At 61.0% G+C, this 57037-nt stretch carries 50 protein-coding genes and 1 pseudogene (1 of these 51 running past the window's edge); 23 read left to right on the plus strand and 28 right to left on the minus strand.

The window, feature by feature from the left end; genetic code table 11:
• The first annotated feature begins 39 nt into the window (after nucleotides 1-39).
• The gene (locus PspTeo4_RS04920; RefSeq protein WP_322362620.1) at nucleotides 40-1116 is read left to right on the plus strand and encodes an ABC transporter substrate-binding protein; all 1077 of its coding nucleotides are present in this window, start codon (nucleotides 40-42) and stop codon (nucleotides 1114-1116) included.
• Nucleotides 1117-1383: 267 nt separating this feature from the next.
• Here the strand turns inward: PspTeo4_RS04920 and PspTeo4_RS04925 are convergent, their stop codons facing one another.
• Nucleotides 1384-1602 (minus strand): DUF2970 domain-containing protein, encoded by a 219-nt coding sequence (locus PspTeo4_RS04925; RefSeq protein WP_322362621.1) that lies wholly within the window; start codon nucleotides 1600-1602, stop codon nucleotides 1384-1386.
• A 171-nt stretch (nucleotides 1603-1773) separates the two neighbouring features.
• Nucleotides 1774-5481, minus strand: a complete 3708-nt coding sequence (metH, locus tag PspTeo4_RS04930; protein ID WP_322362622.1) for a methionine synthase — start codon at nucleotides 5479-5481, stop codon at nucleotides 1774-1776.
• A gap of 167 nt (nucleotides 5482-5648) precedes the next feature.
• On the opposite strand from metH, the gene PspTeo4_RS04935 reads away from it, so the two are divergent.
• The 5 genes from PspTeo4_RS04935 to PspTeo4_RS04955 all read left to right on the plus strand — a co-directional run bounded on the left by PspTeo4_RS04935 (nucleotide 5649) and on the right by PspTeo4_RS04955 (nucleotide 11105).
• Complete coding sequence (locus PspTeo4_RS04935) at nucleotides 5649-7958, plus strand: fatty acid cis/trans isomerase (RefSeq protein WP_322362623.1); 2310 nt, start codon at nucleotides 5649-5651, stop codon at nucleotides 7956-7958.
• Nucleotides 7959-8112: 154 nt separating this feature from the next.
• Nucleotides 8113-9147, plus strand: a complete 1035-nt coding sequence (locus PspTeo4_RS04940; RefSeq protein ID WP_322362624.1) for an acyltransferase — start codon at nucleotides 8113-8115, stop codon at nucleotides 9145-9147.
• Nucleotides 9148-9205: 58 nt separating this feature from the next.
• Nucleotides 9206-9790 (plus strand): Fe-S biogenesis protein NfuA, encoded by a 585-nt coding sequence (gene nfuA / locus PspTeo4_RS04945; protein WP_027919855.1) that lies wholly within the window; start codon nucleotides 9206-9208, stop codon nucleotides 9788-9790.
• A 223-nt stretch (nucleotides 9791-10013) separates the two neighbouring features.
• Nucleotides 10014-10622: an SCO family protein gene (locus PspTeo4_RS04950; protein ID WP_322362625.1), complete on the plus strand. Its 609-nt coding sequence runs from the start codon at nucleotides 10014-10016 to the stop codon at nucleotides 10620-10622.
• On the plus strand, nucleotides 10623-11105 hold the full coding sequence (locus PspTeo4_RS04955) for a copper chaperone PCu(A)C (RefSeq protein ID WP_322362626.1): 483 nt from the start codon (nucleotides 10623-10625) through the stop codon (nucleotides 11103-11105).
• A 101-nt stretch (nucleotides 11106-11206) separates the two neighbouring features.
• Here PspTeo4_RS04955 and PspTeo4_RS04960 read toward each other — a convergent pair whose 3' ends face one another.
• From PspTeo4_RS04960 to PspTeo4_RS04995, 8 genes are all read right to left on the minus strand, one after another.
• Nucleotides 11207-11434, minus strand: coding sequence for a hypothetical protein (locus PspTeo4_RS04960; RefSeq protein ID WP_322362627.1), 228 nt, complete (start codon nucleotides 11432-11434; stop codon nucleotides 11207-11209).
• 75 nt (nucleotides 11435-11509) lie between these two features.
• Nucleotides 11510-12343, minus strand: a complete 834-nt coding sequence (locus PspTeo4_RS04965) for an AraC family transcriptional regulator (protein WP_322362628.1) — start codon at nucleotides 12341-12343, stop codon at nucleotides 11510-11512.
• Nucleotides 12340-12654, minus strand: a complete 315-nt coding sequence (locus tag PspTeo4_RS04970) for an AzlD domain-containing protein (RefSeq protein ID WP_322362629.1) — start codon at nucleotides 12652-12654, stop codon at nucleotides 12340-12342. The genes PspTeo4_RS04965 and PspTeo4_RS04970 overlap by 4 nt, the downstream gene beginning before the upstream one ends.
• Nucleotides 12651-13352, minus strand: coding sequence for an AzlC family ABC transporter permease (locus PspTeo4_RS04975; RefSeq protein WP_322362630.1), 702 nt, complete (start codon nucleotides 13350-13352; stop codon nucleotides 12651-12653). Before PspTeo4_RS04975 ends, PspTeo4_RS04970 begins: the two co-directional genes overlap by 4 nt.
• Nucleotides 13353-13458: 106 nt before the next feature.
• On the minus strand, nucleotides 13459-14154 hold the full coding sequence (locus PspTeo4_RS04980; RefSeq protein ID WP_322362631.1) for a sel1 repeat family protein: 696 nt from the start codon (nucleotides 14152-14154) through the stop codon (nucleotides 13459-13461).
• A 159-nt stretch (nucleotides 14155-14313) separates the two neighbouring features.
• Nucleotides 14314-15408 (minus strand): hypothetical protein, encoded by a 1095-nt coding sequence (locus PspTeo4_RS04985; RefSeq protein WP_322362632.1) that lies wholly within the window; start codon nucleotides 15406-15408, stop codon nucleotides 14314-14316.
• 40 nt (nucleotides 15409-15448) lie between these two features.
• Complete coding sequence (locus PspTeo4_RS04990) at nucleotides 15449-16075, minus strand: LysE family translocator (protein ID WP_322362633.1); 627 nt, start codon at nucleotides 16073-16075, stop codon at nucleotides 15449-15451.
• Nucleotides 16076-16077: 2 nt separating this feature from the next.
• Complete coding sequence (locus PspTeo4_RS04995) at nucleotides 16078-16854, minus strand: YqcI/YcgG family protein (RefSeq protein WP_322362634.1); 777 nt, start codon at nucleotides 16852-16854, stop codon at nucleotides 16078-16080.
• Nucleotides 16855-17015: 161 nt separating this feature from the next.
• Here PspTeo4_RS04995 and PspTeo4_RS05000 point away from each other — a divergent pair, with 161 nt between their 5' ends.
• From PspTeo4_RS05000 to PspTeo4_RS05010, 3 genes are all read left to right on the plus strand, one after another.
• A complete protein-coding gene (locus tag PspTeo4_RS05000) occupies nucleotides 17016-17936 on the plus strand; it encodes a LysR substrate-binding domain-containing protein (RefSeq protein WP_322362635.1) in 921 nt (306 codons plus the stop codon).
• Between the two features lie 343 nt (nucleotides 17937-18279).
• Complete coding sequence (locus PspTeo4_RS05005; RefSeq protein ID WP_322362636.1) at nucleotides 18280-19404, plus strand: IS481 family transposase; 1125 nt, start codon at nucleotides 18280-18282, stop codon at nucleotides 19402-19404.
• 662 nt (nucleotides 19405-20066) lie between these two features.
• The gene (locus tag PspTeo4_RS05010) at nucleotides 20067-22448 is read left to right on the plus strand and encodes a DNA polymerase II (RefSeq protein ID WP_322362637.1); all 2382 of its coding nucleotides are present in this window, start codon (nucleotides 20067-20069) and stop codon (nucleotides 22446-22448) included.
• Nucleotides 22449-22547: 99 nt separating this feature from the next.
• Here the strand turns inward: PspTeo4_RS05010 and PspTeo4_RS05015 are convergent, their stop codons facing one another.
• From PspTeo4_RS05015 to dddP, 3 genes and pseudogenes are all read right to left on the minus strand, one after another.
• The gene (locus PspTeo4_RS05015) at nucleotides 22548-23876 is read right to left on the minus strand and encodes an MFS transporter (protein WP_322362638.1); all 1329 of its coding nucleotides are present in this window, start codon (nucleotides 23874-23876) and stop codon (nucleotides 22548-22550) included.
• 152 nt (nucleotides 23877-24028) lie between these two features.
• Nucleotides 24029-24109 (minus strand): annotated as a pseudogene (locus tag PspTeo4_RS29770) (hypothetical protein); the annotation flags it as partial.
• 75 nt (nucleotides 24110-24184) lie between these two features.
• Complete coding sequence (dddP, locus tag PspTeo4_RS05020) at nucleotides 24185-25528, minus strand: dimethylsulfonioproprionate lyase DddP (RefSeq protein ID WP_322362639.1); 1344 nt, start codon at nucleotides 25526-25528, stop codon at nucleotides 24185-24187.
• A gap of 516 nt (nucleotides 25529-26044) precedes the next feature.
• Between dddP and PspTeo4_RS05025 the strand changes: the two genes are divergently transcribed.
• Nucleotides 26045-26938 (plus strand): dihydrodipicolinate synthase family protein, encoded by an 894-nt coding sequence (locus PspTeo4_RS05025; protein WP_322362640.1) that lies wholly within the window; start codon nucleotides 26045-26047, stop codon nucleotides 26936-26938.
• A gap of 60 nt (nucleotides 26939-26998) precedes the next feature.
• On the opposite strand, the gene PspTeo4_RS05030 is transcribed toward PspTeo4_RS05025, so the two are convergent.
• On the minus strand, nucleotides 26999-28012 hold the full coding sequence (locus tag PspTeo4_RS05030; RefSeq protein ID WP_416196900.1) for a GlxA family transcriptional regulator: 1014 nt from the start codon (nucleotides 28010-28012) through the stop codon (nucleotides 26999-27001).
• 258 nt (nucleotides 28013-28270) lie between these two features.
• Between PspTeo4_RS05030 and PspTeo4_RS05035 the strand changes: the two genes are divergently transcribed.
• Together PspTeo4_RS05035 and PspTeo4_RS05040 are read left to right on the plus strand one after the other, a co-directional pair.
• On the plus strand, nucleotides 28271-29254 hold the full coding sequence (locus PspTeo4_RS05035) for a LysR family transcriptional regulator (protein ID WP_322362642.1): 984 nt from the start codon (nucleotides 28271-28273) through the stop codon (nucleotides 29252-29254).
• A gap of 203 nt (nucleotides 29255-29457) precedes the next feature.
• The gene (locus tag PspTeo4_RS05040) at nucleotides 29458-30693 is read left to right on the plus strand and encodes an aromatic ring-hydroxylating dioxygenase subunit alpha (protein ID WP_322362643.1); all 1236 of its coding nucleotides are present in this window, start codon (nucleotides 29458-29460) and stop codon (nucleotides 30691-30693) included.
• Nucleotides 30694-30805: 112 nt separating this feature from the next.
• Here the strand turns inward: PspTeo4_RS05040 and PspTeo4_RS05045 are convergent, their stop codons facing one another.
• Nucleotides 30806-31879, minus strand: a complete 1074-nt coding sequence (locus tag PspTeo4_RS05045) for a LysR substrate-binding domain-containing protein (protein ID WP_322362644.1) — start codon at nucleotides 31877-31879, stop codon at nucleotides 30806-30808.
• A gap of 177 nt (nucleotides 31880-32056) precedes the next feature.
• Here PspTeo4_RS05045 and PspTeo4_RS05050 point away from each other — a divergent pair, with 177 nt between their 5' ends.
• The 5 genes from PspTeo4_RS05050 (at nucleotide 32057) to PspTeo4_RS05070 (ending at nucleotide 39720) form a co-directional block, all read left to right on the plus strand.
• Nucleotides 32057-36649: an NEL-type E3 ubiquitin ligase domain-containing protein gene (locus tag PspTeo4_RS05050; RefSeq protein WP_322362645.1), complete on the plus strand. Its 4593-nt coding sequence runs from the start codon at nucleotides 32057-32059 to the stop codon at nucleotides 36647-36649.
• Between the two features lie 231 nt (nucleotides 36650-36880).
• Nucleotides 36881-37438, plus strand: coding sequence for a DUF4174 domain-containing protein (locus PspTeo4_RS05055; protein ID WP_322362646.1), 558 nt, complete (start codon nucleotides 36881-36883; stop codon nucleotides 37436-37438).
• Nucleotides 37439-37629: 191 nt separating this feature from the next.
• Nucleotides 37630-38121: an EF-hand domain-containing protein gene (locus tag PspTeo4_RS05060; RefSeq protein ID WP_322362647.1), complete on the plus strand. Its 492-nt coding sequence runs from the start codon at nucleotides 37630-37632 to the stop codon at nucleotides 38119-38121.
• Between the two features lie 74 nt (nucleotides 38122-38195).
• Nucleotides 38196-39041 (plus strand): DUF692 domain-containing protein, encoded by an 846-nt coding sequence (locus tag PspTeo4_RS05065; protein ID WP_322362648.1) that lies wholly within the window; start codon nucleotides 38196-38198, stop codon nucleotides 39039-39041.
• A complete protein-coding gene (locus PspTeo4_RS05070) occupies nucleotides 39022-39720 on the plus strand; it encodes a DNA-binding domain-containing protein (RefSeq protein WP_322362649.1) in 699 nt (232 codons plus the stop codon). The genes PspTeo4_RS05065 and PspTeo4_RS05070 overlap by 20 nt, the downstream gene beginning before the upstream one ends.
• A gap of 3 nt (nucleotides 39721-39723) precedes the next feature.
• On the opposite strand, the gene PspTeo4_RS05075 is transcribed toward PspTeo4_RS05070, so the two are convergent.
• The 5 genes from PspTeo4_RS05075 to PspTeo4_RS05095 form a co-directional block, all read right to left on the minus strand.
• Nucleotides 39724-40893: a cupin-like domain-containing protein gene (locus PspTeo4_RS05075; protein ID WP_322362650.1), complete on the minus strand. Its 1170-nt coding sequence runs from the start codon at nucleotides 40891-40893 to the stop codon at nucleotides 39724-39726.
• Nucleotides 40894-41294: 401 nt separating this feature from the next.
• Nucleotides 41295-41789 (minus strand): DoxX family protein, encoded by a 495-nt coding sequence (locus PspTeo4_RS05080; RefSeq protein WP_322362651.1) that lies wholly within the window; start codon nucleotides 41787-41789, stop codon nucleotides 41295-41297.
• 14 nt (nucleotides 41790-41803) lie between these two features.
• Nucleotides 41804-42424, minus strand: coding sequence for a ferric reductase-like transmembrane domain-containing protein (locus PspTeo4_RS05085; RefSeq protein ID WP_322362652.1), 621 nt, complete (start codon nucleotides 42422-42424; stop codon nucleotides 41804-41806).
• Nucleotides 42425-42560: 136 nt separating this feature from the next.
• A complete protein-coding gene (locus PspTeo4_RS05090) occupies nucleotides 42561-43847 on the minus strand; it encodes a HAMP domain-containing sensor histidine kinase (RefSeq protein WP_322362653.1) in 1287 nt (428 codons plus the stop codon).
• The gene (locus PspTeo4_RS05095) at nucleotides 43844-44584 is read right to left on the minus strand and encodes a response regulator (RefSeq protein WP_322362654.1); all 741 of its coding nucleotides are present in this window, start codon (nucleotides 44582-44584) and stop codon (nucleotides 43844-43846) included. Before PspTeo4_RS05095 ends, PspTeo4_RS05090 begins: the two co-directional genes overlap by 4 nt.
• A 219-nt stretch (nucleotides 44585-44803) precedes the next feature.
• Here PspTeo4_RS05095 and PspTeo4_RS05100 point away from each other — a divergent pair, with 219 nt between their 5' ends.
• Together PspTeo4_RS05100 and PspTeo4_RS05105 are read left to right on the plus strand one after the other, a co-directional pair.
• Complete coding sequence (locus PspTeo4_RS05100; protein WP_322362655.1) at nucleotides 44804-45079, plus strand: DUF2790 domain-containing protein; 276 nt, start codon at nucleotides 44804-44806, stop codon at nucleotides 45077-45079.
• Nucleotides 45069-45605 (plus strand): thioredoxin family protein, encoded by a 537-nt coding sequence (locus PspTeo4_RS05105; RefSeq protein WP_322362656.1) that lies wholly within the window; start codon nucleotides 45069-45071, stop codon nucleotides 45603-45605. The genes PspTeo4_RS05100 and PspTeo4_RS05105 overlap by 11 nt, the downstream gene beginning before the upstream one ends.
• Before the next feature lie 110 nt (nucleotides 45606-45715).
• Here the strand turns inward: PspTeo4_RS05105 and PspTeo4_RS05110 are convergent, their stop codons facing one another.
• The 4 genes from PspTeo4_RS05110 to PspTeo4_RS05125 all read right to left on the minus strand — a co-directional run bounded on the left by PspTeo4_RS05110 (nucleotide 45716) and on the right by PspTeo4_RS05125 (nucleotide 49518).
• Entirely contained in the window at nucleotides 45716-46564 is an 849-nt protein-coding gene (locus PspTeo4_RS05110; protein WP_322362657.1) for a shikimate dehydrogenase, read from the minus strand.
• Nucleotides 46561-47010, minus strand: coding sequence for a type II 3-dehydroquinate dehydratase (gene aroQ, locus PspTeo4_RS05115; protein ID WP_322362658.1), 450 nt, complete (start codon nucleotides 47008-47010; stop codon nucleotides 46561-46563). Before aroQ ends, PspTeo4_RS05110 begins: the two co-directional genes overlap by 4 nt.
• 140 nt (nucleotides 47011-47150) lie before the next feature.
• Nucleotides 47151-48488 (minus strand): MFS transporter, encoded by a 1338-nt coding sequence (locus tag PspTeo4_RS05120; RefSeq protein WP_322362659.1) that lies wholly within the window; start codon nucleotides 48486-48488, stop codon nucleotides 47151-47153.
• Between the two features lie 337 nt (nucleotides 48489-48825).
• Entirely contained in the window at nucleotides 48826-49518 is a 693-nt protein-coding gene (locus PspTeo4_RS05125) for a FadR/GntR family transcriptional regulator (protein WP_322362660.1), read from the minus strand.
• Nucleotides 49519-49794: 276 nt separating this feature from the next.
• Between PspTeo4_RS05125 and PspTeo4_RS05130 the strand changes: the two genes are divergently transcribed.
• The 4 genes from PspTeo4_RS05130 to PspTeo4_RS05145 are packed head-to-tail and all read left to right on the plus strand — an operon-like array spanning nucleotide 49795 to nucleotide 52636.
• Complete coding sequence (locus PspTeo4_RS05130; protein WP_322362661.1) at nucleotides 49795-50580, plus strand: transporter substrate-binding domain-containing protein; 786 nt, start codon at nucleotides 49795-49797, stop codon at nucleotides 50578-50580.
• 21 nt (nucleotides 50581-50601) lie between these two features.
• Nucleotides 50602-51267 carry an amino acid ABC transporter permease gene (locus PspTeo4_RS05135; RefSeq protein WP_322362662.1) on the plus strand — a complete coding sequence of 222 codons (666 nt, stop codon included), beginning with the start codon at nucleotides 50602-50604 and terminating at the stop codon, nucleotides 51265-51267.
• Complete coding sequence (locus tag PspTeo4_RS05140) at nucleotides 51268-51915, plus strand: amino acid ABC transporter permease (protein ID WP_322362663.1); 648 nt, start codon at nucleotides 51268-51270, stop codon at nucleotides 51913-51915. It abuts the gene before it with no gap.
• Nucleotides 51902-52636: an amino acid ABC transporter ATP-binding protein gene (locus PspTeo4_RS05145; RefSeq protein ID WP_322362664.1), complete on the plus strand. Its 735-nt coding sequence runs from the start codon at nucleotides 51902-51904 to the stop codon at nucleotides 52634-52636. Before PspTeo4_RS05140 ends, PspTeo4_RS05145 begins: the two co-directional genes overlap by 14 nt.
• Nucleotides 52637-52648: 12 nt before the next feature.
• On the opposite strand, the gene PspTeo4_RS05150 is transcribed toward PspTeo4_RS05145, so the two are convergent.
• The 4 genes from PspTeo4_RS05150 to PspTeo4_RS05165 all read right to left on the minus strand — a co-directional run.
• Nucleotides 52649-54799, minus strand: a complete 2151-nt coding sequence (locus PspTeo4_RS05150; protein WP_322362665.1) for a TonB-dependent receptor — start codon at nucleotides 54797-54799, stop codon at nucleotides 52649-52651.
• A gap of 24 nt (nucleotides 54800-54823) precedes the next feature.
• Complete coding sequence (locus PspTeo4_RS05155) at nucleotides 54824-55273, minus strand: DUF2946 domain-containing protein (protein WP_322362666.1); 450 nt, start codon at nucleotides 55271-55273, stop codon at nucleotides 54824-54826.
• A 204-nt stretch (nucleotides 55274-55477) separates the two neighbouring features.
• Nucleotides 55478-56254 carry a ParA family protein gene (locus PspTeo4_RS05160; protein WP_322362667.1) on the minus strand — a complete coding sequence of 259 codons (777 nt, stop codon included), beginning with the start codon at nucleotides 56252-56254 and terminating at the stop codon, nucleotides 55478-55480.
• Between the two features lie 126 nt (nucleotides 56255-56380).
• Nucleotides 56381-57037, minus strand: the end of a protein-coding gene (locus tag PspTeo4_RS05165) for a diguanylate cyclase (protein WP_322362668.1). Its footprint extends 927 nt past the window's final position; 657 of the gene's 1584 nt are visible here — the last part of the coding sequence; its start codon lies off the right edge, out of view — the gene reads right to left on this strand; its stop codon occupies nucleotides 56381-56383.

Genomic DNA, 57037 nt, shown 5'->3' on the forward strand with positions numbered 1-57037 from the left:
CGTTTATACTCGCGGCTTTGTTTCAACGGGTGTAACTGCATGCTCAAGGCGCTGTGCCAAAGCGTGTGCCTGAGCCTGCCGCTGGCAGCCAGTGCGCAGGCCGCTTCGGTGGTATTCCTCAACCCCGGCCTGTCCAGCGAGACGTTCTGGACGAGCTACTCGCGTTTCATGCAGGCGGCTGCCGACGACCTCGGCATGACCTTGCGCGTCGAGTACAGCGAGCGCAGTGCCGAAAAGGCGCTGGTCCAGGCGCGGGCGATTCTCAAGGGGCCACAACGGCCGGACTACCTGGTGCTGGTCAACGAGCAGTATGTGGCGCCGGAAATCATCCGGCTGTCACAGGGCAGTGGGGTCAAGCTGTTTCTGGTCAACAACGGGCTGACCGCCAGCCAGGCCCAGAGTATTCGAGCACAACCGGAAAAATACGCGCAGTTGTTGGGTACCCTGACTGCCAACGACGAACAGGCCGGTTACCAGATGCTGCATCAGATGGTCGCTTTGCTGCCGCGGGGTAACGAGCCGATCGACCTGGTAGCCTTTGCCGGCGTCAAGAGCACGCCGGCCTCGCAACTGCGCGAGCAGGGCATGCGCCAGGCGTTGGCCGACTTTCCTCAGGTGCGCTTGCGTCAGGTGGTCTACGGCAACTGGAGTCGCCAGCGCGCCTTCGAGCAGGCCCAGGTGCTGCTGGAGCGTTATCCGAACACCAAGCTGGTGTGGTCGGCCAACGACGAGATGGCCTTCGGCGCCATGCAGGCTTTTGAAGCTGCCGGGCGCAAGCCAGGGCGCGATGTGGTGTTCAGTGCCATCAACAATTCGCCTGAGGCACTGCGGGCACGAATCGATGGGCGTCTCGGCGTGTTGATGGGCGGGCACTTCACCTTGGGCGGCTGGGCCATGGTGATGCTGCACGATGACGCCCACGGGGTGGCGGTGGATCGCGACGGCCTGAGTGAGCATCGCGTGCCGGCGTTGCAGTCGATCGACCAGGACAAGGCCCGCCGATGGCTGAAACTGTTGGATAAGGACGACTACGGAGTTGATTTCCAGCGTTACAGCGCCGAAGGGCGCCCGGCCAGTTTCCAGTACCCGTTTCTTACGTCGCCCGTCGACTATTGAAAAACCCTGCTTGAGGGAAGGGCATTGCTCGTCTTAACTGCTGGTGGTGAAGTGCATTCCCATAACCACTACAAGAGGCAATGCAATGGGAAACTCAACCAAGGTCCGCAAAGCTGACAGCAGTGTCGATGCCTGGGCGATCCTCTGCCTGATCGTCCTGGTGGTGGTCACCGCCGTGTATTGGGTCAGCCACCAGTAGCCTTAGTCTTTAGACCGTGATTCAACCTGAGCCGCCCGTGGAAGGGAATTCCGCGGGCGGATTGCGTTTCAATGGGCGGTGAGGTGCATGGCCAGTTGCACAAGGCCGACCAGCACCAGGATGAACACCAGCGTGAATAGCGTGCCGAGCACGATGAAGTGGCTGGCTTTGCCGTGGGTGAAATCGCGGGCGCGGTTCTTGCCGCTTTGCACGCCGAAGGCGGCGGCCAGGATGCTGTGCAGCATCTGCCAGAAGGTGGGCGGCTTGCCTTGGCTGGAATCGTCCATGGTGGCTCCTGATGAATTCAGAGGCAATCAGGGACAGTGTAGGCAATGGGAGTGAGGTTGGCTGTACTGACCGCTTCGCGGGTAAACCCGCTCCCACAGGTACTGCACAGGCTTTGATAGCGGTGCGATCCCTGTGGGAGCGGGTTTACCCGCGAAGAAATCAACGCAGAATCAGTTGTCGTAACCCAGGTTCGGCGCCAACCAGCGCTCGCTCACGCTCACCTCCTGGCCCTTGCGCACGCTGTAGCTGTCGATCTGGTCCTTGTCCACCTTGCCCACGGCGAAGTACTGCGCCTGCGGGTGGGCGAAGTACCAGCCGCTGACCGCCGCTGCCGGGAACATCGCGAAGTGTTCGGTGAGGAACACACCGCTCGGGCCGGTTTCGCCGATGGCGGTGCCATCGAGCAGGCGGAACAGTGTTTCCTTCTCGGTGTGGTCCGGGCACGCCGGGTAGCCTGGGGCAGGGCGGATACCGCTGTACTGCTCCTTGATCAGCGCTTCGTTGTCCAGGTGCTCGTCTTTGGCGTAACCCCAGTGTTCTTTACGCACCTGCTCGTGCAGCCACTCGGCGCAGGCCTCGGCCAGGCGGTCGGCCAGGGCCTTGACCATGATCGAGCTGTAGTCGTCGCCCTTGTCCTGGTAAGCCTTGGCGACTTCCTCGGCACCGATGCCGGCAGTGGTGATGAAGCCGCCGACGTAGTCGGTGACGCCGCTGTTCTTCGGCGCGACGAAGTCGGCCAGGGAGAAGTTTGGCTTGCCGTCGGGCTTGATGGTCTGCTGGCGCAGGTGGTGCAGGGTGGCCAGCGGCTGGCCGTCTTCGCCATACACTTCGATGTCGTCATCGGCCACCTGGTTGGCCGGCCAGAAGCCGAGCACGGCGCGGGCGCTGATCAGCTTCTCGTCGATCAGCTTGTCGAGCATCTGGCGGGCATCCTGGTACAGCGCGGTGGCGGCTTCGCCCACCACTTCGTCGGTGAGGATGCGCGGGAACTTGCCTGCCAGGTCCCAGGAGATGAAGAACGGCGTCCAGTCGATGTACTCGGCCAGGGTGCGCAGGTCGATGTTGTCGAGCACTTTGACGCCGGTGAAGGAGGGCACCGCTGGCTGGTAGCCGGCCCAGTCGTACTTCGGCTTGGCCGCCACCGCCTGGGTGTAGCTCAAGCGCTCGGTGCGAGCGCTGCGGTTGGCGGTGCGCTCACGCACTTCCACATATTCCTGGCGGGTTTTCTCGACGAAACCTGGTTTCAGTTCCTTGGACAGCAGCTGAGTGGCCACGCCCACGGCGCGGGAGGCGTCGGTCACGTAGACCACTGCGTCGTTGCTGTACTTGGGCTCGATCTTCACCGCGGTGTGCGCCTTGGAGGTGGTGGCGCCACCGATCATCAGCGGCAGGTGGAAGTCCTGGCGCTGCATTTCGCGTGCGACGTGAACCATTTCGTCCAGCGACGGGGTGATCAGGCCGGACAGGCCGATGATGTCGCACTTCTGCTCGCGGGCGGTCTGCAGGATTTTCTCCGCCGGCACCATCACGCCGAGGTCGACGATGTCGTAGCCGTTACAGCCCAGTACCACACCGACGATGTTCTTGCCGATGTCGTGCACGTCGCCCTTGACCGTGGCCATGAGGATCTTGCCCTTGGCTTCGGGCTTGTCGCCTTTCTCGGCTTCGATGAACGGAATCAGGTGCGCCACGGCCTGCTTCATCACGCGGGCGGACTTGACCACCTGGGGCAGGAACATCTTGCCGGCGCCGAACAGGTCGCCGACCACGTTCATGCCGTTCATCAATGGGCCTTCGATGACCTCGATCGGGCGCGCGCATTGCTGGCGGCACTCTTCGGTGTCTTCGACGATGAAGGCAGTGATGCCCTTGACCAGTGCGTGCTCCAGGCGCTTTTCCACCGGCAGCGAGCGCCACTCTTCGTTTTCCACTTCCTTGGCCGCGCCGCCGCCCTTGTAGTCATCGGCAATGGCCAGCAGCGCGTCGGTGCCGTGCGGGGTGCGGTTGAGCACCACGTCCTCGACTTTTTCACGCAGGGCAGCCGGGATCTCGTCGTAGATTTCCAGCTGGCCAGCGTTGACGATACCCATGGTCAGGCCATTCTGGATGGCGTGGTACAGGAACACCGAGTGGATCGCTTCGCGCACCGGGTTGTTGCCGCGGAACGAGAACGACACGTTGGACACCCCGCCGCTCGACAGGGCGTAGGGCAGGTGATCGCGGATATAGGCACAGGCCTCGATGAAGTCGACGGCGTAGTTGTTGTGCTCTTCGATGCCGGTGGCGACTGCGAAAATGTTCGGGTCGAAGATGATGTCTTCCGGCGGGAAGCCCACTTCGTTGACCAGGATGTCATAGCTACGCTGGCAGATTTCCTTCTTGCGTGCGGCGGTATCGGCCTGGCCGACTTCGTCGAAGGCCATCACCACCACGGCGGCGCCATAACGCTTGCACAGGCGGGCGTGGTGCTTGAACTGCTCGACGCCTTCCTTCATGGAGATCGAGTTGACGATGCCCTTGCCCTGGATGCACTTGAGGCCTGCTTCGATCACTTCCCACTTGGAGGAGTCGATCATGATCGGCACGCGGGAGATGTCCGGCTCGCCAGCGATCAGGTTAAGGAAGCGGACCATGGCGGCCTGGGAATCGAGCATCCCTTCGTCCATGTTGATGTCGATCACCTGGGCGCCGGCTTCGACCTGCTGCAGGGCGACCTCCAGCGCTTCGGTGTAGTTCTCTTCACGGATCAGGCGGGCGAACTTGGCGGAACCGGTGATGTTGGTGCGCTCGCCGACGTTGACGAACAGCGACTGACGATCGATGGTGAACGGCTCCAGGCCCGAGAGGCGGCAGGCCTTCGGGATGTCGGGGATCACCCGTGGCTTGTACTTGGCCACGGCCTCGGCGATGGCCTGGATGTGCGGCGGGGTGGTGCCGCAGCAACCGCCGATGATGTTGAGGAAGCCGCTGGCCGCGAACTCCTCGACCACGGCAGCCATTTCCGCCGGGGTTTCGTCGTATTCACCGAAGGCATTGGGCAGGCCGGCGTTGGGGTGCGCCGAAACATGGGTGTCGGCCTTGGTCGCCAGCTCTTCGAGGTACGGGCGCAGGTCCTTGGCACCCAGGGCGCAGTTCAGGCCTACCGAAATCGGCTTGGCGTGGCGCACCGAGTTCCAGAACGCTTCGGTGGTTTGCCCGGACAAGGTACGGCCGGAGGCGTCGGTGATGGTGCCGGAAATCATGATCGGCAGTTCGAGGCCGTCTTCTTCGAACACCTGCTGCACGGCGAAGATCGCCGCCTTGGCGTTGAGGGTGTCGAAGATGGTTTCGATCAGCAGCAGGTCGGCGCCGCCCTCGATCAGGCCACGGGTAGCCTCGATGTAGTTTTCTACCAGTTCGTCGAAGGTGACGTTGCGGTAGCCGGGGTCGTTGACGTCCGGGGAGATCGAGCAGGTGCGGCTGGTCGGGCCGAGCACGCCCGCGACGAAGCGTGGCTTGTCCGGGGTTTCCAGGGTCTTGGCGTCGGCCACCTGGCGAGCGATGCGTGCGCCTTCGACGTTCAGTTCGTACACCAGCGACTCCATGCCGTAGTCGGCCTGGGAGATCTGCGTGGCGTTGAAGGTGTTGGTTTCGAGAATGTCGGCGCCGGCGTCCAGGTAGGCCTTCTCGATGGCAGCGATGACATCGGGGCGGCTCAGCAGCAGCAGATCGTTGTTGCCTTTGACGTCGCTTGGCCAATCGGCGAAACGCGTGCCACGATAGTCGTGTTCCTCGAGGCGGTAACTTTGGATCATAGTACCCATGCCACCGTCGAGGATCAGGATGCGCTCTTTGAGTGCGTTCTGGAGTGCTTGGAGACGAGCGCTGCGGTCGGACATAGGAACTACCTGGTCGGGCAAAAATCAGAAGGTGCCGAATCATAACAAAGCTGCGCGGTTTTTAGGCGCACTGCCCATTTGCATGAATTCCGTTCATGTTGGGCCGACGAGCATCCAAGGACGACCAGGCAATCGTGATGGCTTTATGTAACCAGGACTTTCCGCACATGGTGCATCGTTGTTTTCTTGCCTTGGCTGGCGCTTTCGCCCTGCTCGCCAGTGGCGTGACGTTCGGGCAGGCCCCCCAATCGAGTCCCGCCATTTCCTACACCCGGGACATCCAACCGATCTTCACCGAGAAGTGCGTGGCCTGCCACGCCTGTAACGACGCTGCCTGCCAGCTCAAGCTGGAAAGCCCCGAAGGGGCGGTGCGTGGTGCAACCAAGGTGCCGGTGTACCAGGGCGACCGGAGCAAGGCGGTGCCCACCACGAGGCTGTTCTACGATGCCCACAGCGAGGCCGAGTGGCGCAAGAAGGGCTTCTATTCGGTGCTCGACAACCAGGGCAGCCAGGCTGCACTGATGGCGCGCATGCTCGAACTCGGGCACAAGACGCCGCTCACGCCCAATGCCAAGCTGCCCGAAGAGATCGTCCTGGGGCTCAACCGCAACAACATGTGCCCGCTGCCCCATGAGTTCGACGCCTATGCCGGCGCCCACCCCAAGGAAGGCATGCCGCTGGCTGTCACCGGGCTGACCGACCAGCAATACAACACCCTGCGCAGCTGGCTGTCGGCCGGGGCGCCGGTAGAGTATCAGCCGATTCAGCCCAGCCCGGTCGAGGCCAGGCAGATTGCAGACTGGGAAGAGCTGCTGAACCGTCCGGGCTCTACCGAGGCGCTGGTGGGGCGTTGGCTGTACGAGCACTTGTTCCTGGCGCACATCTATTTTGTTGGTGGTGAACAAGGTCACTTCTTCCAATGGGTGCGCTCGCGCACGCCGAGCGGCCAGCCGGTCGACCTGATCGCCACCCGCCGTCCCAACGACCCGCCGGGCACCGACTTCTACTACCGCCTGGTGCCGGTGCAGGGCGTGATCGTGCACAAGACCCACATCACGTACCCCATGGGCCCGCAAAAGCTCAAGCGGGTCAAGCAGCTGTTCTACGCTGGCGACTGGCATGCCACCGCGCTGCCAGGTTACGGCCCGCGTCACCGGGCCAACCCGTTCGAGACCTTCGAGGCCATTCCGGCAGTGGCGCGCTACCAGTTCATGCTGGATAACGCCGAGTACTTCGTGCGCACCTTCATCCGTGGCCCGGTATGCCGTGGGCAGATCGCCACCGACGTGATCCGCGACAACTTCTGGGCGCTGTTCCAGGAACCGGCCCACGACCGTTACATCACCGATGCCAAGTACCGCAGCGAAGCCACGCCGTTGTTGGCGATGCCTGGGCAGATCGACGACGTGGGCAGCGTGCTCACCCTGTGGCACGCCTACCGCGACAAGCGCAACGAGTATGAAAAACTGCGCCGCGAGGCCTATGCCGAGATGCCGCCCCCCAGCTGGTCGACCCTGTGGGCGGGTAATGACAATGCCTTGCTGACCATCTTCCGTCACTTCGACAGTGCATCGGTGACCAAGGGCTTGATCGGCGATGTGCCGCTGACCACCTGGCTGTTCGACTACCCGCTGTTCGAGCGCACCTATTACCAGTTGGCGGTCAACTTCGATGTGTTCGGCAACGTCTCGCACCAGTTGCAGACGCGCTTGTACTTCGACCTGATCCGTAACGGCGCCGAGGTCAACTTCCTGCGCCTGATGCCGGCGGAGCAGCGTGGCAAGGTGCTCAGCAACTGGTACCAGAACAGCGGCAAGGTGAAGATGTGGATGGACTACGAGGACATCGACACCGACACCCCGAGTGGGCTGAAGCTCGACGAACGCAACCCGACGCGCGACTTTGGCCTGAAACTGTTGCAGCGCACCGGCAGCCTCAACGCGGCCCCCGACCCGATCAACCGCTGCACGGGCGCTTATTGCTCGCGGCCAGAGATGAACGCCGAGTTCCAGCGCGTCGAACAGTCGCTTAGCCGTCTGGTGTCGCGCCCTGCGGCGGGGTTGAAGGTCATCAACCAGCTGCCCGAGGCGACCATGCTGCGCATCGAAGGGCAGGACGGTCAGCGCCAGGTCTACAGCCTGTTGCGCAACCGGGCGCACAGCAACGTGGCTTTCCTGCTGGGCGAGGCCTACCGCTACCAGCCGGGGCTGGACACCCTGACCTTGTACCCGGGCGTGCTCAGCAGCTACCCGAACTTCATCTTCAACATTCCGGCGTCGAACGTGCCGGAGTTCGTCGAGGACATGGAAGCGGCGCGTGACGACCCGGCCAAGTTCGAGCGCATCGTCATGCGCTGGGGCGTGCGTCGCAGTCACCCGCAGTTCTGGTTCTACTTCCATGACCTGAACACCTTCATCAAGCAGACTCAACCGATGGAGGCGGGCGTGCTGGACATGAACCGCTACGAGAACCTCTGATCGGTTGAACTGACCTTTCAGGGAACACTGCGGTCGGATCGATCGGGTGGCCAGGGGCTGCGTTGCAGCCCCATCGCCGGCAAGCCGGCTCCTACAGGCGTTGTGGGATGCAACTTGTCGCGGCCTCAATGCACCGGCTGATCGCAGGTAATTCATGCTGTATTCGCTTCAAGCACTGCGGGCGTTCGCCGCCTGGGTGGTGGTCTGCCACCACTTCATGCAAATCTTCTTCGACTTTCACGCCAGCGGCCCTGTCGGCCGCCTGCTCAGCGAGCGAGGCGCGGTTGGAGTCGACATTTTCTTTGTCATCAGCGGCCTGGTGATCTACCTCTCGACCCGCGACAAAGCCATCGACCCGCGGCAGTTCCTGCTCAACAGGGTGCTGCGCATCGTCCCTGCCTACTGGTTCTACACCGCGCTGATGGCCATGCTGCTGCTCGTTGCCAGCCGCTGGATGCCCCATCAGGTGTTCCAGTGGCAGCACCTGCTGTTGTCGCTGTTGTTCATCCCGGCCGAAAACCCGGGTGGCTACGGGCTGTACCCAACCTTGAACGTCGGCTGGACACTGAATTTCGAGATGTTCTTCTACGTGTTGTTCGGCCTGGCGTTTATAGCCCGCCAGCGTCATCACTTACTGATGGTGACTGCCGCGCTGCTGTTGGTGAGCGAGCTTCTGGGGCGGTTGGGTGTGGTCAGCCGTTTCTACAGCAACGACATCATCTACGAGTTTCTGCTCGGTATCGGTGTGGGCGTGCTGTACCGTCGCGGGTTGATCCGCGAAGGGTTGTGGCTGCCGATGGCGGTGCTGGCGGCGGCTGGGTACGCGCTGTTTCACCTGGACGCTTCCCAGCGCCTGCTGCACTGGGGGCTGCCGAGTGCATTGGTGGTGCTGGCGTTCATTTCGCTTGAGCCTTACTTCAAAGGCAATCGACTGCTCAAGATGCTGGGTGACTGTTCCTACTCGGTGTACTTGATACATGTTCTGGTGCTTTACGGCGGCTGGTTCGTCAGCCAGCGGCTGAAGGTGAACCCTTACCTGGTCTTTGCCTTCTGCGTGCCGTCCATTGGACTAATGTCTTGGTTCAGCTACCAGTGGCTCGAACGCGGGCTGTATCGGCGGATGCAAGCCTGGCTGGCGGCGCCACGGGAGCAAAGCCAGGCATATGCGCTTTCCCGAGTCAATTACTAGGACTTTGTTCAAAGGCCAGGTTGGCGTACACTTGGCCGCAAGTCTGTGAGGAACTTCCATGAGCGCTATAACCATTACCGACGCCGCCCATGATTACCTGGCCGATCTGCTGTCCAAGCAGAACACGCCTGGCATCGGCATCCGCATTTTCATTACCCAGCCGGGCACCCAGTACGCCGAAACCTGCATCGCCTATTGCAAGCCGGGCGAAGAAAAGCCTGATGACGAGCCGGTAGGGCTAAAGAGTTTCACCGCTTACCTCGATGCGGTCAGCGTGCCGTTTCTTGAGGACGCGCTGGTTGACTACGCCACCGATCGCATGGGCGGCCAGTTGACCATCAAGGCACCGAACGCCAAGGTGCCGATGGTCAACGAAGACAGCCCGATCAACGAGCGCATCAACTACTACCTGCAGACCGAGATCAACCCGGGTCTGGCCAGCCACGGCGGCCAGGTCAGCCTGGTGGATGTAGTCGACGACGGCATCGCCGTGCTGCAGTTCGGCGGCGGTTGCCAGGGCTGCGGCCAGGCTGACGTCACCTTGAAGGAAGGCATCGAGCGCACCCTGCTCGAGCGAATTCCCGAGCTCAAGGGCGTGCGCGACGTGACCGACCATACCCAGAAAGAAAACGCGTACTACTGATACGCGTCGGGCGATTCAGGCTCGCGGTGAAAAGCCTTGATCCCTAGCAACAAACTGTTACGGATTCAACCCCTGCGACAACAGGCCGCAGCCCGTATTTAAAGGGCTGCAGGCCTGCACCCCCAACGTCGGGTAGATGCCCTGGGGGTGTCATGCCAGAATGCCCCGGTTTTTCGGCCGGCCTGTCCCTAGGGCCGGCACCTTCCCTGTAAAGGATGGTTCCATGAATGATCTGTTTACCCGGCGCGCAGTTGTCGCCGGGATGGGCGTTCTCGGGCTCGGCCTGCTGGCAGGCTGCAACCCGGCCCGGGGGCTCGAGTTCAAGTACGGCAAGAACATGAGCAACGAAATCCTCGGGCGCAAGTTCCGCCTCAAGGATACCCGTGGCAACGACGTCACCCTGTCGAGCTTCTACGGCAGCATGCCGATGATCTTCTTCGGTTTCACCCAGTGCCCGGCGGTCTGCCCGACCACCTTGGCGCGTGCGGCGCAAATCAAGAACCTGCTCAGGGGGCGCGACCGCGAAATTTTCCAGGTGGTGTTCATCACGCTGGATCCGGAGCGAGACACCCCTGAAGTGCTAGATGCCTACGTCAAGGCCTTCGACCCGTCGTTCACCGCGCTGACCGGCACCCCGGAAGAAATCGCCGAGGTGGCCAAGGAGTTCAAGGTGTTCTACGAGAAAGTCCCGGCCGGTGACACCTACACCATCTCTCACTCGTCCACCAGCTACGTCTACGATACACGTGGCACCCTGCGCCTGAGCCTGGGCCATTCCCTGAACGCCAAGGAATGTGCTGAAGACCTGGCCACCCTGATGGAGATTTGCTGAATGTCGATGCAACCGATCAAACGCGGTTTGGCTGCCCTGGTGCTGATGGGCCTGGCCCTGCCAGCCCTGGCTCAGACCACTGTGAGCGATGCCTGGGTGCGGGCCAGCGTGCCGCACCAGCAGTCCACCGGTGCCTTCATGACCTTGACCGCCAGCAGCGACAGCAAGCTGGTTGGCGTGGCGTCGCCTGTGGCCAAGACCGTGCAGGTGCACGAGATGACCATGAACGGCGATGTCATGGGCATGAAGGAAGTGAAGTCGGTCGAGCTGCCCGCAGGCAAGGCGGTAAGCCTGGACCCGAATGGTTACCACGTGATGCTGATGGGCTTGAGCCAACAGGTGAAGGAAGGCGAGAAAGTGCCACTGACCCTGACCATCGAGGGTGCCAAGGGCGAAAAGGAAACCCTGCAGGTGCAGGCTGAGGTGCGTGCTCTGAATGCCGAGGCTGGCGCTGGGCACGACCATATGCATATGAACCACTGATTGACTTGGGGCTGCCTTGCAGCCCAATCGCCGGCAAGCCGGCTCCCACAGTGTAGGAGCCGGCTTGCCGGCGATTGGGCCGCAAAGCGGCCCCATTTCATTCAGCTACGAAATCGTGGCAAAGGCCTGTCCAACGTCAACGAAGTCAGCGTCTTGCGCAGCTGGGCTTCGTCGGCCTCCAGAGCCTTGAGGCTGGCGCGGATCTTGCCGGCGGCGGGCACATCGCCCTGCCGGTCGATCCAGTCGGCAATCTCCTTGCAGGCACTGCTCAGGCAGGCTTGACGCTGGTTCATCAGCGTGAGGAGGGTGGTGAGCTCTCTTTCGGACATAGCAGGATCCTCCAATCAGCTCTGTCAGTGTAGCAGCGGCTGGCCGCTCTGCCGGAGGCAAAGTGCCGCACCGCCTCAGCTGTGCTGGCAGGCGCTGCGATAGGCGCCGGGCGTTACCCCGTATGCCTGCTTGAACTGCCGACTCAAATGGCTCTGGTCGGCAAAGCCCAAGGCAAACGCCACGTCCGAGGCCGCCAGGCCGCTTTTCAGAAACTCCCTCGCACGTGCCAGGCGGCGTTGCTTGAGCCAGGCATGGGGCGGCAAGCCGGTGGCCTGGCGGAACACCCTGGCGAAGTGGAACGGCGACAGGTTGACGGCAGCAGCCAGTTCTTCGAGCGACGGCGGGTCTGCCAGCTGGCTTTCCAGCAGTTCACGGGCACGGGCCACCGCTAGTGGCTCTCTGCCGGGTTCCGTAGGCTCTGCACACTGCCCGTGGCGCTGCACCAATGCCAGCACTGCCTGCCGCCAGGCGGTCTGCTGTTCCAGGGCGCTGGCACCGGACTCGGACAACTGGTGCAGTTGGCTGAAGGCCAAGGCCAGGGCCGGGTCCTGAATCACGCTGTCCTTGAAGTGCGGCATGCCATGGCGGCCCAGTTCCAGCTCGTCGAGCACGCCGGTAACCCGCTCGTGGTCTGGATAAAAGCCGCGATAGCGCCAGCCGGCTTCGTGGGCGGTGGCACCGGTGTGCAGTTCATCGGGGTTGATCAGCACCATGCTGCCCACCGGCGCCAGGTGCTCGCTGCCCCGGTGCCAGAAGCGTTGGGCCCCTGACTCGATCACGGTGAACACGTAACCTTCATGCACGTGCGGGGCGAAGCGCTGCTGGAAATACCGCGCGTGCAGCATTTCCACATCGCCCAGGGCCGGTGCTTGCCAGAGGTGGGTCTGTTCGCGCAGGGGCGTGCTCATGCCAGCCAGCTGCGTAGTAGGAAGAAGATCAACATGCTCACCAGCATGCTCAACAATACGCTGCGCGTCCAGAGCACCAGTGCAATGGCCACCAGCGAGCCGAGCAGGTAGGGGTTGAGCGGGCTCAGGTCCAGCTGGTGGCCGGGCAGGAAGATGATTGGTCCGCAGATGGCCGTGAGCATGCCAGGCACGGCGAAGCCCAGGAACTGCCGGGCATTGGAGCTCAGGCGCAGGGGCAGGCGAGGTTCGAGGAAGGCGTAGCGGTTGAGGAACACCACCGCGCCCATGGTGAATATCAGCAGCCAGATCATGCGCGGCCTCCGAAAAACTTTTGACACACGAAGCCCGCTGTCATACCCAGCAGGCCGGCAGCCACCAGGGCGGTTTCCCAGTGCCAGTAGCTGAACAGCACCGAGCAGAACAGCGATACCGCCACGCATACGGCCGTTGCCAGGTTGCGCACCAGTGGCGCGATCAGGGCGACGAAGGTGGCGACGATGGAGAAATCCAGGCCCAGTTGGTCCAGGTGCGGAATGTTCTGGCCAAGGATGATCCCGGCCAGGGTGAACAGGTTCCACGCCACATAGAAGGTCAGGCCGACGCCAAGCGCGTACCAGCGGTTGAACTGCTGCTGGTCGTAATGGCTGGTCAGGGCGAAGAATTCATCGGTGAGCAGGAAGCCCAGGCCCAGCCGCCAGCGCAGCGGCTGGCTCGACAGTACCGGACGCATGGACAGGCCGTAGAGCAAGTGCTGCGAGGTCAGCAGCAAGGTAGTCAGCAGGATCGACGCCAGGTTGGCACCGCCCTTGAGCATACCGATGGCTACCAGTTGCGCAGCGCCAGCGAAGACGATGGCCGACAGTCCCTGGCCTTCCCAGGCGCTGAGGTTGGCTTCGATGGCCATCGAGCCTGCCAGCAGGCCCCATGGGGCCACGGCCAGGGACAGCGGCAGAATGGCGATGGCGCCATGGAGAAAGGCTTGGCGGGCAATGGGAAGGCTGCTGGGCATGGCGGCTACAACATCTGTACTAGGCAGGCCAGCATGCCAGAGCGCGACCGGCGCTGGCTTGAACGATCTTGCTCAGGTAGGCGGCACAGGGCGCCTACCTGAGCCGTCAACGATGGCTGGCCAGGCGTTGTTGCGCCGTGGCGCAGCCGTTGATTTCAATGGCCTTTTGCAACAGCGTCTGACGTTGCTGCGGGTCCAGGTCGCTCAGCAGCCGGTAGACTTCGGCCTGGTAGTCGCGCTGACGCCCCCATTGCATCTGCAGGCCCTGGGGTTGGCTGCGGTTGCAGGCCAGGCGCAGGGCCGGTTGCGGGTAGTAGGGGGCATACAAGGTGGCCATGCTGGGAATGGCCTCCAGCTCCTGGCGGTAGGTGGGGCTGGTGTTGTAGGGCGTGCACAAACTCGCGATCGCGGAGGCGGGCGGGGCGAATCCTTGCTTGAGACTGGCCTGCAGCAACGGGCAGGCGGCATCTGGAATCTGCGCAGCCGGCAGGTAGGTCATGTAGTACAGGGCCAGGCGGTACTGCGCCACCGGGTGCCCCAGTTCCACGGATTTCTTCAGCAGCGCCACGGCCGTCGGCAGCGTACGGGCCATTGCCTCGCCCTGGCGGGTCAACTCAGGGTCGCTACCCATGGCCGCGCGCAGGGGGCTGGCCGAGTCTTCCTGGGTATCTGCCTGTTCAAGCAGCGGCAGGGCCTGGCGATAAAGCAGGTCGGCATGGGGATCGATGCGAACATCGAGCGCTTGCGCGGCCAGCGGTGCCAGGGCAATCAGCAGTGGGGGCAGGACACTGACGCGACTCACAGGCCACCCTTGCCTGACGAGCGACGTTCAGGGCTGACAGGAGGGTACTGATGGAGGACTACGATGTTCATGGCCGGTACAGGGGTGCCTCAGGCAAATCGGAACGACGACGTATTTTAGCCATGCACAGGCACTTGCAGGAAGGCCCGAGGGTAACTGTCAGACGAGCTTGATCGGCGTGACCTTGCGCTGAGCGTGTTTTTCCTGGGCCAGGCCAAGTTTGGCGGTGATCACCTTGGCCAAGGCATTGTTGCCCAGGTCATTGAGGTGCAGGCGGTCGACGAACAGATCGGCGCCAAACACCGGCGAACTGCTGAGCATGCTGTTCATGTCATAGCAGGGAACCGGGTCGGCCTGGCGCTTTATGCGACGAAAGTAGGCCATATGCAGCTGGCTGTCGTAAGCGTCTTCAAGCAGCTTGTCGAAGTTCGCTGACCGGCGCTCCAGGGCTGCCAGCATGGCCTGTTCGCCAGCGGGCACGGTGTCCCGGCACCAGGGCAACAGTGGCTGGAGAATGAACGTGAGTGTGGTGTGGCTTTCAGCCAGCATGCGCTCCCATTGGCGCAGGGTACGGCCGATGCTGTCGGCGGCGCGCGCCATGCGTTTTTCCGGTGCGGTCAGCGACCAGGAGACCGGAGTAGCTGGCCGGCGCGGTGCCAAAGCCTGCCCCAGGCGACGCCAGAGGGATGGGGTGTCGGGCGAGTCGGCGGGTTGGACACCTTCCTTGAAACTGTCGAGAAATGCCTGCTGGGCCTTGGCGTGCACGGGGTCCTGCAACCCATCGAGGACTTCGCTCAAGCCTTCGTGGGCCAGGGTGTTGAGGCCGCTGAGCACCACTACGTGGCCGATCTGCCCGAAGCGGTGCTGATGGGTGAGGAACAGGAGCAACTCCTGGCTGGCGTTGAGCCCGCAACTGGCCAGGTTCAGCCACACCTCCCCGGTGAGCATCGAAAGGTGCGACGCCACGGTGTGCTCGTCGGAGCTGGCACCGATACCCAGTGCGGTGGAACCACCGACCAGCAGATTGATGCGCCCGCTCGCGCCGCGTTCGGCGGCCGAGAAGCGTTTGCCCGCGAAATGGCTGTAGCGCAAACCCAGGGCATCGGTGTTGATGGTGCCCGAGCGATAGCCGCGCTCGTGTACCTGCAAGGTGTGCGGAGCACGGCGGTTGCCCAGCAGCAGGAAGTGCTGGTAGTCCTGCTGCAGGGGAGAGGGCATGCCCGTTGAGTCGGCGGCAGTGTCGGTCATTTTCATGGGCACTCCTCTTTGCAACGAAGGTGTGGGCTTGCTCGCCTCAGGATGCCAGCTCCCTGAGGTTGTACAGCAGGCCCCCAGCGGCAATCAGCAGCAGGGCGACGCCCGAGGCCAGGCTGATCAGGCGGTTGCTGCGCTGCGACGCGATCTTGCCAATGGCGAAGATGTACAGGCTGAGCACCGCGAAGTCGATGACTACCCAGAGCAGTGACAACACCACCATGCTTTTGCCGAAAGATTCGGTGATTTGTATGAACTGGGGGAAGAAAGCGATGAAAAAGATGATGTCCTTGGGGTTGGAGATGCCCACCATGAACCCTTGCCACAGGCCGCCACGTCCAGGCTTGGACCCGTCGCCGGTGGCCTCGGCAGTCGGTGCCTGCAGCGCATCTTTCAGGGTGCCCACGGCGATATGACCGATGAACAGGCAGCCGAGAAGGCTCATGGCGCTGAGCCAGGTCTTGTCGATGGCGGCGCTGGTGAGAATGATCCACGCTGCCGCGCCGATCAGCACCAGTGATGCCCAGTTGGTGCCGACGGCGGTAAAGATGGCCTTTCGCGACCCGGAGGCCGCGGCAGTGTTGACGATCAGCGCCACCACCGGGCCAGGGGTGGCGATCAGCAGCAGGACGGTCAGGGCGTAGGTCAGCGTCAATGCGGTATTCACGGTCAGTTCTCGATCAATGAGTCGGAGGTTGCCAGGGCGTGGAAGGGGCAGCGTGGCGGGTTCAGCGAGCCCTGCTCCTGGAGTTGGTATTGCTTCCACTCGTAGTTGTCGTCCTGGCCGAAGAAACCGAGGGTGTCGGGTACGACGCCATCGTTGTAATTGCGTACACGCTCGCGGATACGAGCGCGAATGCGCTTGCCACTTTCGGTGTCGGCATTGGCGACTTCGTCGAAGTTCTCCCGGGGGTTGATGACGAAGGTGATGTGCGGGCCCAGGTTGCGGCTTTTCATTTGCCGGTGGCCGGGGAAGTTCATGTTGATGAACAGCGGCATACCGCCGTAGCAGAACGACCACCCGTTGTCGTCAGGGTCGGTCGGGATGGCCTGGGGCCAGGGGTGCGGGTCGCGCGCGTGCACGCCGCGCAGGACTTTCCAGGCCAGGGCTTGTTGCTCGGCAAGGGTCAGCTCGCTGGCTGTTTCGAGAAAGACCACCAGCGGGCTGCCGATACGTTGTTTTACCGGCACGTGCCTGATGTTCTGGACATAATCGGCCAGCCCCTTGGCCATGTCGTCAGCCAGGTGCTCGGCACGCGCGAAGAGGATATGGCAGGTTTCGGCGGCTACTGCCTTGCGCCCGAACAGGCATGGAAAGTCAGGGTTGGCAAGGACGCCTTTAAAGTGTTGTATGGTCTTGTACGTCCAGTGTTGCGAGTTCCGGACATGTTCAGAGGCCGCGTCTAGCGCATCCAGGCGATAGCAGTTCCCATAACCTGTAAACATGATTTCCCCAGGAGATTATGTAAGTGGACGTTCTAGTCATATGCAGGCAGTTTGTTTGTTTATCTTTGTTATTTACCTGCATTTTCTGAGACGCTCTCCAGGTTGTAAAACGCGTGGAACTATGACCTACTATTAGTCTCACTCATGCTTCGGAAGACACCATGTCGGAACGGATTCAGGCTTTGCACGCGCTGCGTGCGTTCGAGGTGGCGTCTCGCTACGGTTCTTTCACCCGTGCGGCAGAGGAACTGGCGTTGACCCAGGGTGCGGTCAGTCACCACATCAAGACCCTCGAGGCCATGTTCGGTTGCGACTTGTTCGAGCGCCGTGGCCCCAAGTTGCGCCTGACCGAGCACGGGCGGCTGTTGGCCCAGGAACTCAAGGTGGGCTTCAAGATCATCGAGAACGCGTGTGCGTTGTTGCGTCAGGACCGTTATGGCCTGCGCCTGAAAGCACCATCGACGTTGACGGTGCGTTGGTTGTTGAGGGCGCTGGATGCGTTCAAGAAGGTCGATGACAGTTGCAGCGTGCAGCTTTCCAGCGTGTGGATGGATATCGACACGGTCGATTTCTACTCAGAGCCGTACGACTGCGCGATTTTGCTGGCCAACGGCCGATTTCCGGCCGATGTCGAAAGTTTCAAGTTGTTCGATGAGTGGCTGATACCGGTGTGCCACCCCGACTACCTGGACAACCCGCAGCCTGACCTTGGTGATTTGCGTCACTGTGAGTTCCTGCATCCGTCGCCGGATAGGCGTGACTGGCGGCGGTGGTTGGCGCGCATGGATGCGCTGGACATCAGCATCGACCATGGTCAGGTGTTCGATACGCTTGACCAGGGGATTTCGGCGGCACAGCAGGGGTTGGGGATTTCGGTGGTGGATTTGGTACTGGCCAGTGCCGACTTGGCGGCGGGGCGGTTGGTGACGCCGTTCAAGCATGCGGTGGCGACGGGGGATGGTTATTACATGACGTGGCTCAAGGCGAGTCCCAAGGCGCGGCAGATGAACAAACTTCGTGATTTTCTGCTTGGGCAGGTGCCGGCTTTGGCGTACAAGGATATCAATTACCTTTACGGCTGATTCAACTGCTCTTGCTCTTGCTCTTGCTCTGCTTTTGCTTTTAGTGCGCGATAGTTCAGGCACCACAAATTGCGACGTCAGAAGGCCGAGTGGAGGTCTTGCGGAGGGAGGTGACGGGCATGGATGCCCGTCAAGCGCTGCGGCCCAGGATGGGCCGTACAGCGCGGTCCTCCCGGGAGCAAGACCGGAGCGAGGGGACCCCGGAGCGTAGCGTAGGGGCCGGATGTAGGAGCCAGCGGCTTTGGTTCCTTTGGCCAAGATGTATAGACCGGACACATGGTGGACACGTGTACGGGGACATGGTTGACACTTTCCGGCGAGCTCACTTTGCCGGATTGCCATCATGCCCTGGAATACGAGAGATGCCATGAGCCTGAAAGAAGAGTTTATTGCCCTGGCGCGGCAACCCGGCAGCAACAAACGCCAACTGTGCCGGCTATTCGGTATCAGCCCTCAAACCGCCTACAAATGGCTCGAGCGCTATGAGGCTCAAGGCCGGTCAGGCCTTCAGGAGAAGTCCCGACGCCCCTTCAATAGTCCGAAACTGACTGAAGCCGCCTTGGAGGCAGAAGTCATAGCGCTTCGGCAAGAACATCCGGCATGGGGAGGACGCACGATCAGTAACCTGCTGCACAACCGTGTCGCGCCCAGCACCGTTACCAATATCCTCCGCCGCCATGGCCTGATTCTGCCTGCTCAAACGACGCGTGAGGCCATGCTGAGGTTTGAGCATGATGCTCCTAATGATCTATGGCAGATGGACTTCAAAGGACATTTCCCGACGCAACAAGGCCGATGCCATCCTTTGACCGTGCTGGATGACCATTCTCGCTTCAGCCTGGCCATACAGGCCTGTGACAGCGAACGGGGTGCGACGGTCAAGGAGAAGATGGTGGAAGTCTTCCAGCACTATGGTTTGCCGGCGCGAATCAACGTCGATAACGGTGCACCGTGGGGCTCACCGCGCAATCCTGGAGAGGTCACAGAGCTAAGTATCTGGCTGATTCAACTGGGGATCCGAATAAGTTTCAGTCGTCCCTATCATCCTCAAACCAATGGCAAGCTCGAGCGCTTCCATCGTTCTCTCAAAGCTGAGGTGCTCGATGGGCGCCAGTTTTCCACGCTGATGGAGGCTCAAGCTGCGTTTGATCGATGGCGCGATATCTATAACCTCCAACGGCCTCATCAAGCCTTGGGATACCAGGTGCCTATAGACCGATACCGCACCAGTACTTGGGCCTATCCGCAGCAGTTGAAGGCGTTTGAGTACGGGCCTGACGATGTAGTGGCCAAGGTCTATCACAGCCGGTTCCGTTTCCAGAAACGTTACTTCAGTATTGCGAAAGGCCTGGCTGGGCATGAAATTGCTATACGTCCTAATGCTGAAGGCGGGGGCTTGTTCAATGTCTACTTCTGCCATCATTTCCTGCGGACAATCGACGTGACCAAGCCGGATTACGGTTCATAATCTGTCAACCATGTCTCCGCACACGTGTCCACCATGTGTCCGGTCCGTACACCAAGACCAAAGGAACCCGCCGGAAGGGCGGAAAGGTGAATAAGCGCCTCCATGGCAAATGGATATTCACACTATATAAATGCCGCCTCTTAATTTGTGTTTTTGTGTTTTTGTGTTTTTGTGTTGGTTTGTAAATTTGTGAGTATATCCATTTGCCAAGGTGACGCTTAATCACCTTTCCGCTCTTACAGCGGGTCACTTTTTGGCAAACGCCCCAAAAAGTAACCAAAAAAGTCTGGCTCCTACATCCGGCCCCTGCGCTGCGCTCCGGGGTTCCCTCGCTCCGGTCTTGCTCCCGGAAGGACCGCGCTGTACGGCCCATCCTGGGCCGCAGCGCTTGACGGGCATCCATGCCCGTCACCTTCCTTCGCAAGACCTCCACTCGGCCTCCTGAAGTCGCAATCTGCTGCGTCTGAACTACCGTGCGCTAAAAGCCAAAGCCAAAGCCAAAGCCAAAGCCAAAGCCAAAGCCAAAGCCAAAGCCAAAGCCAAAGCCGACGCGGAGTGAAACTAAACGAGCAATTCGGGAATTCTGCCTTTGTCGAACCTGCCATCGGCGTCTGGAGGTAGAATCCCTGCATGAACCAAACAGCCATTTTGAGGACAACGCAGTGAATGTGCAGCAGGGCTTTGTCCTGACCCGACACTGGCATGACACCCCGCAAGGCACCTGCGTGGAATTCTGGCTGGCCACCGACCAAGGCCCTCGCCAAGTGCGCCTGGCCCCTCAGGAGTCGATAGCGTTCATCGCCAACGATGACGCTGAACGCACCCACGCACTGCTGGCCAATGAAACGGCTGTCGAACTCAAGCCCTTGCACCTGCGCAACTTCAAGCAGCAACCAGTCATGGGCCTGTACACCCGCCAGCACCGCCAGTTGATGCAGCTGGAACAACGCCTGCGCAGCAACGGCATCGAAGTCCATGAGGCCGACATCCGCCCCCCGGAGCGCTACCTGATGGAGCGCTTCATCACCGCCCCGGTGCAGTTCACCGGCAAACCCGATGCCCAAGGCGTGCTGTGCGACGCCCAGCTCAAACCCTCGCCGGATTACCGCCCAACCCTGCGCCTGGTATCACTGGACATCGAAACCAGCGAGCGCGGCGAGCTCTACAGCATCGCGCTGGAAGGCTGCGGGCAGCGACAGGTCTACATGCTCGGCCCGAGCAACGGCGATACACCAGGCCTGGACTTCGACCTGCACTATTGCGATAGCCGTACCGAATTGCTCACCTGCCTCAACCAGTGGATGGCCAGGCACGACCCCGACGCCATCATCGGCTGGAAACTGGTGCAGTTCGACCTGCGCCTGTTGCACGAACACGCCAAACAGCTGGGGGTGCCACTTGCCCTGGGCCGCAACGGCGCAGCCATGACCCTGCGCAACCATGCCAGCGGTGGCCATGTGTTCGCCGATGCCCCCGGGCGCCTGCTGATCGACGGTATCGAGGCGTTGCGTTCGGCAACCTGGAGCTTCCCCTCGTTCAGCCTCGAGAACGTCGCCCAAACCCTGTTGGGGGAGGGCAAGGCCATCGAGACGCCCTACCAGCGCATGGACGAAATCAACCGCATGTTCGCCGAGGACAAACCATCGCTGGCGCGTTACAACCTCAAGGACTGCGAACTGGTGACGCGCATCTTTGCCCACACGCGCCTGCTGGAATTCCTGTTGGAGCGTTCCTCCGTCACCGGCTTGGCGGTGGACCGCAGCGGAGGTTCGGTGGCCGCGTTCTGTCATCTGTACATCCCGCACATGCATCGCCTGGGGTTCGTCGCTCCCAACCTCGGCAGCCAGCCGGACGAAGCCAGCCCCGGCGGCTTCGTCATGGACTCACGCCCAGGCCTGTACGATTCAGTGCTGGTACTGGACTACAAAAGCCTGTACCCCTCGATCATTCGCACTTTCCTGATCGACCCGGTGGGGCTCGTCGAAGGCCTTCGCCAACCCGATGACGAACACTCGGTCGAAGGGTTCCGGGGCGGGCGTTTCTCGCGCAGTCAGCATTGTTTGCCGGCCATCGTCGAGCGTGTCTGGCAGGGCAGGGAGGCGGCCAAGCGCGAGGGCAATGCGCCGTTGTCCCAGGCGCTGAAAATCATCATGAACGCGTTCTACGGCGTGCTTGGTTCCAGCGGCTGCCGCTTCTTCGACCCCCGCTTAGCGTCGTCCATCACCATGCGCGGTCATCAGATCATGCGCCAGACCCGCGCGCTGATCGAAGCGCGAGGTTACGACGTGATCTACGGCGATACCGACTCCACCTTCGTCTGGCTCAAAGGTGCCCATGGCGAGGAAGCCGCGGCACGCATCGGCCGCGAACTGGTAGCGGAGGTCAACCAGTGGTGGCGCCAGCACCTGCGCGAAACCATGGGCCTTGAAAGCGCTCTGGAACTGCAGTTCGAGACGCACTATCGACGCTTCCTCATGCCCACCATTCGCGGCACCGACGAGGGCAGCAAGAAGCGCTATGCCGGCCTGGTACAGCGCGCTGATGGCAGTGACGATGTGGTGTACAAGGGGCTGGAGTCGGTACGCACCGATTGGTCGCCCTTGGCCCAGCAGTTCCAGCAAGCGCTGTATGGGCGCATATTCCGTGGCCAGCCCTATCATGATTATGTCCGGGAGTTCGTGCGAAGCACCCTGGCAGGCGAGCAGGACGCGTTGCTGGTTTACCGCAAGCGCCTGCGCCGGCCGCTGGCCGATTACCAGCGCAATGTTCCTCCCCATGTGCGCGCCGCACGTCTGGCCGACGATTACAACCAGCGGATGGGGCGTGCGCGGCAATATCAGAACGGCGGGTTGATCAGTTATGTGATCACCACTGCCGGCCCTGAGCCACTGGAAAACCTGCGCTCGCCTATCGACTACGACCACTACCTCAGTCGCCAACTGCAGCCGGTGGCCGATGCCATCCTGCCCTTCGTCGTTTTCCGGACAATCGACCTCAGGTGTCTGGATCAGTTATCTCTCGATTTTCAACCGTCCTTGTTCTGAAGCCAGCTCCTACAGGTACAGCGGTGATCTCAAGGTTGGTGCAGTCCATGTGGGAGCCGGCTTGCCGGCGATAGGGCCAGCACTGACACAACCACTCCATCAACCAAGGGAAGCTGCCTGCTGAAGGTTCAGCGAGCGGGTTTCGGGTGCCAGCAACCACGATAGAAGCAGGCCGAACAATGTAATTGCCGCAGCGACATACATGGTTTGAGCGATCCCGAGAACATCCAGGGAAAGAGGCACGAGATAAGTACCAACGGCTGCTCCGATACGTGAGATTGACGTGCCTACACCCACCGCGAATGCTCGAATTTCCGTAGGGAATATCTCGTTCGGGTAGACCAAGGTCAGTACCTGGGCTCCGCCAATGAACAATGCGTAGATAGCAAAGAAAACCAAGATGAAGCTGCCCGCACTGTTGTGCAGTGCGCCCAGGCAAAGCAGTGCAAGACCGGACAGCAGGAAGCTGTAAAGCAGCAGGTTTCTTCGCCCAATCACGTTGATGAGCCGGGTGGCGCCAACGCAGCCAGCTACAAAAAACAACGTGATGAGCACCGAGCCGATCGACGCGCTGTCACCTTTGACATTCAGTGCGGCAAGCACTTTCGGTGCGAATGCATAAACAGCGAACAGTGGAATGATGCAGCACGTCCAGAACACAATGACGAAGAGCATCCGCTTGCCATAGCCGGAGTACAGCAGGCTCCAAATGTTCACTTTATGATGGGTGTTCTCTTCCGGCAGGTTATGCAGGCCGAAGTTATTGCCGTACACGGATTTGATGACGTGTTCAGCTTCTGCGCTGCGTCCCTTGCTCAACAACCAACGTGGCGATTCAGGTGTGCCAATGCGCACGATGAACAACGCGATTCCGATGATTGCCGAGCTCGCCAATACCCAGCGCCAGGCATCCTCGGCGCCGGAGCGCAATATCAATTCACCTGCGATGTACGCGGCAGCTGCACCGGCAAACCAGAGAATCGTCAATGTCGCCAGCCTTGGGCCACGGTATTTCCTGGGCATGAATTCGACAAGCAGGGACGTTGCCACCGGGTATTCGATACCCACTGCAATGCCTATGACAAGTCGAAGAAGGAATATGGTGAGGGCGTCATCAGCCCAGAATTGCGCAACAGATGCGAGTGCGAACAAGGTTGGGCCGACGAAGAAAAGCCGTTTTCTTCCAAGCCGATCGGTAAGCCAGCCACCCAGGAAGCCGCCGAAGAAAATACCAATCAGCGCCGAGGCCGCGATCATTCCTTCCCAAAAACTGGTTAAAGCCAATGAAGTGGAAATGTGGGCGAGCGCGACACCAATGATGCTGAGTACATAGCCATCAACAAAGGAGCCTCCACCCGAGCGGAGGGTGAGTAGTCGGTGGAACGGGTTGAGCGGTACATCTTCTACTGAAATATTCGGGCTTGTCATTCTTATACCTGATATTGCTTTTTGGGTTTGGGCAGAGCGAATCCGCAAGATGCCAGCGCCTTGCGGTCGAGAGGCCTCCTCAAAAACTCAGTGAGTGATGGGGATTATTGTTGTTGTAAAAATTCCTGGGCTCGGTCGTAGTGGCGTGTATGTCAGCCCTCGCGGCCAGCTCTGTACTGGCCCCATTTCAAGTTCATGTTGACGCCCAAGGACACCAAGGGGGCCAAAGGGTTGGTAACAAGGCGTTATGCGTGCGAGCCGGCTCCGTTGCTAAAGATCACAGAGCCGGCTCGACCAGGTGCGCAGTATCAGTCACGCAAAAAGCTTTCTTCGAACGGGTAGTGCGTAAGCAGTTCATAACCCGTTTCGGTGACCAGGAGTTGATTTTCGAGTTTGATGCCGTCGCGTCCGCCAACCTCTCCGATGTAGGCTTCGACGCAGAGCGCCATGCCAGGTTGGAGCTCACCCTCGTAACCATAGGCGTCGACGTCTTCCGGATACCGAATGCAGGGGTATTCGTCGCACAATCCCACACCATGGAACATCACGCCGTAGCGTTGCGCTCGGCAGGACTCTGGTAGGCGGTGAGCTTTTGCGGTCAGTTCGGTGAAGCGGACACCTGGTTTGACTAACTCGATGTTATGGGAAATGTGGTCATGTGCGATGCGATACAAACGCTTCTGCTCTGCAGTGGGTTCGAACCCTCCACAGATCCAGCTGCGTGACATGTCCACGCACATCCCATAGACACCGATCAGGTCGGTGTCGAAAGACAACAAATCGCCGTCGCTGACAATGCGCGGCCCGCACTCCTGGAACCAGGGGTTGGTGCGTGGGCCTGAGCTGAGGATGCGCGTTTCGATCCACTCACCACCTCGCCGAATGTTGCCAGCATGAAGAACCGACCAGATGTCATTTTCAGTCATGCCGGCTCGCATTGCCAGGTGCATCTCGGAAACCGCAGCCTCACAAGACGCTACGGCGCAGCGCATGGCCTTGATTTCGTCAGGGCCTTTGATTGCGCGAGCAAACTCCGTCACCTCCTGCCCGCTGCACAGTTCGATGCCAAGAGCGTCGAGCGCTCGGACGCCGGCGAGTTCGATTCGGTCAACTGCCAAGCGGCGATTCGATCCAGCATGCTTGCGCAAGATTTCATCGACTTGGCCAGCAAAACGACGGGCATGCTCGTCAGTGCGGTCGCCGGTTTCAAAATAGAAGAACGATGCTCCGCTGCGGAGCTCGCTCACCAGGGGCAGGTGCGCGCTCAAGTGATCGCAGCCGTGGAAGTCCCACAGCACGACATGCCCGCTGGCGGCTACGAAGCAAGCGCGGGCTGGGTTATGGGTTGTCCATAGCTGCATGTTTGTAGTGTCGGTCGCATAGCGAATATTCAGCGGGTCAAACAACAAAACGCCCCCGAGGTCACGCGCGACCAGCTGCTCTTGAATACGGCGTAGGCGGTATTCACGCATGCTGGGTAGGTGAGGAGGCTCCAATCCCAGCTGAGCCCATTCAGTAAAGGCAAGAGGGGTTGGGCCAATTTCGCAGCGATCGTTGTCGTCCACTGAACCATCCGCTTTCAACGAAGTGGCACGACGTTTGGCGGGGTCGATACGGCGGGAATCAGCGCTGATAGAAAAAGGTGATGACATCACGGTCTCCAAGCATTTTTATGATATGAAGCTGAGTGATTACCTTGACTCGACCTTTCTTGATGGGTGCAAGCAATGTGGAACAACGGCTTGGCAAGCTAGGACGCCAACAATTGATTGTAATGGTCGGTATTTATTTTCCATCGTGTATTGGCAGCATGGAAGGGCAATGCCAAACGGGAAATATATACATTGTGGTTTTCAGAGTTTGTTGTTTTAGTTGCTCCAGACAGGCGTTCTTGGAATGTATAGCTATCTGTGGATAGGCGCCAACAACATTTATACACCTTCATGGATAACCTGACGTTATAGACGATGGTGTTCGCGCTCTTAGATGACTGTGGAAGCCGTGTTCAAGGTCGCCGAGTCGAGTTGGCTCGCATAACCTGAAATTATCAGATTGCCCTCGTAAATGTCGCTGTATGAAGGCCTGGTCGGGCCTTAACCTCTTGCTTGGCGCTCACTCGCTCGGTGCATTAGCTGGATAAGCTAGCTAACAATAAAAAGGGGTTATTCATGTCTGCATTCATGTTTTCCGGTGTCAACCTGGCCATCACCACGCCTTTCGATGCTCAGGGCAAAATCGACTATGCGCATTTCGAAGTCTTGATCGAGCGTTATATCGCAGCAGGCGTACATGGCATTGTGCTCAGCTCCGGAACCGGGATGCATGTGTATCTGAGCAAGGAGGAATCGAAGGAACTGGTTGCCTTTGGCGCGCGGGCCATCAACGGTCGTGCCCGCGTAATTGCCCAGACTTCCGCGTTGTTGCTTGATGAGGTGGTTGAGCGTACCTGTCACGCCAAGGATCACGGGGCTGATGGTGTGATGGTACTGCCTCCATTCTTCGAAGGCCCAACCGATGACCAGGGCATCATCGACTTTTACTCCAGCGTTTCCGAAGCTGGCCTGCCAATAATTGGATACAACGTCCCGCAAGCCGTTGGTGTTGAAGTGACTCCGTCCCTGTTCAAACAGTTGGGTGAAATCCCGAACTTCGTTTCGGTCAAAGACAGCAGCGGTGATCTGGCTGCCCAGGCTTGCTTGGTGCGCACGGGCCTACCAACGATGAATGGGGCCGACCCTCTCGCGCCTTACGCGCTGTTCGCGGGTGCCGCTGGCCTGATTTGGGGTGGCGCAAACATGGCACCCAGGACCTGCGTCGCTTTGGTTAATGCAGCCAGTGAGCACAAGTGGGATGAGGTGCAACAGATCTGGAAAGCCTTGGCGCCGGTCATGTCTCTGATCTGGCAAGGGGACTACGTACAGTCGGTCTACGCCGGTGCAGAAATCATGGGTTACGGCGCAGGTAATCCGCGCCGTCCGTTGGCTCGCCTGTCTGACGAGAAAATCGGGGGCCTGCGTGACGCACTGGAACCACTGATAGAGCTCGAAGCCCAGGCCTGCTGATGCGCGTAGGCGTGCCCCCTGATCAAATTCACCTGTGTCGGTTACTCGCCCGTCGATTGACTAAATCTCATATCGAACCTCTTTCGACGGCGGGTGCCCAAAAAACGCGCTGTATGACCTGCTGAAATGGGTGCAGGAGACGAAGCCGCAGGCAATCGAAACGTCGAAGATCGATGCACTGGAGTTCTGAATCAGCCGCCGTGCTTCGGTGATCCGGAGCTGGAAATAGTACTTCTGGGGCGTGGTGTTCAACTGATCCTTGAACAGCCTTTGAATCTGCCGTATCGACAGCCCTACGACTTCGGCGAGCTGTTCCGGGTTCAGTGTTTCCTCAAGGTTCGCCTCCATGAGCGCGATGACTTCCCGGAGCATCTTGCTCACCTTGGGATGCTGAGGGTTCTGGAAGCTGCGCAACTTGCTCTGATCAGAATCAAGCGTGTCCAGCACCGCATCGGCCAATTGAGGGCCAGCGCCGACGTTGAGCCAACGAATCATCATTTCGAAGGCGCCGGCAGGCGTGGCTGACGTCATCCGGTTTCTGTCGAGAATCAGCGATTCTTGAGAGACTCTGGCATAGGGGGCGCGCTCAGCCAAAGCGGTGCGTTGTTCTGCGTGAATTGCACAGCGGTAACCGTCCAGCAAGCCTGCAGCACCCAGGTACCAGGCCCCATTCCAAAGACCACCCAGGGCGATTGGAAGCTTGGAGATGTTTTTCAGCAGCGCCGATAACCAATTCGGTACCGTTCTTGCTGCGCGCAGTCCTCCGCAGACAATCATCAAATCAAGGTCGGCAAGACGGATGTCAGTCAAGGGCGTGTCGGGTCTGATCGGGATACCCAGGTCGCTCATGACCTCTGCGTGGTTGTGGCTGAACGTATGAACCCGAACTGCACCAGGGGAAATCAGGTTCGCGGTTACCAGAACATCCAGGGCTTGGGTGAAGCAGGGTAATGAGAAGTTTTCGAGCAGGAGAAAGCCAACCCGTGACGTCTTCCGCTCGGCGTGCGCTTGGGTGATGAAACCCAAGTTCCGGTCTACAAACGTGCGACTAAATTCTCTGGTAACAGTTTTCATTGGGAAACCCAGCAGCGCAAGCCCAATGCTTGACTAACTTGTTGAGTAACAGCGCTTTGTTGATGAAACGTTGCGCGACAGGTTTTGAGCGTCTTCTTAACATACGGTCGGACGTCAGGAATTGTCCAGAAAGTTTTTGTAGAAATTTTGCATAACTTCAAGTTATGCAGATGGTAAGTTTTTGAAGATGCATTTTTTAGTGTGTTGCGTAGTATGGAGTTGAGCCGAGGTTTAAGTGGATGGGGATCGGTACGAATCATGTCGCAGAAGCACGTGGATCCAGACACGCTATTGCTTAAGATGCCATCCTTGAGAGCCGTAAGGGCTTTTGTGGCTGCAGCAAAATACGAGAGCTTTACCCGTGCGGCAGAAGCGCTTTGCGTCTCGCAGGCTGCGATCAGCCGTCAGATTCGGGAGCTGGAAGAGTATTTGAATGCCCCGTTGTTTGTCAGGGTGGGGCGTACCGTTGAGCTCACTTGCGCCGGTTCGGTTTTCTTCGATGCCTCTCAGATATCGTTCGTAAATATCGCACAAGCCGCTGAGCGAATTCGAAATGCACCCTGCGACAAGCGCGTGTTAACGATTTCGTGTTCGCCTGCATTTTCGGCGCTATGGCTGTCCAATCATATTCAGGAATTTCGCATCAAGCATCCAGATATCGAGCTGAATCTCATCACGACTCAAAATTTTCATGCGAGAGAGCCTGGTGTTGAGCCCGATATTGTAATTTCGAAATTCGTCAACGTAGGGGAGGGGTACAAGGTTCACCCTCTCTGTCACGATATTATTTATCCGGTTTGCTCGCCTGAGTACTTGAGGCGCAATCCTGATATTGAGTCGCTGAAAGGACTGCAAAATTCCGAACTCCTGGATTTGAGCCCTTATGGGCGCTCAGGCGTGGCTGAACACGTGGATTGGAGCGTTTGGCTTGCCTTTCAGAATGTCAATCTGGATGAGCGCGATTCCACGAGTGCGCCCATTTTTCATGCCAATGATTATAACCTGATTATTAATATGGTGCTTTCAGGTCAAGGTGTTGCGCTTGGGTGGAATCAATTGGTTGGGCATATGGTCGAAAACGGACGCTTGGTGAGGCCCGTTCGTGAAAAACTGACGCTGCATAATAGTCTCCACTACCTGGCGTCTAGAGAGAATAACGATAACGAGGATGCCTGTTGCCGAGTGAGAGACTGGGTGATGTCCAAGTTCTCTTGGTGGAGTGTCCAGGGCCCAAACGCATAACCTGCCATTATGAATATGGCCTTGAAAATGTAGCTTGAGTCAGTGTCAGACGGTGGCTTAATCTTTAGTCTGGTTTGGCGACATACTTATTCATGCATTATCAGGGCGCTATGATTTTAGCTGGGCTCTAGTTACGTTTATATAAACAATGTTTCAGTCAGTTGCGCCGAGTGGCTACAATCGTCGGTGCGTGGAGGATAATAATGAACAGCAACGAATCCGTCATTGGCCTGATAAAGCAACGCAAACCTCGGCATGTTTTGCCTCGTCAGCTATATCTCGATCCAGAGGTTTATCGTCAGGATCTTGAACATATTTGGCATAAAGATTGGGTCTTTGCTGGGCACACCTTCGAAATTCCAAAGACTGGACAGTATTTCACCCTGCAGATTGGTGATTACCCGGTTGCCGTTGTGCGTGGCAAGGATGGCGAGGTTCGAGCCTTCCACAATGCCTGCCGTCACCGTGGCGCGAAGGTCTGTGAGCACTCCAGTGGCAAAGTCGCCAAGCTGGTGTGCCCGTACCACAAGTGGACGTTCGAACTCGATGGCAACCTGATCTACGCGGGTAACATGGGCGCCGATTTCGACCGTTCAAACTACGGCTTGAAGCCCGTTCACGTCGAGATCGTACACACCTACATCTACGTCTGCGTGGCCGAGAAGGCTCCAGATTTTTCCAGTTTCCGCGCTGCCGTCAGCCCGTTCATCGCGCCGCATTTCCTGGAAAACTGCAAGGTCGCCTTCGAGTCGAACCTCATCGAAAAAGGCAACTGGAAGCTGGTCTTCGAGAACAACCGCGAGTGCTACCACTGCGATGGTACCCACCCGGAGCTGCTCAACTCGTTCGTGGAAAACCTGTCCGTTGCCGGCGTGGGGGGGGATGATGATCCAGAGCTGGTTGCTCACTGGAATCGCTGTGAAGCAGCAGGCATGCCGAGCCGCTTGAACATGGACCCGCTGGGTCGCTTCCGTATGACCCGTATTCCGCTTTCCGCTGGTGCGGTCAGCTACACCATGGACGGTAAGCCTGCCGTTGCCGGTCGACTGGATAAAAGCGGTGAGCCGGACATTGGCGCTCTGTTGTACTTCAACTACCCCTCTACCTGGAACCACTTTCTGGGCGACCATGCACTGAGCTTCCGAGTGCTGCCCATCGGGCCAGGCGAAACGCTCGTGACCACCAAGTGGCTTGTGCCTGAATCTGCGGTGGAAGGTGTGGACTATGACCTTGATCGTCTCACCAAGGTGTGGCTGGCCACCAACGATCAGGATCGTCGTTTGGTCGAAGGCACGCACGCCGGCGTTTCCTCGCCTGCCTATGAGCCTGGGCCGTTCTCGGAGAACGCCGAAAATGGTGTGTGCCAGTTTGATGACTGGTATTGCGAGACCATGCTGGAGCGCTTGAGTGGCCGGCCTTCCTTGAAGTCCGTCGGCTAAGTCCGCTCGCCGACCCTGGTAGGGTGGCCCAAAGCCCCATGTGATGAACATGGGGCTTTTTTGTGTGCGCTGTCGCGAACTGTCACCCGCTCACCTGTGAATCCTGGAGTCATTATGACGTGACCTGACTCTGTAGCCATTGAACCACTTTACTGATATTGGGTGTGATCTTCCGGCTCTTGGGAATGACCAGATAATAAGATTGTTTCGGTATTACCACGAAGGACTCAAGCTTGATCAGTTCGCCGCTGTCGATAAGATGATCCACCATGCGTCCCCAGCCTAATGCAACTCCATAACCATTGACGCAAGCGTTGATGACGTCGGTGTAAAGTGTGCAGCGCAGGTTGATATTCAGCTTGGCGTGTGCGACGCCCATTTCTGAAAACCAACCCGTCCACGTCATCCACCCTTCTGATGTTGAGTCCGATTCCAATAATCCCGAACTCGCTAGATCAGCCAATGTCGTAGGCATTTGGTTGCGTGCCAGCCAGGCGGGAGCGCACACTGGAAATACTTCTTCCTCGAAAAGAAAAGTTGACTCTCCGTCGGGCCAGCTTCCATGGCCGAAGCGGATATCCATATCGTAACCAGGCGACTTCAGGTCACCTGTGAACATCTGTGTGGCAAGTCGAAGCCTGACGTTGGGTAAGTAGTCAGCCAATCGGTGAAGGCGCGGCATGATGCGGAATTGGGAGACCGTTGCGGTCGAGGCGAGGACGATTTCTTCCCTATTACTTCCTTCCTTGATTTGGTCAAACCCGCTGGCCAGCTTCTGCAGTGATTCTGAAATGATGGCAAACAGTGTTTCACCGGCTTCTGTCAGACGAAATGTGCGATGGTTGCGCTCGAAGAGTTGCACGCCAATGTTATCTTCCAGGCTTCTGATCTGCTTGCTCACTGCCGCTTGGGAAACGCCCAGCTCTTCACCCGCTAACGTAAAACTATTCAATCGCGCGACCGACTCGAACTGCAGCAGGGCCGTCATGGACGGGATGATGCGCCGGTAACCTTTTTGCTTGCCAACAGTTTCTTGGTTTTTCATTGTGTCCACGACGAGTTTTGCATGCCGCACTAAAGGTGACATAGCTTGCGTTTCAGAGAACTGACCTTTCTCGTGCAGGTGAGGCTGCCCTGCCAGCTGTGATGAAACCAGCTTTTTCAGGCGCAGGCTACAGTCTGCCATCGTAAGGGAAAACTACTCAGGTCATTCAGCCTGGTCATCATCGGCCAGCTTGCGAGCGATCACAGCATTGACCGATCGCCTGTTGCTGCTGTTCTAAACCCAGGTATTACCTATCTAGCGCTTTTGCAGGCTCATAGGCTCTAGGGTGGCTGCCTCTTGAACATCGAGGCATCGAACATGGGCAATACACCCGAGCAAGCCATTATCGCCTTGCCCCCGCAAGACCATGGACCATGGCCGAAAGAGGAAGTCCTCAAGCAAGCCGAACCGCAGGCACAAAATGCCAAGGCCGAGCACCTGCTGAAAGTGCGCAAGGCCAGCCAGACTTTCCAGGACGGCATCATCCGCGACCGTTTGCCGGCCTGGTTGCTTGCAGCACCTGCTGAAAAAATGCCGGATATCGCCTCTGCCTTGGCCGCAAGCCTGGCGACTCGCCAGCAACTGAGTGCCGTGCTGGAGCAGATCAAAAGCATCGACGACTTCGTCGCGTCGGCGCTACAGGCCAAGCTCAAGAAAGACTACAGTCTGCTCGCCAACGTGCGCCGCATGCGCTTTGTGCAAGGGCGGCGAGAGTCGGTGATCAACATCGAGCCCGTGGGGGCGCACCTTAAGGAAGTGGTATACGAGGACAAACCACTGCTTGAGGTGGTGCTGCGCAACTTTACTGCCGATGAGGCGGTGGAAGGTGGGCAGCTGAAGGGCAATCGCGTGTTATTGCCGCATGAAGGCGATGCCGCGCGACCCTCGGCTGTGCAATTGGCGAAGACGTGCCGTCAACTCGACTTGGGCGCGCAGTACCAACGACATCTGAATGACGTCCTCGGGTCGGCTGACGATGCCACGCAAGTGCAATCGTTAATGGTGACTGCTGCGCGCAACGACATGCTGGTGGAGGCCTATAAAGCCTGGCAGCAAAAACAATTGAGCGACAGTGAGCTCAAGCTGATCAAGGCCATGTGCACCGATGGCAAATTGGTGCGCCTGGCTGGCGATCTGGTGAGCGCCAAACAGCTGAGCCTGCTGAACTGCAACTTGCAGCAGATCGTGGTGCTGGAGGTTGTCGACCAGGGGGTCGTGTACAACTCGACCGTGCGACTTTTGCTGTATGTACCCGGTGACCCGGTGGCGGCATGGGAAGGGTTCACCGACATGAACGCCATGAATCGGGCGCTGGGCAATCGACTGCGCAGCAAACCCTACCAACGTTTCTTCAGCCGTTTCGTGCGTCAGCGCGATAGCCAGGCATTTTTTTCGACGGTGATTCCAGCGTTTGCAGACCTGGCAGCCTGGGCCAACTACAACCTCACCCCGCACCTTCGTGACTATTCGCAGCCGCTGTTCAACACCCTGGCCAAGGCACGCATTCGGCAGATCAAGGACGATGCGGCGATGATAGTTGTGCCGGTGGCAGATATCGACCGGGAAGTGCAGCGTGCTCATGACCAGCGCCTGGCGGCACAGGGCTGGACCTTGCTCAATGTCGCCGGCCTGTTCGTGCCAAGCATTGGCCTGGGGTTGCTGGCCATCACGGTGTGGGAGCTGTTGCGCGAAGTTTACCTGGGCTTCGAAGCCTGGCAGGAGGGCGATACCCGGGAGGCGCTGGCGCATCTGACCAATGTGGCAACGGACATCGTGCTGTTCGGTGCCGTGGCAGGTGGCGTGACGGTAACTCGGCGTCTGTGGGCACGCTCACAGGTGGTGGACGCCTTGATACCCGCGAAGCTGGGCGAAGACACCATCAAGCTTTGGCAGCAAGACTTGGCGCCATATCGCAGCGCCGCGCCAGGCGCTGCGGCAACAAGCGACCCCCTTGGCATTCGACGGGTGGAAGAACAAGCCTGGGTCGAGATGGACGGGCATCACTATCCGGTGATCGAGGCCGATGAAGGTCAGTGGCGATTGCGCCCACGCAGTGGCTATGGCCCCACGCTGCACAGCAACGGGCGAGGTGCCTGGCGCCTGTGGAGCGAACAACCGATCGACTGGCAAAGCCCCCACTACCTGATGCGCCGCTTTGGCGAGCCGTTGAGTGTGCTGAGCGATGAACAGATCGATGAAGTGCTGGCGTGCCACGGGGTAGGCTCCGACCAACTGCGAGCCTTGCATGTTTGTGGCCGGGCAGTGTTGCCGGACCTGCTCGACAGCGCCGAACGCTCCATGCTCGACCGCCGTATCCGCAGCATGATCAACCTGCTGCTTGAAGGAAAACCGGTCGACGACGCACAGGTGCTACAACTGGCCAAGCAATTGCCAGGTGCGGCGCAGTTGCCGGACCAGGCGCTGGCCGAGCTGGCATCGGCGCAACGTCGGGTGTTGTTCGGCCAGCTGTACGAGGCTTTGCAACCAAGCGATACGCCTGCCAGCCAGCTGCTACGTCGAGTGTTCCCCGGCCTGAATGTGCGTGCGGCACAGCGTTTACTGGATGACGCAAGTCTGCAGGATCGTCGCCGGCTGCTGCAAAGCGGCCGCGTACCCTTGCCATTGGCCGAAGCCGCCAGAACCAGCCTGCTGCGCATCCGCCAGGCTCGGGTGTTTGAAGCCTTGCACTTCGACACCCCTCAGAATGCCGACCTGGCGCGGGTGGCGATCGGCCTGCTCAGGTACTTGCCGGGTGCTGAAGGCGGTGTGCGCTGGCGTTTGCATGAGGGCTCTGTGCATGGGCCTTTGCTGATGTCGACCGAGCAAGGCGTGCAGGACTTCGAGCTGATACACCACGCAGGCAGTTTCCAGCTGCTTGATGCACACGGTGTGCAGAGGGTGGCAGCGGGTGAGCTGTTTGACGTCCTGGCGGCTGCCTATACGCCTTCCCAGCAAGCGGCAATGCAAGTGGCTGACCCGTTTGCGCATAACCTGCGGGTGCTGATTACGCGTGAGGCTCGGCAGCGTAGGGGAGAGGTCGAGCAGTTGCTCAGCCCACGTCGGCCTGGCACGTTCCGGGCGCCGCAGCGCATGGCCGACGGCCGCCTGGGATACACCTTGGGAGGTTGCAGTTCGGGTGGCCTGGGGCGTGGCGATCGGTCGCTGGCGGCAATGCTGCGCGACTTGTATCCGGCGTTCAGCGACGCTCAGGTAGCCGCTTGGCTAGATGCGGCGCAGCGCGATGGATACCAGGTCGAGCATCGCCTGCGGTACCTGCGCGAAGAGCTGACAGTGTTGACCAACACATTGAATACGTGGGTCGGTGAGGTCGATGGAGAAATCACCGGCGAGCGGGCCTCCGTGCGCCAGACACTGATCGACTGCTGGCGCAGGATCAGCGTGGAAGCGACTGAAGATACTGAAAACGGTTTCCGTCTGATGCTGTGCAATTACTTGCCGGGCGAGTTGCCGCATTTGCCGGAGCAGGTCAGCTTTTCCCATGTATCGGAGTTGATACTGACGCACATGGGGTTGGAAGAGGTGCCCACCAGTTTCCTGCTGGCCTTTTCGCGCTTGCGCGCGCTGGACCTGGGCGGCAATCTGCTGACACGCGTGCCCCCACCATTGCTGCAGATGCAGACCCTCAGGCACTTGAGCCTGACCAACAATCGCATCGTGCTGAACATGGCCGACGCAGCCATATTGGCCGGTTGCGAAATGTTGACGCTTCTCGACCTTTCGCACAATGCATTGAGCCGTGCGTTCACGCTGCATGGGCTGACGCACTTGCGCTGGCTGAACCTGCGCGACACGGCACTCAGGATGTTCCCGCATTCGGTATTCGAGCGACATGACCTGGTTTACCTCGACTTTCGCGATAACCTGATCAGCCAGATCCCACAAGCCTACTTCGACTTGCCGTTGATGAACCGGCTGCGCTTCAGACTGGGCGGCAACCCCTGGGGGCCAACATCGCGGGTGCGCCTGCATGAATCGCTCATGGCCGCCGTCTTGCCGGAAGACATGGAGCTGGCAGAGCTGCAATTCGCCAACGCCCGTGAGCTGTGGGGGGATGCCATCGGCCCACGCTACCGTGGCCAGTTGCAGAGCGCCTGGGACATTGCTGAAACGGGAGAACCCACCAATCGGCTGTACCGCGTACTGCATCAGCTGGTGCTGTCGGTGGATTTTCAGACGGCTCCCAGAGCGCTTGCCTTCAGGGTGCTTGCCTTGCTCCGTGCAATGAATGCTGACTCGGCCCTGCGCGAGGAGTTGCTGAATGTGTCCAACGACGAGTGGGGCTGCCAGGACGGTGCTGCCTGGTGTCTGAGCAATCTGGAGGTGAGCATCCTGGTATGGCGCGCCAGGACTCAACTGCAGCATAGCCAGGAACAAGCCCTGCTGACATTGGGGCGTCGCCTGTGGCGCCTCGATGAAGTGGACCGGATTGCCATTCAGGATATTGTCAGCCGGGGCGGCAACCCGGATCAAAGCGAGGTGGGGCTGGCCTATCGTCTGGGCTTGCGTGATCGTCTGGGCTTGCCCATCGAAGTCGGCGACATGAACTTCCAGCCGTTGTCGGGGGTGGGGGAACCGCAGCTTGCGCGGGCGCTGGCACAGGTGCTGGAGGCTGAAACACAGGAGGCATTGGCGCGTTCGCTGGTTGAACGTACGTTCTGGCAGGAACACTTGGAGCGCATCCATCCCGAGCAGTTCTTCGAGGTGGACATGCCATTCCAGAGTCGCCTGTCGGCTGTGCTGGAAAATGAGGCGTTGACCGACGAGGCCAGGCGTACGCAGTCCGACGCGCTGCAAGCCGAGCGCAGAGCTGCCCGGCGCGGGTTGATGCTGGACATGACGCTGCGGGCATTGGACTTTGGGCCACAAGACCCGCCAATCAATGTCCGCTGACCCTTTTGATCAGGGCAGCCCTCGCACGCCCCTGTGAGACGGCTGCGTTGGACTATGCTCAGACTGGGTGTCGGCTCTTTCCTATAGTGTCAGCACCTTGGTCTGAAAAGGGGCTGACACTGTCAGTAACCTTTCCCTGACCACCGGATAGTGAAGGTGGTTTAGGCTCCAGATCGGATTTTTCTCCGTGATCTGTAGTCATTGGTTTATCGAGACATTAAGGAGATGCACATGCTCGTCCGGTCACTGACCCTCGCCACCTTGCTCGCTGTCACAGGCCCCCTGTTCGCCGCCGACAGCGACGCGCCCCTGGCCAAGGAACAGGGTAAGGCACGGCCTTTGGTGATCATCGCCCCCAGTTCCGCAGACCCGACCTTGCGCGGGCTGAACGAGGCGCTCAAAGACCCCGCTACCCAGGCAGCCTTCAAGGAGCGCGGCCTGGTGCTGTACAGCGTCGCCAACATGATGGGCAAGCGCGAAGACAAGAACCTCGAACAGCAGACCACCATGGCCCTGATCCGCGAGCTCAAACTTGGGGCGAGCAAAGGCACCAAGGTGATCCTGGTGGGCAAGGATGGCGAGCGGCACATACTCAAGGATGACGACACTGGCGAGAAGATCGACCCGCAGGCGATCCTCAAGGCTGTCGACGAGCTGCCCGCCAGCGAAAAGACCATCACCGCGCCAGAGCCGGTAGCCGCTGCCGCTACACCTGAACCCAAGGCCAAGGAAAGCAAGCCAGCCAAACCCGCCAAACCGGCAGCGCCACCCAAGCCGCTGGAAGACTGACTTACTGCACAGGCCGCGTCGCCGACACTTTGGCGACGCGATCAGTGTGTCTGGCGGGGGCTTGTGTATCTCACTGTATCTGCAGCGCCTACGGACGCATTCCCATACCAAACTCGGACTGTGGCGATACATCCGCGACACATCGAAACGGCCTAATGGCTCCACTTTTCAACCACAAGTGGAGCAACACCATGACTCATGCACGCAATACTCTCGGACTGCTCGGCGCTGCACTGATCGGCAGCATGGCCTTTGGCAGCAACGCATTCGCGGCCGAGCCCCTGTCCCAGGGCTACCAACTGGCTTCGGCCAAGGTGCCGGGCGAAGGCAAGTGCGGCGAAGGCAAGTGTGGTGGCAGCGCCAAGGCCGCCCAAGGTGAAGGCAAATGCGGTGAGGGCAAGTGTGGCGCCAGTGCCAAGGCTGGGGCGGAAGGCAAGTGCGGCGAGGGTAAATGCGGCGATGCATCGTTCTCCCGCACCGATACCGATCATGATGGCAAGGTCTCGCGCCAGGAGTTTCTGGTCGTGGCCAAAGACCGCGCCGCTGACTTCGACAAGATCGACCGCAACCGCGATGGCTTCATTTCCGAGCAGGAAGCCCATGACCATCTGAAGGCGATCTACCAGGCCAATGGCAAGGCCATGCCCGATGGTCTGTTCAGCCACCTGGCCGGCAAATCCTGACTTTCCCTCCCTGAATTGCCCACGACGCTCCCTGCTGGGCAGGTGAGCGTCGTGGCTGCTACGGAGTCACCGCCATGAATGACAACCCAATGCGTGCCGGCCTGGGCCTGCGCCGCGGCCTGTTGCGCGAACTACTGGTGATGGAAGACGGTGCCGTCGACTTTCTGGAGTGTGCACCGGAAAACTGGATCGGTGTCGGTGGTGTGTACGGCCAGGGCCTGGCGCAGCTGGCCGAGCGCTTTCCGATTGCCTGCCACGGCCTGTCCCTGTCCCTGGGCGGCAGCCTGCCGCTCGATCGTGCCTTTCTCGACCAGACCCGCCACTTCCTCGATCGCTACAAAGTGGGCCTGTACAGCGAACACCTCAGTTACTGCAACGACGATGGCCACCTTTACGACCTGATGCCGATCCCCTTCACCGACGAGGCCGTGCATCACGTCGCTGCGCGGATCCGCGAGGTTCAGGATCAGCTGCAACGGCGGATCGCCGTGGAGAACATCAGCTACTATGCCGCGCCCTACCAGGCCATGAGCGAACTGGAGTTCATCAGCGCGGTGCTCGCTGAGGCCGACTGCGATCTGCTGCTGGACGTCAACAACGTGTTCGTCAATGCCTGCAATCATGGCTATGACGCGCAGGCCTTCCTCCAGGGCTTGCCAGCGTCACGGGTGACCGGCATGCACATTGCCGGGCACTATGATGAGGCCGATGACCTCAAGGTCGATACCCACGGTGCGCCAGTGAAGGAGGATGTCTGGTCGCTGTTCTCTGCTGCTTGCCGGCGCTTCGGCACGCAACCGACCGTGCTGGAGCGGGACTTCAATTACCCGCCGTTGGCCGAGCTGCTTGCAGAAACCGACCGTGTACGAGCCGTGCAACAGGCTGCAAAGGAGCGTCGCGATGAACGAGACGCTGCGTGAACAACAATGGCGCCTGGCCCGGCATCTGCGCGATCCGCATGTGTATGCGCCACCACCGGGTATCGAGGCGCGGCGGCTGAAGGTTTACCGTGAGTTGTTCTACGGTGCCATCGAGGGCCTGCTGGCCGGCAGCTTCCCGGTCATGCGCGAAACCCTGGGGGAGGGCGTCTGGCATGCGCGGGTGCGAGACTTTTATGCCAACTACCGCAGCCAGACCCCGTTGTTCACCGAAATCGCCGAGGCCTTCATCGACTACCTGCAAGGCGTCGACCTTGACGCACCCTGGCAGCTGGAACTGGCCCATTACGAATGGATCGAGGCGCAGTTGTACCTGAGTGACGCCCAGGACCCCGCGCACGACCCCAGCGGTGATCTGCTAGAAGGTGAGCCGCTGTTGTCCTGTACGGCCAAGGTGTTGGCTTATCAGTGGCCGGTAGAGCAGATCGGCCCGCACTTTCAACCGCAGCAAGCACCTGCCACGCCCACCTTGCTGCTGGTCTACCGCGACAACAGTCTGCAGGTGCGTTTCGCACGGCTGACAAGCATGGCCTACCAGCTGTTGGCCGGTGTTTCTGGCACTGGCCGCGCACGCCTGCAGGCCCTGGGGGATGTCGACCTGCAAGGCCTGGCCTTGCTCACCTCACTGCGCGCGCAAGGTGTGATCGTCGGCACCTGTTGACCCTCAGGCGGGCGCGCGTTGCCCCGTCATTCCGGGCAGGGGCGAGCTTTTCCAGCCGCGCCCCGAGTCGACCCAGAAGTTCACCGACAGCGAGGTGGAGCGTGACTCCACCTGGTGGAACCAGCCCTCCGGCAAGAACAGCAAGTCCCCCGCCTGCAACACCACCTCCATGAAGTGCACCGCCTGGCACCCCGGAAAACGCACCGGGTCCGGCGCCTTGGGGTCCACATCACAGCCTTCCAGGCCACCGTCGGGCGATGTCGCCCAGCAGCCAAGCGCATCGCGATGGTGGGGGGCGGCCAGTATGAAGGACTTCTCACCCCACACCTGCGCGAACAGGTTGTCACTGTCGTCGCGGTGCAGAGGTGTCAGTGTGCCTTTGGGGCCGATCCAGATTCTGGGTGGAATGAATTGCGCTGCGTTGAAGTAGCTCGGGTAGCGAATATGTTCGAGCAACTGGGCGGGCAGGATGTTGTTGCCCATGTACGCCGGTGGCTGGCCATTGCTGGCCGGCGAGGCCGGTGCATCCAGGCTGGCGATGAACTCGGCCATGGAGGTGGAGCGGAAGTCGCGGTCGGTGGAAAAGGTCTTCTTCACATAGTCGCCGTGGCGGGTGATGCCTTGCAGATTGGCGAACAGCTCCAGCGAAGCCTGGCGACCGATCGTGAACAGCGGCCAGTCCTGCAATGCGTCGCTGATCACCAGGGGAATGCCATGCACCATGTAGCGCTCTCGGAATTCCTCCACTGACAGGCTGCTGCGTGGACGGCGCTCTATGTTCAGCACGGGTGGTTGGCTGGCCGAAAGGGCATCGCTCAGGCGCGGGCGTGGTGGGTAGCGGCGGTTGGCTTCGACCTTGGGGGCGCTGGCGCCATTGAGGGCCATGTCGATGGCCTGTGGCAGCAGGGTGGCCAGACCAAGATTGCCACCGATTTTCAGGCGGCCGGTGGCGAACAGTTCTTCGACGTTGGCCTGGCCCGCCATGATGCCCATGAAGTCGCGCGTGGCCACCTCGATGGTGACGTCCGGGGCTGCATGGTGACCATTGCCACCCTGGCCGCCGGCCTCGAACCAGCAGGCGTGGGTGGCATCGAAGATGAACTGGAAGGTGCCGGTCAGGCCGACGCTGCCAGCGTTGGCGAACAGCTTGCCCAGAATGGTCTGCAGGTCCACGGCGCGTTCTCTTGGTAATTGATCTGATCAGAGAACGAGAAACGCGCCGGGAAATTTATGGATCTTCACGGGATCTTGGGAGGGGGCTTCGAAGTGCCTGTCCTGGGTTTTGAAGTGATGCGTAGATCGAGCGCCGCCCGCGCGGCGCATCGCGAGCAAGGCTCGCTCCTACGTTTGTTTACGGCCAATAACACCTGTGACAGACGCGCGCGACCGCCTTGTGTGTACGACTCGAAATCAAGCCATGCGCCAAGGCGTTCGCGCGCAAATCCCACAGGCCTAACTGGCCCGAAACAAACGTAGGAGCGAGCCTTGCTCGCGATGCGCCGCGCGGGCGGCGCTCGACCTGCCAAGCACCGAAAATGGTGTGACAAGCCCAATACTGCACAAGGTGATGGCGCTCAGGCTCGGCGACCAAAGTGGTGTTTGAACCAGTGGTCCAGGCTCAGCTGTCCGGCGCCTTTGAGCAGCAGCGGCAATAGCGCCACCAGGTAGATCAGGGGCAGTTTGAAGTTGCCAAAACCCTGGTCGGTGATGGCGTAGCCCTGTGCCAGCTCCGCAAGGCTCGACCAGTGAGAGGGCCAGTGCACCGCTGCGATGGCGACCACGGTCACCACCATCAGACCGGCCGCGGCCAGCCGCGTGCCGAGTCCTAACAGCAACAACAGAGGCAGAATCAGCTCGGCCCACATCGACAGCTGCCAATTCAGCTCTGCAGGCAGCTGGTTGAAGGGGAATGGAAAACTCGATTGCAGGTCGCCGAACCAGTTACTGCCGTTGAATTTTTCCAGGCCGGATTCAAAGAACTCCCAGGCCAGGAACAGGCGTAGCGGCAGGTCGGCGCTCCAGGTGCCGAAACGGTCGAACAGGGTGAAGGTGCGGGTCAAGGTCGTCATGGTCTGTGCTCGTCTCAGGAAAGGGCGCTAGCGCTGCGGCGTTGGCGCTGGGCCAGCTTGGCGGTGAGCTTGAAGGCGATGGCGGCGAACATGATGGCGAATGCCACCGGGTACCCGCCGCCCATGGGCACGCGTTTGTAGAACGACAGGCAGAACACCCCGGCCAGCACCCACATCCCGGTGCTGTGCAAGGCCTTCCAGGCGCGGCTGCCCAGCAGGCGCATCGGGGCCTTGAAGGAGGTGATCGTGAGTAGCAGCAGGAACAGGTAGCCCACGCTGCCCGGTAGGCTGGACGTCACCGTGCGACCGGCCCAGAACAGCTCCGGGAACTGTTGGGCATAGCGGTAGATCAACAGGCCGTGCACGGTGTGCGAGAAAGCGAACGCCAAGCCCAGGTAGCGTCGTTCGCGGACCAGCCGGCGGCTGCCGGTGCCGGGCAGGAGGGTGACCAGCGTGGAAGCCAGGAAGGCCAGCAGGAACAATACGAACGAGCTGCGTGCGGTGGCGCGGATTGCACTGCGCAAGCCGTCCGAGCCAAGGGGGTGGCTGGCAAGGACCACGGCGGTCATGACCAGGGTCAGGCCAGCGAGGGCGGCGAACAGCTTCCAGCCACTGGGCAAGGTGAGGGGTTTCATCAAGGGCGCTCCCGGTTGTTGTGGTATGGCCGGGAGTGTGGAGGCGTGGGGTATCTGCAGTGTGTCGGGAAAGGCGTGTTTGTGTATCGGACTGTAGCGACCGAGGTTGTAGGCCAGCGCGAGCGCTGGCCGGGGTTTACTTCAGTTCGACCTGTGCACACAACCCGCCAGAGGCACGGTTGCTGAGGGTCAGCTGGCCACCCATGGCCTGGGTCAGTTGCTGGGCAATCGCCAGGCCCAAGCCGGTGCCCCCGGTGCTGCGGTTGCGCGAGCCTTCCACTCGGTAGAAGGGCTTGAGCACTTCGTCCAGCTCGTCGCCGGGAATACCTGGCCCGTTATCGAGCACGCGGATCAAGGTACTTGCGCCTTCGCGGCTGACTTCCAGTTCGGCGGCGCCAGCGAACTTCAGGGCATTGTCGATCAGGTTCACCAGCACCCGGCGCAAGGCATGGGGGCGGGTCTCCAGCAGGCTGCCGGTGGTGCCGTGCCGGGCGACCTGGGCGCCGCTGTCCTGATAGTCGAATACCAGGCTGTCGAGGAACGCATCGAGGTTGATCCGGCAGGGCGCTTCGGTGCTGCTGTCCATGCTGCGCGCATAGGCCACGCCCTCACGCACCAGATGCTCCATGGCGCTGAGGTCGCTCCACAGCTTGTCCTTTTCGGCACCGTCGTCCATGACTTCGACCCGCAGCTTCATGCGTGTGATGGGGGTTTGCAGGTCATGGGAGATCGCGGCCAACAGTTGCATGCGCTCTTTCAGGTACGCGGCGATGCGGGCCTGCAGCGCATTGAAGGCAGCCGCTGCGTAGCGGACTTCGCGCGGGCCAGTCTCGTCCAGTTGCACGCCGGGTTTGTCCGGGTCGAGGTTGTCCACGGCCTGGGCCAGACGGGTCAGTGGGCCGATGGCCAGGCGTACCGCCATCCAGGTGCATAGCAACAGCACGACCAGCTGAATCAGCAGAACCGCTGGCAGCCAGGTGGCCACGGGCACCGGTGCCGGCGTGACATCGATGGTCAATGGCGCGCCATCGGCAAGGCGCAGGTGGACCTGAAAGTGTGCATTCGGGCCGGGGATGTCCTGGAAGGTCAGGCGATAGTCGCTGCCGATGGCCTTGACGATCGACTCGGCCGCCATGGGCGGGTTCTCGGTCGGCATCGCTTCGCCGGTCTGCCCTTGATCGAGCCGGTAGCGGTAGGTGCGCCGCTCGAGGCGAGGCAGCCAGGCGGCTCGCTCGGCCGCAGGCAGGCGGTCGAGGATGGCCACTGAGGTGGCAACGTCCAATTCCAGGTTGCTGAGCATCATCGAACGGCTGCTGACGAACCGTTCGTAGGCTTGCAGGCTGAACGACAGCCCGTAGGCCAGCACCAAGCCGGTGAAGAAGATCAGCGCCAGGCGCGAGGCGAGGGTGCGGGGCCATTTCATGAAGGCGACTCGAGCAGTTGCACGGGCAGTGAAAAGACATAGCCTTCGCTGCGCACGGTCTTGATGCAGCTGGGCTCGCGGGCGTCGTCCCCCAGGCGTTGGCGCAGGCGGCTGACCAGCAGGTCGATGGAGCGGTCGAAGATGTCCGCCTCACGGCCCTGGGTCAGGTTGAGCAACTGTTCGCGGCTCAACACCCGTTGCGGGTGGTCGAGGAACACTCGCAGCAGGCGGTATTCGGCGCCACTGAGCGCCACCAAGGTACCTTCGCTGTCGAGCAGGTGGCGTGCGGTGGTGTCCAGCCGCCACTGGCCGAAGCCGAGCAGACGGCTGCTCTCGCTGATGGTGAGGTTGGGCGGCAGCATGCGGGTGCGGCGCAGCACCGCGTTGATGCGCGCCAGCAGTTCGCGGGCGGAGAACGGTTTGGTCAGGTAGTCGTCGGCGCCCATCTCCAGGCCGATGATACGGTCGGTTTCGTCGTTGCGTGCGGTGAGCATCAGCACGGGGGTGTTGCGGTGCTTGCCGGCGCGCAGTTCGCGGCACAGCAGCAAGCCGTCGTCGCCGGGCATCATGATGTCGAGCACGATGAGGTCGACGCTGTTGCTTTCGAGGAAGGCGCGCATCTGCCTGCCATCGGCGACGATGCTGGTGCGCAGGCCGTTCTTCTTCAGGTAGTTGCCGACCAGCTCGCGGATTTCGCGGTCATCGTCGACGACCAGGATGTGATCGACGTGTTCCATCTAAAGCGTTCCTGTTCAGGGGGAATGGGCGCAGTGTACCGAGCCTTGGCGTGCTTGCCTGCGGCGCTTTGTATTGCAGTGTATCTGGCCCCGGTTCAGATACAGCAGAAGGCATATCGCAGCGTGCAACGACACATACGGGATACCTGGCAGCGGTGAAATGGCTCTCGACCGGGGAACAACTCCCCACACCCCCAAACGTTGCACAGGAGAGATGCCATGAACTTCAAGACCTTCGCCAGCGCCAGCCTGTTCGCCGTGCTGAGTTTCGGTGCCATCGCCGCACAGGCCGCCACGGCGCCCATGAACGATGCCGGTATCATGCAATACCGTTATGGCGACCATCTGGACGTGAAGAAAGTCCTGTCGGTCAAAGACGACCAGAGCAATGCCTGTGGCCTGGTGAACACCCGCATGGACTACCTCGATTCGAAAGGGCAGCACCAGAGCGTGGAATACCGCTCGTACGCTACCGGCGGTTGCCATGAGAACTGAGGGTCGCAAGTGGTTGAAGGCAGGCGGTGCGGCCCTGGCGCTGATTGGCCTGGGCCTGGCCGCCAAGCTGTGGGCCCAGGACGATTACGGCGCCATGCCTTCATTGGCCGGCGCCAGCCAGTGGCTCAACTCGCCACCCCTGGACGCCCCGGCGCTCAAGGGCAAGGTCGTGCTGGTGGACTTCTGGACCTGGGACTGCATCAACTGTCGGCGAAGCTTGCCGCATGTGAACCAATGGGCGCGGCAGTATGCCGATCAGGGGTTGGTAGTGGTGGGTGTGCATACCCCGGAGTACGACTACGAGCATGATGTGGGCACGCTGAAGTCGAAGGTCGCCAGCCTTGGTATCGGTTATCCGGTGGCCGTGGATAACGACTATCAAGTGTGGAATGCCTGGGGTAACCAATTCTGGCCAGCGCACTACTTCGTCGATCGCAAGGGACAGGTGCGCCATGTGCACTTTGGCGAGGGTGACTATGACGGGCAGGAGCGGGTGATCAAGGCGTTGTTGGATGAGAAGGGCTGATGGGAATGTTCCGAGCTTATCGCCGGCAAGCCCCACATGGACTGCAACGATCTGGAGATCACAGCAGAACCTGTGGGAGCTGGCTTGCCAGCGATGAGGCCTGAATGGGCTTAGCTGAAACTGGCGAAATGCGCCTGCATCCGCTGCGCATCCGCTTCGCGCCCGGTGAACAGCTCGAAGGCCTTTACCGCCTGGAACACGGCCATGTTGCTGCCATCGAGGGTACGGCAGCCTAGTGCACGTGCCGCGCGCAGCAGTTCGGTCTCCAGCGGGAAGTAGATGATTTCCGCAACCCACAGCCGCTCATGCAGCAACTCGACAGGCAGTGGGGTGCCCGGCAGTTTGGCCATGCCCACCGGCGTGGTGTTCACCAGGCCATCCGCCTCGGCCAGTGCCGACGCCAAGTCAGTGCCAACCACCGCCCGACCTGCGCCGAAGTGTTCGTTGAGGTTGTCCACCAGAGCCTGAGCCCGGGCGGCGTCAACCTCGAACAGCACCAGCCGCTCGACCCCTTCGCCCAGCAAGGCGTGGGCGACTGCTGAACCGGCACCCCCGGCGCCCATCTGCACCACCTGACGTCGCGAAACGTCTGGCAAGCCGCGGCGCAGGCCCTCGGCAAAGCCCAGGCAGTCGGTGTTGTGGCCGACCCGCTTGCCGTCCTTGAGCACCACGGTATTGACCGCGCCGATGCCACGCGCTTCATCCGACAACTCATCGAGCATCGGCAGAATGGCCTGTTTGAACGGGTAGGTGATGTTGAGGCCGGTAAAACCGGTGAGTTGCGCCGCATCCAGCAACTGCGCCAGCGCGCTGTCCGGCACGTCCAGTTGGTCGGCGTCGATCAGCCGATACAGGTAGCGCAGGGACTGGGCATCCCCTTCGTGCTCGTGCAGGGCAGGGGTGCGCGACAGTTGAATGCCACGGCCGATCAACCCGGCGAGGATGGCTTGCTGAGTCATGCTGCCTGCTCCTGCAACAGTTCGGCGAAGTGGCTCAAGGCCAGGCGATAGCCCTGGGTGCCCAGGCCGCAGATCACGCCCACGGCAATGGACGAGACGAACGAAATGTGGCGGAACGGTTCGCGCTTGTGGACGTTGGAAAGGTGGACCTCGATCACCGGCAACTCGCTGGCAACCAAGGCATCTCGGATGGCCACGGAGGTGTGGGTCCAGGCACCGGGGTTGATCAGAATACCGTTGCAGCGGTTACGCGCGGCGTGGATCCAGTCGATCAATTCACCTTCATGGTTGGTTTGCCGAAACTCCAGTTCCAGGCCCAGGTCGCGGGCGCTGCCGGCGCAGCTTTGGGCCAGGTCGGCCAGGGTTTCACGGCCGTATTGGGCAGGTTCACGGGTACCCAGCATGTTCAGGTTGGGGCCGTTGAGTACAAGAATGAGGGGCTTCATAAGCAGCATCACTTTGTTGTTTTTGGATGCGCTTATGTTTGTACCGGATGGTTAATTACGTCAATTCGAAGCGCAGCCCTGCAAGGGAAAGTGGGCGATTATCGAACTTCAAGTTGGGGCCGCAGCGCGGCCCCATGACCTCAGGCCGCGCTGCGGGCCCCTTGCCGAGCGCCTTCTGCCGGCTGCTCTTCATGCAGCGAAATACGCGATGTTTCCGGCAGCGCCAGGCCACCCAACAGTGCCACCAGAGCAATCGCCACCAGGTAGAAAGCCGGTGCCAGGCTGCTGCCGGTCTGCCCGATCAACCAGGTCGCTACTAATGGCGCAGTGCCACCAAACAGCGTGTAGGCAACGTTGTAGGTGATTGCCGAGGCGGTGTAGCGGGTGCGGGTCGGGAAGCTTTCCGACAGCAGTGCCGCCGTCACCACGCCGCTGAGCAGCGCCCCCACCGCCAGCAGGATCACCCCCAGCAGTGCCCCCGATATCGAACCGGAACTGGCCAGCCAGTAAGCGGGGAACACGCAGGCCATCACCCAAAGGCAGGTGAAGCCGATGGTCTTGCGCCGCCCGATGCGGTCCGAGAACGCCCCTGCCAATGGGCAACCGACAGCCGCGAACAGCAGTGCCACGGTAGTCACCAGCAGCGACTGGGCACGGGTGAGGTGGCCGACCAGTTGCAGGTAAGTGGCGAAGTAGGTGGTGAACATGTAGAACGACAGCGCTGTGAGCGAGATGAACGCACCCAGGTTACGGATCGCCCGGCCATGGTTGCGCAGGGTCTCCTTGAGTGGCGAATGCTCGTGCGCCTTGCCCTCGGCCATGGCTTCGCGGAAGGCCGGTGTTTCCTCCATGCGCCAGCGCAGGTAGAGGCCAACCAGGCCCAGCGGTGCGGCCACCAGGAACGGAATGCGCCAGCCCCAGGCGTTCATCGCCTCGGTGCTCAGGCTTGCCTCCAGGCCATAGGCGATCACCGCAGCGCAGGCGAAGGCCGAGAAGGTCGATACCGGTACGAAACTGCCATAAAAGGCCCGTTTGTTCCTGGGCGCGTGCTCCATCAGGTAAGCGCAGGCCCCCGCGTACTCGCCACCTGCCGAAAAGCCCTGAAGGCAGCGGGCCAGGGTCAGCAGCGCCGGGGCGGCCAGGCCAATGCTGGCGTAGGTCGGCAGCAGACCGATCAGGGTGGTGGAGCCGGCCATCAACAGGATGGTCATCGACAGCACCCGCTTGCGTCCGAGGCGGTCGCCCAAGGCACCGAACACGATCCCGCCGAGCGGGCGCAAGGCAAAGGCCACGGCGAACACGGCAAAAGTCTTGAGCAGTGCCACGCTGGCATCTTCGCTGGCGAAGAACTGGCTGGCGATCAGGGTGGCGAGAAAGCCATAGACAGCGAAATCGAACCATTCGACGAAGTTGCCGATGGCCGATGCGGCTATGACGCGGCGTAGTGTGGCGGGGGATACCTCATGAGGTGCGGACATGCGTGTGCTCTCCGGTGGTCATAGGCAGCCTGGATGAAAGTAATGCGGCCGGGCCGCTTTATCGTTGTTGTTGCAGGCAGTAGACCGAGTGACGCAGGAGAGCGCTGCTTCGAGGGCGACATCGGGATATCTGATTTGACCGTTTGTCTGGTTCAGCCTCCAAAAGCTTGCCGTGGGGGCAACGGCTTGTGTTGCCTGTACCGGCCTCATCGCCGCGGTTCGTCGCCACGACAAGCCGGCTCCTACATGGATCGCGACAATCCTGAGATCACTGCAATATCTGTGGGAGCCGGCTTGCCGGCGATGCTGTGTATGGCACCGTCGCAACCGCAATGGCCTAGACGGAGAACACCACCCCAGTACGCGAGGCCGCATTGCGAATATGTTCCTGCATTGCCCGCTGCGCCCCGACCTGCGAACGCCGTGCCAGGGCGCGAAGGATCTTGCGGTGCTCCTGCCAGGTCTCCATGGCCCGTTCGGGGCGGATGAAGGGCAGCTTCTGGCTTTCCAGAAAGATCTCCTGGCTGGCGGTAATCACCTGCAGCATTGCCTGGTTGCCGCAGGCTTGCAGCAGCTGTTGGTGAAACGCGAAGTCCAACTGCGCCGCCGCCTCGAACCGGCCCGCTCGCAGTTCCAGGCGCATGGCCTCGACATTCGCCTCCAGGCGGTCGATGTCGTCGGCGGTCAGCATCAGGGCGGCCTGCCCGGCGGCAAAACCCTCGAGCGCGTAGCGCAATTGAAAGGTGTCGGCGGCCGAGACCTGCTCGGCATACGGCCAGGCAAAACCCGGCGATGTTTGTGCAACAGGCGCCTGGACGAACACACCCTTGCCCGGTTGCACGCTCACCAAACCCAACGCGCTGAGCGAGGACAAGGCTTCGCGCAACGAGGCCCGGCTGACGCCCAATTGTTCAGCCAGATCGCGCTGCGAGGGCAGGGCATCGCCGGGCAGGTAGCCACCGTCGTCGATCAGTTTGCGAATCGCCTGCAAGGCGATTTCCGGGACGGCGCGGGGGAGGGAGTCGAGCATGCTGTTCAGACCGGTCGGAGGGCGATATCCGCTCCTTTTACGGACATTGATGGCCGCTGGCAAGTGTTGCCCCGCGCTGGCGCAGAAGCGGTTCAGCTTGCCCGAATAAGGGGCGCCGCCAACCCTGACTTGGCTAGCGCATGCGGTAACTGTTCAGACCAGTAAGACCGTGCAGCCATGGCCCTGGCGCGGGTTTTGGCTGTTGCCTGGCCAATCTGGCATGGCCCGTGCACTGGCCTTGCAGACTCATCATCCTGTCCCCTGCGAGGCTTTCCCATGAAGATGTTCCGCCCCCTGCTTCTGGCCACCCTGTTCTGCGGCAGTACCCTGGGCTTGGCTCAGGCCCAGGCCGATGCCCTCGCCGACATCACCGCCCGTGGCGTACTGAAAGTGGCAGTACCGCAGGACTTCCCACCGTTCGGTTCGGTGGGCCCTGATCTGAAGCCCCGTGGCCTGGACATCGACACCGCGCAACTGCTGGCCGACAAGCTGGGCGTGAAGCTGGCGCTGACGCCGGTCAACAGCACCAACCGCATTCCGTTCCTCACCACCGGCAAGGTCGACCTGGTGATTTCCAGCCTCGGCAAGAACCCGGAGCGTGCGGCCGTGATCGACTTCTCGCGCCCATACGCGCCGTTCTACCTGGCGGTGTTCGGCCCGCAGGACGCCAAAATCGACAGCATCGACGCCATCGCCGGCAAGACCATCAGCGTCACCCGCGGCGCCATCGAAGACATGGAACTGTCCGCCGTCGCGCCTGAGGGCACTATCATCAAGCGCTTCGAGGACAACAACTCGACCATCGCGGCGTACCTGTCCGGCCAAGTCGAGCTGATCGCCAGTGGCAGCGTGGTAATGGCCGCCATTGCTGAAAAGAACCCGTCCAAGGTGCCGGTGATGAAGGTCAAGCTCAAGGACTCGCCGGTCTACGTCGGCCTGGCCAAGCAGGAGCCTGCCTTGCTGGAAAAGGTCAACGCCACCCTGGACGCCGCCAAGGCTGACGGCAGCCTCAACCGCAACGCCGAGAAGTGGCTCAAGCAACCGCTGCCGGCCGATCTTTGAGCGGTAGGCGGAGCCTGAACCATGGCCTATCAATTCGACTTCGCCCCGGTGCTGGCGCAGGGTGACCTGTTGCTCAAAGGGGCGGTGTTCACCTTGCAACTGACGGTCATCGGCACGCTGCTCGGGGTCGCCATCGGTGTGCTCGGCGCGGTGGTCCGTGCCTGGCGGCTGCGCCCCTTCGATGCGCTGTTCGGCGTGTACGTGGAACTGATCCGCAACACGCCCTTCATCGTGCAGCTGTTCTTCATCTTCTTCGGCTTGCCGGCGCTGGGGGTACGCCTGACCGAGTGGCAGGCGGCGGTGTTGGCCATGGTGATCAACCTGGGAGCGTATTCCACCGAGATCATCCGTGCCGGTATCCAGGCCATCCCCAAAGGGCAGCTGGAGGCCGCTGCGGCACTGGCCATGAGCCGCTTCGAGGCGTTGCGTCATGTGGTGCTGCGACCTGCGCTGGCGAAAGTCTGGCCGGCGCTGTCGAGCCAGATCGTGATCGTCATGCTGGGCTCGGCGGTGTGCTCGCAGATCGCCACCGAAGAACTGTCATTCGCCGCCAACTTCATCCAGTCGCGCAACTTCCGCGCCTTTGAAACCTACCTGCTGACCACAGTGATGTACCTGGTCATGGCCATTGTCGTGCGCCAGTTGCTGGCCTGGGTCGGCCAACGCTGGCTGATGGGGAGACGCTGAATGGACTTCACCTTGTGGGACATCGTCCGCAACCTGCTCACCGGCTTGCAGTGGACCTTGCTGCTGTCGCTGGTGGCCTTTGTCTGCGGTGGTTTGGCCGGGCTGTTGCTGTTGCTGGCGCGTATCAGCGACAACCCGTGGCTGCGCGGTTTTGCCCGTGGCTATATCGAGCTGTTCCAGGGTACACCCCTGTTGATGCAGTTGTTCATGGTGTTCTTCGGCATCGCGCTGTTCGGCCTCGACGTTTCGGCCTGGATGGCCGCCGCCATCGCGCTCACCTTGTTCACCAGCGCCTTTCTGGCCGAGATCTGGCGTGGTTGTGTCGAGTCGATTCCCCATGGCCAGTGGGAGGCCTCGGGCAGCCTGGCCATGAATCGCCTGGAGCAGTTGCGCCACGTGATCCTGCCCCAGGCTATGCGTATCGCCATCGCGCCGACGGTGGGGTTCTCGGTGCAGGTGGTCAAAGGCACGGCGGTGACGTCGATCATCGGTTTTACCGAGTTGACCAAGACCGGCGGCATGCTGGCCAACGCCACCTTCGAACCGTTCCTGATCTACGGCCTGGTTGCGCTGGGCTATTTCCTCCTCTGCTATCCGCTCTCGTTGAGCGCCCGTTACCTGGAAAGGAGGCTGCATGCCCCTGCTTAGAGTGTCCGCGCTGCACAAATACTACGGCGACAATCATGTGCTCAAGGGCGTTGACCTGAGCATCGAGGAAGGCGAGGTGGTGGCCATCATCGGCCGCAGCGGCTCGGGCAAGAGCACGTTCCTGCGCACACTCAACGGCCTGGAGTCGATCAGCGACGGCGTGATCGAGGTCGACGGCGAATACCTCGATGCTGGCCGCGCAGACCTGCGCGCCCTGCGCCAGAAGGTCGGCATGGTGTTCCAGCAGTTCAACCTGTTCCCGCACCTGAGCGTGGGTGAGAACGTAATGCTCGCGCCACAGGTGGTGAAGAAAACCAGCCGTGCCGAGGCCCGCCAACTGGCTGAGCAGATGCTGGCGCGGGTAGGGCTGGCGGAGAAGTTCGATGCCTACCCCGACCGACTTTCGGGCGGGCAGCAGCAACGGGTGGCCATTGCCCGGGCATTGGCGATGTCGCCGAAAGTGCTGCTGTGCGACGAGATCACCTCGGCGCTCGACCCCGAGTTGGTCAATGAAGTGCTGGGTGTGGTGCGCCAACTGGCCAGCGAGGGGATGACGCTGATCATGGTCACCCACGAAATGCGCTTCGCCCGCGAGGTGGGGGACAAACTGGTGTTCATGCACCAGGGCAAGGTGCATGAAGTGGGCAACCCCCGCGAAGTGTTCGCCGCCCCACGCACGGCGGAGCTGGCGAACTTCATTGGCGCGGTGGCCTCGGCCTAGCGCGCCGGGCGATCAGAAGCGCAGGTCCAGCGCCAGCTCGAAGGTGCGCGGCGCACCCATGTAGTACTGGGTGTTGTAGGCCTGCTTGGCATACACCTCATCGGTCAGGTTGCGCACCCGCCCGGTGAGGGTGGTGTGCTCGTCCAGCCGATAGCGGGCGAAGGCCCCGTACAGGGTGTAGGCGGGAGCCTTGAGGGTGTTGGCGTTGTCGGCGTACACCGAATCGACATAGCGTGCGTCCATGCCGACCGACCAGTCCTGGGTCAGGATGTAGGTCAGCCACAGGTTGCCGACATTGGCCGGCACGTTGGTCGGGGCATTGCCCTTGCGTGATACCGACACACCGTTGACCGCCTCGTTGAACTCATCGTACTGCGCGTCGACATAGGCGTAGTTGGCCTCGGCCAGCAACTTCGGCGTCACTTGCAGGCGACCCGACAGCTCGATGCCGCGCGAGGTCTGCTGGCCAGCTTGCACCGTCAGGTTGGGGTTGACCGAGTCGCGTACGGCAAAGTCCTTGCGCACTATCTGGTACAGCGCCACCGTCGCTGCGCCACGGCCTTCGAGGAAATCGAACTTGCTGCCGACTTCCCATTGCTCACCCTTGGACAAGTCGAACAGGCCGACGTTGGAATAGGTCGCCGCCGCCAACGAGCCGGCCGGGAGGTCGGCAGAGGTGCTGTATTGCGCATAGACGCTGGCTGATGGCGTTAGCGCGTAAGTCAGGCCGATGCGGCCGGACAGCGGTTCCCAGCGCCGTTCGAACCAGGCCGGGGAGGTGGGCGTGACAGTGCCGTAGTTGGTCACTTGCATGTCCAGGTAGTCGTAGCGCAGGGCCGTCAACAGCGCCAGGCGTTCGGTCAGTTGCAGACGGTTCTCGGCGAACACGGCGCGGTTGGTGACTTCATTGCGGCGTTGCTTGGTCAGGCCTGCGTTCACCCCTGGTATGTCATCGAAGCTGCCTGGGTCGAAATGGTCCGGGTCGACCACATCGCTCCAGCTGCCGGAAGTCGGGTAGAGGGTCTGGCGCATGTGCGAGTAGTCCAGCCCCAGCGACCACTGGCTGGCCAGGCCGAACAGCTGGTTGTCATGGCGCAGTTCGATGCGGTCGCCCAGCACCTTCTGCTCATGGCGCTGCAGGTACGGGCTGGAGCGCAGCACGTTGCCATCGCTGGTGTAGCTGTAACGTTCAAGGTTGCGGTAGTCGCGCTGGGCGTCGTAGTGATACAGGGTGTTCTGCACGCTGGTGCTGTCACTGAGCTGGTAGTCGAGTATCGAGCGCAGCCAGCGCACCCGCTGCTCGTAGCGGCCGTCGGCGACGTTGTAGTTCTCGAAGCGCCGGCTCTTGTCGATTTTCATGGTGCTGCGGCCGGGCAGAATCGGTGAACCCCAGTACGGGCTGTCCTCGGTGTCTTCCTGATACTCCAGCGCCAGGGTGTGGGTCAGGTTGGGGGCCAGGTCGCTGAGCAGCGAGAAGGCCAGGCTGTCGGTTTGCCGCTCGTTGCGGTCGATGTAGCCGTTGCCATGGTCGCGGCTGAAGTCCAGGCGCACGAAGTGGCGGGCGTCGGCAGGGTTGCTGGCCAGGGCCTGGTTGATGCCGAAGGCCACCTGCGAATCGTCATAGCTGCCATAGCGCAAACGCCCGTCGAAGGTCTGCTGGTCGCGGCTGGCGAGCTTGGTGATGTAGTTGATCGAGCCACCCACCGAGCCTGCGCCATGCAGGAACGACGACGGCCCGCCAATCAGCTCGACCCGGTCCAGCACCCAGGCGTCCACCGGGCGGGTGGCACTGCTGTAGCCCAGGTTGATGCCGTTGTAGAGCTGGGTGACCTGGTTCTGGGTGAAGCCGCGGTACGTGACGAAACCGCCGAAGCCTGGGTTGGCCGAAGCGTTCACGCCGGTCATGGCGTTGATCACATCCTGGCTGTCCTTGGCGTCGCGGGCCTCGATGACACGGCGGTCCGAGACGCTGACTGACGCAGGTGTTTCGCGTGCCGTAAGGCCCAACCGCGAGCCGGTGCGGATTGGCTCGTCCAGCTGCACGCCGGACGGCGCCTCGCGCTGGCCGTCGATGGTGGTGGCAGAGAGTTCGACGGCGGCGTCATCCGCCCAGGCGAAGGTGCAGGTGCCCATCAGGAGCACCAGGGAGGTGTTGCGGATCATGTTGTCATGGCTTCCACGCAAAGGTCATGGCTGACCACGCGCGCACGAGCGCGCCCGGTTAAGGTCAGGCGAACGAAATGGCTGTTGCGGGGGAAGCGAGGGGGAGGCGCGGGGGTTGAGGGCGGGGCGTTGATAGCGTGGCGGCGGTTGCGCCCAGCTGCGTACGACGATGGGGGAGGAAGCGCCAGCTTGTGTAGGGATGAACGACCAGCCGACGCTGCTCAGCGGTACTGCCATGGCGAACGAGGAGCACACCGGGCAGTCGAGTTGGGCCATGTGCTGGTCGCCACCGGCGTTGTCCAGGTCGATGGCCTTGCCGTGCTCGCTGTTTATCGAACAGAAACCACCCTCGAGGCCGGACAGGCGCAAACCACTCATCTGGCCGTGGTGCAGGCCGCACAGCAATAGGCTGAACAGGACGCTGGCATAGAGCGTCCAGGCAGTCAGCATGCGGGCCTGGCGGGTGATTTTCATGGCGGCGAATCTACCATCCGGATGAATGGTCGGGTAGTGCTTTGGTGTGGCGGATTGCCGCATGTGGGCTGCTGTGCAGCCCTTTCGCGCTGGGGAACTGTCGCCGGCAAGCCGGCTCCTACAGGTACTGCGGTGATCTCAAGGTCGGCGTGGTCCGTGTGGGAGATACCGGCAACACAAGACAGTTGCTGCCACAACCTCAGCTCACGCCGCACGCTCCAGCACATCGAGCAAGTCGACGAACTCCAGCGACAACCTGTGCTTCGGTGCCAGGTGCACCAGCGGCACCGACGCCTGGTGCGACTCGCGCATCTTGATCGAACTGCTCAGGTACACCGGCAGCACCGGCATGCCTTCGCCACGCAACTGCTCGACCAATGTCTGGTGCAGCGCCGTACGACCGGCGAACTGATTGACCACCACACCCTCCACCTGCAGCGCCGGGTTGTGGTCCTGGCGCAGTTCCTCCACTTCGGCCATGACGCTGTGCAGCGCCTGACGCGAGAAACTGTCGCAGTCGAACGGAATCAGCAAACGTTCGGCGGCCACCAGGGCGCTGAAGGTATAGAAGTTCAGCGCGGGCGGTGTGTCGATGTAGATGCGTTCGTAGTCCTCGGCCAACTCCACCAGCAGCTTGCGCAGCTTGTTGATCTTGAACTTGCTCTCCAGCTTGCTCTGCAGGTCGCTGAGGTCGGGGCTGGCCGTGACCAGGTGCAGGTTGGCATAGCGGGTTTCGGTGATCGCCACGCGGTGCTTCTTGCCGGCGGCAAGGGTCGGCGACAGGGTCTGGCGGAAGAAGTCGGCAATCCCGGAAGGAATCTCGTCGTTGACCAGGCCGGTCAGGTAGTAGGTGGCGTTGGCCTGGGGGTCGAGGTCGACGAGCAATGTCCGGTAGCCCTCGGCGGCGCTGGCCGCGGCGAGGTTGCAGGCGATGCTCGATTTGCCGACACCACCTTTCTGATTGAATACGACACGACGCATGGGAACGCTCATCCATGAATAAAGGCCACTGGGCCGGGGACCTGCACATGTCAGGTTGGGGTCAATCCTATGACCGAAACACGACAGTTTTATGACAAGGCTTGTTACATTCATTTTCCAAGCGGGTCAGCCCTCGGAACCCGCGATGCAGAGCTGATTGCGCCCGTTTTGTTTGGCCCGGTACAGCGCACGGTCAGCCTCGCTCAGCGTCTCGCTGGGGTCATTGCCCTCAATGGCCTGCCAATGCGCGACGCCCAGTGAAATGGTCACCGCGCCGACTGGCTCCAGGGGAGTGTCCTGCACCGTGACCCGCAGGCGTTCTGCCACCGCCGCCGCTACCTCCAGGCTGGCGCCTGGCAGCAGCATCAGAAACTCTTCGCCGCCCGTTCGGCACAGCAGGTCGCCTTCCCGGCAACCGCGGCGCATCAGCTCGGCAAGCCGGCGCAGTACCTGGTCGCCGATGTCATGGCCATGGCCATCGTTGATCCGCTTGAAGTGGTCGATGTCCAGCACGATGGCCGAGAACCTGCGCCCTTCGGCCTGCAGCAGCGACAGGCTGAATTCCAGGCTGCGTCGGTTACCCAACCCGGTCAGCGGGTCGGTCTGCGCATCATGGTTGAGCCGACCGATGCGTTCTTGCAGCAGGTTCAAGCCAAACAGCAGCGCGCGTTTTAGCTCGGCCGCTTCGAAGTACCAGCCGCGCACCCGGTGCAGGCGTTCGGCGGTGCCAGCGCGGTCCATCGACCTGGCCCCGGCGGCCAACTGCCACAGGGGGCGGACGAT

The sequence above is a fragment of the Pseudomonas sp. Teo4 genome, from assembly GCF_034387475.1.
Lineage (GTDB): Bacteria > Pseudomonadota > Gammaproteobacteria > Pseudomonadales > Pseudomonadaceae > Aquipseudomonas.

Coding starts and splice junctions, on each gene's coding strand:
- PspTeo4_RS04920 (WP_322362620.1), top strand. CDS start 40: ATGCTCAAGGCGCTGTGCCAAAGCGTGTGCCTGAGCCTGCCGCTGGCA.
- PspTeo4_RS04925 (WP_322362621.1), bottom strand. CDS start 1,602: ATGGACGATTCCAGCCAAGGCAAGCCGCCCACCTTCTGGCAGATGCTG.
- metH (WP_322362622.1), bottom strand. CDS start 5,481: ATGTCCGACCGCAGCGCTCGTCTCCAAGCACTCCAGAACGCACTCAAA.
- PspTeo4_RS04935 (WP_322362623.1), top strand. CDS start 5,649: ATGGTGCATCGTTGTTTTCTTGCCTTGGCTGGCGCTTTCGCCCTGCTC.
- PspTeo4_RS04940 (WP_322362624.1), top strand. CDS start 8,113: ATGCTGTATTCGCTTCAAGCACTGCGGGCGTTCGCCGCCTGGGTGGTG.
- nfuA (WP_027919855.1), top strand. CDS start 9,206: ATGAGCGCTATAACCATTACCGACGCCGCCCATGATTACCTGGCCGAT.
- PspTeo4_RS04950 (WP_322362625.1), top strand. CDS start 10,014: ATGAATGATCTGTTTACCCGGCGCGCAGTTGTCGCCGGGATGGGCGTT.
- PspTeo4_RS04955 (WP_322362626.1), top strand. CDS start 10,623: ATGTCGATGCAACCGATCAAACGCGGTTTGGCTGCCCTGGTGCTGATG.
- PspTeo4_RS04960 (WP_322362627.1), bottom strand. CDS start 11,434: ATGTCCGAAAGAGAGCTCACCACCCTCCTCACGCTGATGAACCAGCGT.
- PspTeo4_RS04965 (WP_322362628.1), bottom strand. CDS start 12,343: ATGAGCACGCCCCTGCGCGAACAGACCCACCTCTGGCAAGCACCGGCC.
- PspTeo4_RS04970 (WP_322362629.1), bottom strand. CDS start 12,654: ATGATCTGGCTGCTGATATTCACCATGGGCGCGGTGGTGTTCCTCAAC.
- PspTeo4_RS04975 (WP_322362630.1), bottom strand. CDS start 13,352: ATGCCCAGCAGCCTTCCCATTGCCCGCCAAGCCTTTCTCCATGGCGCC.
- PspTeo4_RS04985 (WP_322362632.1), bottom strand. CDS start 15,408: ATGAAAATGACCGACACTGCCGCCGACTCAACGGGCATGCCCTCTCCC.
- PspTeo4_RS04995 (WP_322362634.1), bottom strand. CDS start 16,854: ATGTTTACAGGTTATGGGAACTGCTATCGCCTGGATGCGCTAGACGCG.
- PspTeo4_RS05000 (WP_322362635.1), top strand. CDS start 17,016: ATGTCGGAACGGATTCAGGCTTTGCACGCGCTGCGTGCGTTCGAGGTG.
- PspTeo4_RS05005 (WP_322362636.1), top strand. CDS start 18,280: ATGCCCTGGAATACGAGAGATGCCATGAGCCTGAAAGAAGAGTTTATT.
- PspTeo4_RS05015 (WP_322362638.1), bottom strand. CDS start 23,876: ATGACAAGCCCGAATATTTCAGTAGAAGATGTACCGCTCAACCCGTTC.
- dddP (WP_322362639.1), bottom strand. CDS start 25,528: ATGTCATCACCTTTTTCTATCAGCGCTGATTCCCGCCGTATCGACCCC.
- PspTeo4_RS05025 (WP_322362640.1), top strand. CDS start 26,045: ATGTCTGCATTCATGTTTTCCGGTGTCAACCTGGCCATCACCACGCCT.
- PspTeo4_RS05030 (WP_416196900.1), bottom strand. CDS start 28,012: ATGAAAACTGTTACCAGAGAATTTAGTCGCACGTTTGTAGACCGGAAC.
- PspTeo4_RS05035 (WP_322362642.1), top strand. CDS start 28,271: ATGTCGCAGAAGCACGTGGATCCAGACACGCTATTGCTTAAGATGCCA.
- PspTeo4_RS05040 (WP_322362643.1), top strand. CDS start 29,458: ATGAACAGCAACGAATCCGTCATTGGCCTGATAAAGCAACGCAAACCT.
- PspTeo4_RS05045 (WP_322362644.1), bottom strand. CDS start 31,879: ATGGCAGACTGTAGCCTGCGCCTGAAAAAGCTGGTTTCATCACAGCTG.
- PspTeo4_RS05050 (WP_322362645.1), top strand. CDS start 32,057: ATGGGCAATACACCCGAGCAAGCCATTATCGCCTTGCCCCCGCAAGAC.
- PspTeo4_RS05055 (WP_322362646.1), top strand. CDS start 36,881: ATGCTCGTCCGGTCACTGACCCTCGCCACCTTGCTCGCTGTCACAGGC.
- PspTeo4_RS05060 (WP_322362647.1), top strand. CDS start 37,630: ATGACTCATGCACGCAATACTCTCGGACTGCTCGGCGCTGCACTGATC.
- PspTeo4_RS05065 (WP_322362648.1), top strand. CDS start 38,196: ATGAATGACAACCCAATGCGTGCCGGCCTGGGCCTGCGCCGCGGCCTG.
- PspTeo4_RS05070 (WP_322362649.1), top strand. CDS start 39,022: ATGAACGAGACGCTGCGTGAACAACAATGGCGCCTGGCCCGGCATCTG.
- PspTeo4_RS05080 (WP_322362651.1), bottom strand. CDS start 41,789: ATGACGACCTTGACCCGCACCTTCACCCTGTTCGACCGTTTCGGCACC.
- PspTeo4_RS05085 (WP_322362652.1), bottom strand. CDS start 42,424: ATGAAACCCCTCACCTTGCCCAGTGGCTGGAAGCTGTTCGCCGCCCTC.
- PspTeo4_RS05090 (WP_322362653.1), bottom strand. CDS start 43,847: ATGAAATGGCCCCGCACCCTCGCCTCGCGCCTGGCGCTGATCTTCTTC.
- PspTeo4_RS05095 (WP_322362654.1), bottom strand. CDS start 44,584: ATGGAACACGTCGATCACATCCTGGTCGTCGACGATGACCGCGAAATC.
- PspTeo4_RS05100 (WP_322362655.1), top strand. CDS start 44,804: ATGAACTTCAAGACCTTCGCCAGCGCCAGCCTGTTCGCCGTGCTGAGT.
- PspTeo4_RS05105 (WP_322362656.1), top strand. CDS start 45,069: ATGAGAACTGAGGGTCGCAAGTGGTTGAAGGCAGGCGGTGCGGCCCTG.
- PspTeo4_RS05110 (WP_322362657.1), bottom strand. CDS start 46,564: ATGACTCAGCAAGCCATCCTCGCCGGGTTGATCGGCCGTGGCATTCAA.
- aroQ (WP_322362658.1), bottom strand. CDS start 47,010: ATGAAGCCCCTCATTCTTGTACTCAACGGCCCCAACCTGAACATGCTG.
- PspTeo4_RS05120 (WP_322362659.1), bottom strand. CDS start 48,488: ATGTCCGCACCTCATGAGGTATCCCCCGCCACACTACGCCGCGTCATA.
- PspTeo4_RS05125 (WP_322362660.1), bottom strand. CDS start 49,518: ATGCTCGACTCCCTCCCCCGCGCCGTCCCGGAAATCGCCTTGCAGGCG.
- PspTeo4_RS05130 (WP_322362661.1), top strand. CDS start 49,795: ATGAAGATGTTCCGCCCCCTGCTTCTGGCCACCCTGTTCTGCGGCAGT.
- PspTeo4_RS05135 (WP_322362662.1), top strand. CDS start 50,602: ATGGCCTATCAATTCGACTTCGCCCCGGTGCTGGCGCAGGGTGACCTG.
- PspTeo4_RS05140 (WP_322362663.1), top strand. CDS start 51,268: ATGGACTTCACCTTGTGGGACATCGTCCGCAACCTGCTCACCGGCTTG.
- PspTeo4_RS05145 (WP_322362664.1), top strand. CDS start 51,902: ATGCCCCTGCTTAGAGTGTCCGCGCTGCACAAATACTACGGCGACAAT.
- PspTeo4_RS05150 (WP_322362665.1), bottom strand. CDS start 54,799: ATGATCCGCAACACCTCCCTGGTGCTCCTGATGGGCACCTGCACCTTC.
- PspTeo4_RS05155 (WP_322362666.1), bottom strand. CDS start 55,273: ATGAAAATCACCCGCCAGGCCCGCATGCTGACTGCCTGGACGCTCTAT.
- PspTeo4_RS05160 (WP_322362667.1), bottom strand. CDS start 56,254: ATGCGTCGTGTCGTATTCAATCAGAAAGGTGGTGTCGGCAAATCGAGC.